This is a genomic window from Arthrobacter sp. K410C, from assembly GCF_059090105.1.
The window spans coordinates 1-49877 of record NZ_JBNHFJ010000021.1; the positions used below are offsets into that span (position 1 = coordinate 1).

The 49877-nt window shown below is 67.1% G+C and carries 52 protein-coding genes and 1 riboswitch; of the genes, 29 read left to right on the forward strand and 23 right to left on the reverse strand.

What is annotated here, in order from left to right:
* A partial coding sequence (locus AC5RU7_RS18945; protein WP_494053541.1) for an alcohol dehydrogenase catalytic domain-containing protein occupies positions 1–334 on the reverse strand: 334 nt, incomplete at its 3' end.
* 241 nt (positions 335–575) lie between these two features.
* Between AC5RU7_RS18945 and AC5RU7_RS18950 the strand changes: the two genes are divergently transcribed.
* Genes AC5RU7_RS18950 through purM form a run of 3 tightly spaced genes read left to right on the forward strand, consistent with a single transcriptional unit; the run spans position 576 to position 3762 of the window.
* On the forward strand, positions 576–890 hold the full coding sequence (locus AC5RU7_RS18950) for a hypothetical protein (RefSeq protein WP_494009683.1): 315 nt from the start codon (positions 576–578) through the stop codon (positions 888–890).
* 47 nt (positions 891–937) lie between these two features.
* On the forward strand, positions 938–2605 hold the full coding sequence (gene purF, locus AC5RU7_RS18955; RefSeq protein ID WP_494009684.1) for an amidophosphoribosyltransferase: 1668 nt from the start codon (positions 938–940) through the stop codon (positions 2603–2605).
* On the forward strand, positions 2605–3762 hold the full coding sequence (gene purM, locus AC5RU7_RS18960) for a phosphoribosylformylglycinamidine cyclo-ligase (protein WP_494053542.1): 1158 nt from the start codon (positions 2605–2607) through the stop codon (positions 3760–3762). The genes purF and purM overlap by 1 nt, the downstream gene beginning before the upstream one ends.
* Here purM and AC5RU7_RS18965 read toward each other — a convergent pair.
* Entirely contained in the window at positions 3746–4579 is an 834-nt protein-coding gene (locus AC5RU7_RS18965) for a VOC family protein (protein WP_494053543.1), read from the reverse strand. The genes purM and AC5RU7_RS18965 overlap by 17 nt on opposite strands.
* Before the next feature lie 220 nt (positions 4580–4799).
* Entirely contained in the window at positions 4800–5033 is a 234-nt protein-coding gene (locus AC5RU7_RS18970; protein WP_494009688.1) for a DUF3073 domain-containing protein, read from the reverse strand.
* A 276-nt stretch (positions 5034–5309) separates the two neighbouring features.
* Between AC5RU7_RS18970 and AC5RU7_RS18975 the strand changes: the two genes are divergently transcribed.
* Positions 5310–6014 carry a septum formation family protein gene (locus AC5RU7_RS18975; protein WP_494053544.1) on the forward strand — a complete coding sequence of 235 codons (705 nt, stop codon included), beginning with the start codon at positions 5310–5312 and terminating at the stop codon, positions 6012–6014.
* 66 nt (positions 6015–6080) lie between these two features.
* Here AC5RU7_RS18975 and clpB read toward each other — a convergent pair whose 3' ends face one another.
* Positions 6081–8723 carry an ATP-dependent chaperone ClpB gene (clpB, locus tag AC5RU7_RS18980; protein WP_494053545.1) on the reverse strand — a complete coding sequence of 881 codons (2643 nt, stop codon included), beginning with the start codon at positions 8721–8723 and terminating at the stop codon, positions 6081–6083.
* A gap of 154 nt (positions 8724–8877) precedes the next feature.
* On the opposite strand from clpB, the gene AC5RU7_RS18985 reads away from it, so the two are divergent.
* Positions 8878–9261: a hypothetical protein gene (locus AC5RU7_RS18985; RefSeq protein ID WP_494053546.1), complete on the forward strand. Its 384-nt coding sequence runs from the start codon at positions 8878–8880 to the stop codon at positions 9259–9261.
* 82 nt (positions 9262–9343) lie between these two features.
* Here AC5RU7_RS18985 and AC5RU7_RS18990 read toward each other — a convergent pair whose 3' ends face one another.
* The 4 genes from AC5RU7_RS18990 to AC5RU7_RS19005 are packed head-to-tail and all read right to left on the reverse strand — an operon-like array spanning position 9344 to position 12436.
* Complete coding sequence (locus AC5RU7_RS18990; protein WP_494053547.1) at positions 9344–10402, reverse strand: sulfate/molybdate ABC transporter ATP-binding protein; 1059 nt, start codon at positions 10400–10402, stop codon at positions 9344–9346.
* Positions 10399–11247 carry an ABC transporter permease gene (locus AC5RU7_RS18995; protein WP_494053548.1) on the reverse strand — a complete coding sequence of 283 codons (849 nt, stop codon included), beginning with the start codon at positions 11245–11247 and terminating at the stop codon, positions 10399–10401. Before AC5RU7_RS18995 ends, AC5RU7_RS18990 begins: the two co-directional genes overlap by 4 nt.
* Positions 11244–12008 (reverse strand): molybdate ABC transporter substrate-binding protein, encoded by a 765-nt coding sequence (gene modA / locus AC5RU7_RS19000; protein WP_494053549.1) that lies wholly within the window; start codon positions 12006–12008, stop codon positions 11244–11246. Before modA ends, AC5RU7_RS18995 begins: the two co-directional genes overlap by 4 nt.
* A gap of 17 nt (positions 12009–12025) precedes the next feature.
* Entirely contained in the window at positions 12026–12436 is a 411-nt protein-coding gene (locus AC5RU7_RS19005; protein ID WP_494053550.1) for a TOBE domain-containing protein, read from the reverse strand.
* A gap of 118 nt (positions 12437–12554) precedes the next feature.
* On the opposite strand from AC5RU7_RS19005, the gene AC5RU7_RS19010 reads away from it, so the two are divergent.
* Complete coding sequence (locus AC5RU7_RS19010; protein WP_494053551.1) at positions 12555–13424, forward strand: DUF4031 domain-containing protein; 870 nt, start codon at positions 12555–12557, stop codon at positions 13422–13424.
* Positions 13421–14248: a 2-phosphosulfolactate phosphatase gene (locus AC5RU7_RS19015; RefSeq protein ID WP_494053552.1), complete on the forward strand. Its 828-nt coding sequence runs from the start codon at positions 13421–13423 to the stop codon at positions 14246–14248. Before AC5RU7_RS19010 ends, AC5RU7_RS19015 begins: the two co-directional genes overlap by 4 nt.
* Here AC5RU7_RS19015 and AC5RU7_RS19020 read toward each other — a convergent pair.
* Together AC5RU7_RS19020 and AC5RU7_RS19025 are read right to left on the reverse strand one after the other, a co-directional pair.
* A complete protein-coding gene (locus tag AC5RU7_RS19020) occupies positions 14239–14640 on the reverse strand; it encodes a YccF domain-containing protein (RefSeq protein ID WP_494053553.1) in 402 nt (133 codons plus the stop codon). The genes AC5RU7_RS19015 and AC5RU7_RS19020 overlap by 10 nt on opposite strands.
* A gap of 102 nt (positions 14641–14742) precedes the next feature.
* Positions 14743–15354, reverse strand: a complete 612-nt coding sequence (locus AC5RU7_RS19025; protein ID WP_494053554.1) for a phosphoribosylanthranilate isomerase — start codon at positions 15352–15354, stop codon at positions 14743–14745.
* 108 nt (positions 15355–15462) lie between these two features.
* Between AC5RU7_RS19025 and AC5RU7_RS19030 the strand changes: the two genes are divergently transcribed.
* From AC5RU7_RS19030 to AC5RU7_RS19060, 7 genes are all read left to right on the forward strand, one after another.
* On the forward strand, positions 15463–16044 hold the full coding sequence (locus tag AC5RU7_RS19030) for a HutD/Ves family protein (protein WP_494053555.1): 582 nt from the start codon (positions 15463–15465) through the stop codon (positions 16042–16044).
* A 99-nt stretch (positions 16045–16143) separates the two neighbouring features.
* Positions 16144–16674: a ferritin gene (locus AC5RU7_RS19035; protein ID WP_494053556.1), complete on the forward strand. Its 531-nt coding sequence runs from the start codon at positions 16144–16146 to the stop codon at positions 16672–16674.
* Between the two features lie 71 nt (positions 16675–16745).
* A riboswitch (guanidine-III (ykkC-III) riboswitch) is annotated at positions 16746–16811 on the forward strand.
* Between the two features lie 9 nt (positions 16812–16820).
* Positions 16821–17144 carry a DMT family transporter gene (locus AC5RU7_RS19040; protein ID WP_494053557.1) on the forward strand — a complete coding sequence of 108 codons (324 nt, stop codon included), beginning with the start codon at positions 16821–16823 and terminating at the stop codon, positions 17142–17144.
* Positions 17144–17533 (forward strand): DMT family transporter, encoded by a 390-nt coding sequence (locus tag AC5RU7_RS19045; protein WP_494053587.1) that lies wholly within the window; start codon positions 17144–17146, stop codon positions 17531–17533. Before AC5RU7_RS19040 ends, AC5RU7_RS19045 begins: the two co-directional genes overlap by 1 nt.
* A gap of 29 nt (positions 17534–17562) precedes the next feature.
* Positions 17563–18189 (forward strand): nucleoside/nucleotide kinase family protein, encoded by a 627-nt coding sequence (locus AC5RU7_RS19050; protein ID WP_494053558.1) that lies wholly within the window; start codon positions 17563–17565, stop codon positions 18187–18189.
* 30 nt (positions 18190–18219) lie between these two features.
* A complete protein-coding gene (locus AC5RU7_RS19055) occupies positions 18220–19212 on the forward strand; it encodes an aldo/keto reductase (RefSeq protein WP_494053559.1) in 993 nt (330 codons plus the stop codon).
* Positions 19213–19242: 30 nt separating this feature from the next.
* Positions 19243–19893, forward strand: a complete 651-nt coding sequence (locus AC5RU7_RS19060) for an MBL fold metallo-hydrolase (RefSeq protein ID WP_494053560.1) — start codon at positions 19243–19245, stop codon at positions 19891–19893.
* Here the strand turns inward: AC5RU7_RS19060 and AC5RU7_RS19065 are convergent, their stop codons facing one another.
* Positions 19894–21780 carry a DEAD/DEAH box helicase gene (locus tag AC5RU7_RS19065; protein ID WP_494053561.1) on the reverse strand — a complete coding sequence of 629 codons (1887 nt, stop codon included), beginning with the start codon at positions 21778–21780 and terminating at the stop codon, positions 19894–19896.
* A gap of 316 nt (positions 21781–22096) precedes the next feature.
* Between AC5RU7_RS19065 and AC5RU7_RS19070 the strand changes: the two genes are divergently transcribed.
* Positions 22097–22846, forward strand: coding sequence for a class I SAM-dependent methyltransferase (locus tag AC5RU7_RS19070; protein WP_494053562.1), 750 nt, complete (start codon positions 22097–22099; stop codon positions 22844–22846).
* A gap of 68 nt (positions 22847–22914) precedes the next feature.
* On the opposite strand, the gene AC5RU7_RS19075 is transcribed toward AC5RU7_RS19070, so the two are convergent.
* On the reverse strand, positions 22915–24300 hold the full coding sequence (locus AC5RU7_RS19075; protein ID WP_494053563.1) for an MFS transporter: 1386 nt from the start codon (positions 24298–24300) through the stop codon (positions 22915–22917).
* Between the two features lie 9 nt (positions 24301–24309).
* Complete coding sequence (locus AC5RU7_RS19080; protein WP_494053564.1) at positions 24310–25626, reverse strand: MFS transporter; 1317 nt, start codon at positions 25624–25626, stop codon at positions 24310–24312.
* A gap of 134 nt (positions 25627–25760) precedes the next feature.
* Here AC5RU7_RS19080 and AC5RU7_RS19085 point away from each other — a divergent pair, with 134 nt between their 5' ends.
* On the forward strand, positions 25761–26183 hold the full coding sequence (locus AC5RU7_RS19085; RefSeq protein ID WP_494053565.1) for a hypothetical protein: 423 nt from the start codon (positions 25761–25763) through the stop codon (positions 26181–26183).
* A gap of 78 nt (positions 26184–26261) precedes the next feature.
* On the forward strand, positions 26262–27185 hold the full coding sequence (gene trmB, locus AC5RU7_RS19090) for a tRNA (guanosine(46)-N7)-methyltransferase TrmB (protein ID WP_494053566.1): 924 nt from the start codon (positions 26262–26264) through the stop codon (positions 27183–27185).
* A 33-nt stretch (positions 27186–27218) separates the two neighbouring features.
* On the opposite strand, the gene AC5RU7_RS19095 is transcribed toward trmB, so the two are convergent.
* Together AC5RU7_RS19095 and AC5RU7_RS19100 are read right to left on the reverse strand one after the other, a co-directional pair.
* The gene (locus AC5RU7_RS19095) at positions 27219–27662 is read right to left on the reverse strand and encodes a hypothetical protein (RefSeq protein WP_494053567.1); all 444 of its coding nucleotides are present in this window, start codon (positions 27660–27662) and stop codon (positions 27219–27221) included.
* A 2-nt stretch (positions 27663–27664) separates the two neighbouring features.
* The gene (locus tag AC5RU7_RS19100; protein WP_494053568.1) at positions 27665–29239 is read right to left on the reverse strand and encodes a WXG100 family type VII secretion target; all 1575 of its coding nucleotides are present in this window, start codon (positions 29237–29239) and stop codon (positions 27665–27667) included.
* 267 nt (positions 29240–29506) lie between these two features.
* On the opposite strand from AC5RU7_RS19100, the gene AC5RU7_RS19105 reads away from it, so the two are divergent.
* Together AC5RU7_RS19105 and AC5RU7_RS19110 are read left to right on the forward strand one after the other, a co-directional pair.
* On the forward strand, positions 29507–30364 hold the full coding sequence (locus tag AC5RU7_RS19105; protein ID WP_494053569.1) for a DUF1206 domain-containing protein: 858 nt from the start codon (positions 29507–29509) through the stop codon (positions 30362–30364).
* Positions 30365–30408: 44 nt separating this feature from the next.
* Entirely contained in the window at positions 30409–30894 is a 486-nt protein-coding gene (locus tag AC5RU7_RS19110) for a type II toxin-antitoxin system RatA family toxin (RefSeq protein WP_494053570.1), read from the forward strand.
* On the opposite strand, the gene AC5RU7_RS19115 is transcribed toward AC5RU7_RS19110, so the two are convergent.
* Positions 30881–31540 carry an anti-sigma factor family protein gene (locus AC5RU7_RS19115; RefSeq protein WP_494053571.1) on the reverse strand — a complete coding sequence of 220 codons (660 nt, stop codon included), beginning with the start codon at positions 31538–31540 and terminating at the stop codon, positions 30881–30883. The two genes, AC5RU7_RS19110 and AC5RU7_RS19115, sit on opposite strands and share 14 nt — an antisense overlap.
* Positions 31537–32034 (reverse strand): sigma-70 family RNA polymerase sigma factor, encoded by a 498-nt coding sequence (locus tag AC5RU7_RS19120; protein ID WP_494053572.1) that lies wholly within the window; start codon positions 32032–32034, stop codon positions 31537–31539. Before AC5RU7_RS19120 ends, AC5RU7_RS19115 begins: the two co-directional genes overlap by 4 nt.
* A 167-nt stretch (positions 32035–32201) precedes the next feature.
* On the opposite strand from AC5RU7_RS19120, the gene AC5RU7_RS19125 reads away from it, so the two are divergent.
* Positions 32202–32765: a COG4315 family predicted lipoprotein gene (locus tag AC5RU7_RS19125; RefSeq protein WP_494009715.1), complete on the forward strand. Its 564-nt coding sequence runs from the start codon at positions 32202–32204 to the stop codon at positions 32763–32765.
* Positions 32766–32819: 54 nt separating this feature from the next.
* Here the strand turns inward: AC5RU7_RS19125 and AC5RU7_RS19130 are convergent, their stop codons facing one another.
* The 3 genes from AC5RU7_RS19130 to AC5RU7_RS19140 form a co-directional block, all read right to left on the reverse strand.
* Positions 32820–33587, reverse strand: a complete 768-nt coding sequence (locus tag AC5RU7_RS19130) for a hypothetical protein (protein ID WP_494053573.1) — start codon at positions 33585–33587, stop codon at positions 32820–32822.
* Positions 33580–34143 carry an RNA polymerase sigma factor gene (locus tag AC5RU7_RS19135; protein ID WP_494053574.1) on the reverse strand — a complete coding sequence of 188 codons (564 nt, stop codon included), beginning with the start codon at positions 34141–34143 and terminating at the stop codon, positions 33580–33582. Before AC5RU7_RS19135 ends, AC5RU7_RS19130 begins: the two co-directional genes overlap by 8 nt.
* Before the next feature lie 194 nt (positions 34144–34337).
* On the reverse strand, positions 34338–35015 hold the full coding sequence (locus AC5RU7_RS19140) for a protein tyrosine phosphatase (RefSeq protein ID WP_494053575.1): 678 nt from the start codon (positions 35013–35015) through the stop codon (positions 34338–34340).
* 151 nt (positions 35016–35166) lie between these two features.
* Here AC5RU7_RS19140 and AC5RU7_RS19145 point away from each other — a divergent pair, with 151 nt between their 5' ends.
* Positions 35167–35823 carry a DUF5655 domain-containing protein gene (locus AC5RU7_RS19145; RefSeq protein WP_494053576.1) on the forward strand — a complete coding sequence of 219 codons (657 nt, stop codon included), beginning with the start codon at positions 35167–35169 and terminating at the stop codon, positions 35821–35823.
* Positions 35824–35875: 52 nt separating this feature from the next.
* On the opposite strand, the gene AC5RU7_RS19150 is transcribed toward AC5RU7_RS19145, so the two are convergent.
* The gene (locus AC5RU7_RS19150; protein WP_494053577.1) at positions 35876–36724 is read right to left on the reverse strand and encodes a DMP19 family protein; all 849 of its coding nucleotides are present in this window, start codon (positions 36722–36724) and stop codon (positions 35876–35878) included.
* A gap of 263 nt (positions 36725–36987) precedes the next feature.
* Between AC5RU7_RS19150 and AC5RU7_RS19155 the strand changes: the two genes are divergently transcribed.
* The 8 genes from AC5RU7_RS19155 to AC5RU7_RS19190 all read left to right on the forward strand — a co-directional run bounded on the left by AC5RU7_RS19155 (position 36988) and on the right by AC5RU7_RS19190 (position 47917).
* Positions 36988–37989: an SIS domain-containing protein gene (locus AC5RU7_RS19155; protein ID WP_494053578.1), complete on the forward strand. Its 1002-nt coding sequence runs from the start codon at positions 36988–36990 to the stop codon at positions 37987–37989.
* A 100-nt stretch (positions 37990–38089) separates the two neighbouring features.
* Positions 38090–38968, forward strand: coding sequence for a PfkB family carbohydrate kinase (locus AC5RU7_RS19160; protein ID WP_494053579.1), 879 nt, complete (start codon positions 38090–38092; stop codon positions 38966–38968).
* Between the two features lie 59 nt (positions 38969–39027).
* Positions 39028–40131, forward strand: coding sequence for a LacI family DNA-binding transcriptional regulator (locus AC5RU7_RS19165; RefSeq protein ID WP_494053580.1), 1104 nt, complete (start codon positions 39028–39030; stop codon positions 40129–40131).
* 179 nt (positions 40132–40310) lie between these two features.
* Positions 40311–41630 (forward strand): ABC transporter substrate-binding protein, encoded by a 1320-nt coding sequence (locus AC5RU7_RS19170; protein ID WP_494053581.1) that lies wholly within the window; start codon positions 40311–40313, stop codon positions 41628–41630.
* Positions 41631–41779: 149 nt separating this feature from the next.
* Positions 41780–42613, forward strand: a complete 834-nt coding sequence (locus AC5RU7_RS19175) for a carbohydrate ABC transporter permease (RefSeq protein WP_494053582.1) — start codon at positions 41780–41782, stop codon at positions 42611–42613.
* The gene (locus AC5RU7_RS19180) at positions 42607–43443 is read left to right on the forward strand and encodes a carbohydrate ABC transporter permease (RefSeq protein ID WP_494053583.1); all 837 of its coding nucleotides are present in this window, start codon (positions 42607–42609) and stop codon (positions 43441–43443) included. The genes AC5RU7_RS19175 and AC5RU7_RS19180 overlap by 7 nt, the downstream gene beginning before the upstream one ends.
* Before the next feature lie 2 nt (positions 43444–43445).
* A complete protein-coding gene (locus tag AC5RU7_RS19185; RefSeq protein WP_494053584.1) occupies positions 43446–44330 on the forward strand; it encodes a sugar phosphate isomerase/epimerase family protein in 885 nt (294 codons plus the stop codon).
* 119 nt (positions 44331–44449) lie between these two features.
* Positions 44450–47917 (forward strand): DEAD/DEAH box helicase, encoded by a 3468-nt coding sequence (locus AC5RU7_RS19190; RefSeq protein ID WP_494053588.1) that lies wholly within the window; start codon positions 44450–44452, stop codon positions 47915–47917.
* 36 nt (positions 47918–47953) lie between these two features.
* On the opposite strand, the gene map is transcribed toward AC5RU7_RS19190, so the two are convergent.
* Positions 47954–48736 carry a type I methionyl aminopeptidase gene (map, locus tag AC5RU7_RS19195; protein WP_494053585.1) on the reverse strand — a complete coding sequence of 261 codons (783 nt, stop codon included), beginning with the start codon at positions 48734–48736 and terminating at the stop codon, positions 47954–47956.
* Between the two features lie 72 nt (positions 48737–48808).
* Positions 48809–49877: HNH endonuclease signature motif containing protein (locus AC5RU7_RS19200; protein WP_494053586.1), on the reverse strand; the 1069-nt coding region annotated here is incomplete at its 5' end.

Sequence of the window (49877 nt, forward strand, 5' to 3'; positions counted from 1 at the left end):
TGTGCGTGTTGAAACAGTACTGCGGCTGGCCCTTGGCACACGCCCGGCACTGGCCGCAGACCGCGCGCCAGTTCAGGATCACCCGGTCACCCGGGGCTACGGACGTCACATCGGGGCCCACCGCGCTGACCACTCCGGTGGCCTCGTGGCCCAGCAGGTACGGGAAGTCGTTGCCGATGCCGCCCTGCTTGTAGTGCAGGTCCGTGTGGCAGACCCCGCAGGTCAGGATATCCACCAGCGCCTCCCCCGGCCCCGGATCCGGCACCAGGATGGTCTCCAGCGTTACCGGCGCGTCCTTCTCCCGGGCAATGACAGCTTGAACTTTATGGACCATTGTTCTCGTGTTCCTTTCCTGGATCCGGCCGGATCCGGTGAGTCGGCACCACGTGCCAATCTAGCTGACGCAAATGTGCCTGCAGAAGCCGTCCTCCCGGTTCGCCAGCCGCACGGTCAATTGCGCATTACGCAACCAATCGCACATAGCGCTACAGGAAAATATGACAGTGGCCACAGCCCCTGTCAATAGATATATCAGTGATGGGCGCATCAGCCGGCGCCGCAGTAGGCTGGATGGCATGTCTTCGAAAGAACCTCCCGCGGAACGGCGCCAGGTTACGGTGCGGCGGGCGCCCAAGTATGTGCCCTTCCTCATCCTGGGCGCACTGGTGGGCATTGCGGCCGCGGCAGTGGTGGCCTACGGGCTCCCGGGCAGCGCAAGCTTCGATTCCGGCGCGGTCTTTGGATTCTTCACGGTGATGTTCGCAGGGGGCGGAGCCATCCTGGGCGCGGTGGTGGCCCTGGTCCTAGACCGCCGGAGCGTCAAGCGCCAGCAGCGGGCTGTGGTGGAATCGGTCCCCGACTCCGAGCCGGACACCGATCCCCAGTCATAAAGGGAGCGCCGGAAAAGTCATACCTCATATCGTGAGATAATCGACCAGTGGCACGCGGCGATGGAAAACTTTCCCATGATCTTCTCCCTGGCGAAAAAGGCCCGCAGGACGCTTGTGGCGTCTTCGGGGTCTGGGCACCAGGTGAAGAAGTAGCAAAACTTACCTATTACGGACTGTACGCACTGCAGCACCGTGGCCAGGAGTCGGCTGGCATTGCAACCAGCGACGGCAAGCGGATCAACGTCTACAAGGACATGGGCCTCGTCTCCCAGGTCTTTGACGAGACCACGCTGAACACCCTGACAGGGCACCTTGCGGTGGGGCACTGCCGCTACTCCACCACTGGCGCAAGCCACTGGGCCAACGCCCAGCCCACCCTCGGCGCCACCAGCACCGGCACTGTGGCGCTGGCGCACAACGGCAACCTGACCAACACCGCCGAGCTGAACGCCATGATCCAGGAGCGCAACGGCGGCCAGCTCACCGGCGAGATGAAGCAGGGCAACACCTCGGATACCGCCCTGGTGACCGCCCTGCTGGAGGGCGAGCCCGGCAGGACGCTGGAGGAAACCGCCACGGACCTCCTCCCCAAGATCAAGGGCGGCTTCTGCTTCGTCTTCATGGATGAAGGCACGCTCTATGCAGCGCGGGACACCTTCGGCATCCGCCCCCTGGTCCTTGGCCGGCTGGAGCGCGGCTGGGTTGTGGCTTCCGAGCAGTCCGCCCTCGCCACCGTGGGCGCCAGCTACATCCGCGAGATCGAGCCCGGCGAATTCATCGCCATCGACGAGCAGGGCGTGCGGTCCAAGCGTTTTGCCGAGCCGACGCCGGCCGGCTGCGTTTTCGAGTACGTCTACCTTGCGCGTCCGGACGCCGCCATTGCCGGCCGGTCCGTGTATGAGTCCCGGGTGGAGATGGGCCGCCAGCTGGCCCGCGAAAACACGCATGCGGCTGACATCGTCATCCCCGTCCCGGAATCCGGCACCCCCGCGGCCGTGGGCTATGCCGAGGAATCCGGCATTCCGTTCGCCCATGGCTTCGTCAAGAACTCCTATGTGGGCCGTACCTTCATCCAGCCCTCGCAGACCCTGCGCCAGCTCGGCATCCGGCTCAAGCTCAACGCCCTCGAATCCGTCATCCGCGGCAAGCGCGTGGTGGTGGTTGACGACTCGATCGTACGCGGCAACACCCAGCGGGCCATCGTGCGGATGCTCCGCGAAGCCGGTGCCGCGGAAGTGCACGTCAAGATTTCGTCCCCACCCGTACAGTGGCCCTGCTTCTACGGCATCGACTTCGCTTCCCGCGCGGAACTCATCGCCAACGGCGCCACCATCGAGGAGATCTCCCAGGCCATCGGAGCCGACTCGCTGGCCTACATTTCCGAGGACGGCATGATCGGCGCCACCCGCCAACCCCGGGAACGCCTCTGCACAGCGTGCTTCACTGGCCAGTACCCCATCAAGCTTCCGGACGCGGACAAGCTCGGCAAGAACCTGCTCGAGCGCACGGATCTCGGCGGCCTGACGCCGTCGCCGTCGGCCCTCCCCGGTGAAACCGCAGCACTTGCCGTGGACTCCGAAGAGGATCCCGCCGAGAAGGCCGGTGCCACCGGCTGCGATCCGGGCCCCGACTCCGAGTTTGAGAACCTGCTGACCGACGCCGACCTCGTGCCAGATGTACACGCCGCCGCAGGCGCCGACAAGAAAGAGTCCTGATGACTTCCGCCAACACCGCCGCCGGCTCCGCCTCTGAGAAGGCAGGCATCACCTACGCCTCCGCTGGCGTCGACGTCGAAGCCGGGGACCTCGCCGTCGAACTCATGAAGGATGCCGTCAAGGCGACCCACAACTCCTCGGTGATCGGCGGGGTGGGCGGTTTCGCCGGCCTCTACGACGTGTCCCGGCTGCTGACCTACAGGAAGCCGCTGCTGGCAACCTCCACCGACGGCGTGGGCACCAAGGTTGCCATCGCCCAGGCCATGGACATCCACGACACCATCGGTTTCGACCTGGTGGGCATGGTGGTGGACGACATCGTGGTGGTGGGCGCAGAGCCGCTTTACATGACTGACTACATTGCCTGCGGCAAGGTGGTGCCGGAGCGCATCGCCGGCATCGTCCGCGGCATCGCGGCCGCGTGTTCCGTGGCCGGGACCGCCCTGGTGGGCGGCGAAACCGCCGAGCACCCCGGCCTGCTGGGTGAGCACGATTACGACGTCGCCGGCGCCGCCACCGGCGTGGTGGAAGCCGATGCCCTGCTGGGCCCGGACCGCGTCCGCGCGGGCGACGTCGTGATCGGCATGGCCTCCTCCGGCCTGCACTCCAACGGCTACTCCCTGGTCCGCCGCGTCATCAACCACGCAGGCTGGGCCCTGGACCGCCAGGTCTCCGAACTGGGCCGCACCCTGGGTGAAGAACTCCTGGAACCCACCCGGGTCTACGCCGCCGACTGCCTGGACCTTGCCCGCGCCTTCCCGGTCACGGGCGCGGCGGCCGTGCACGGCTTCAGCCACGTCACCGGCGGCGGGCTGGCCGCCAACCTCGCCCGCGTCCTGCCGCAGGGCCTGGTGGCTACGGTGGACCGCGCCACCTGGGAACTGCCCGCCATCTTCAAGCTGGTGTCCGAGCTGGGGAACGTCCCGCTGGCGGACCTGGAGCGCACCCTCAACCTGGGCGTCGGCATGGTTGCCATCGTGTCGCCGGAGGCAGCGGACGCCGCCGTCGCCCGCCTGAACGGACGGGGCCTGCCATCCTGGATCATGGGCACGGTGACCGAGGATTCGGACTCCATCCTCAAGTCCGGCCCGGACTACGTCCAGGGCGCCAAGGGCGTGGACGGCGGCGCGGTCCGCCTGGTCAACGCCTACGCCTGACATCCAAACAGGGCTTCCCACTGCGGTGGGAAGCCCTCTTTGTATAACCGGAAACCTGGACCAGGCTCAGGACGCCGCCCTGGGGATCGCGAATGGTGGCCGGCCCCTCCGCGGGATCGTCCGCCGGCTCCACCAGGACCTGGCCGCCTGCATCCAGCGCAGCATCGACGGCCGCCCGAAGGTCCGCTACTGCAAAGTAGATGTGCCATTCTGCCGCCGCTCCTTGCCCGGCAGGGAGGACGCCGGCCACTTCCCTGCCCCCGGCCATCAGGGCGCTGTAGCTCGCGCCGTCGTCCTGCGGGTACTCGGTGACCTCATGCCCGAAAAGTTCCTGGAAGAAGCCGACGGCGGCCTGCGGCTCGGGCGTTGACAGTTCAGCCCAGGCCAGGGCACCGGGCTCGTTGGACAGGCTGCTTCCGCGGTGGGTTCCGGCCTGCCAGATGCCCGTGGTTCCGCCGCCGGGCGGCGCCAGGAAGGCGAGGACGCCGGTATCGCCCACGTCCTCGGGTCCGAACTCCACCGCCCCGCCGGCGTGCACCGCATCCTGCAGCAGGGAGGCGGCATCAGAGGCTGCGAAGTACACGTTCCACCGGGCGGGATCGCCGGCGGCCTGCTGCAGGGGATTCTGCGGAGCAATGACGGAGACTAGGTCCCCGCCCGCGAACGCCTGCGAGTAGCTGCGGCCATCCGGGGTGGGAAAGTCCCTGTACGTCCAGCCGAACACCCGGCTGTAGAAATCTTTGGCTGCTGCAACATCAGCTGTCTGAAGGTCGGCCCAGCACGGCTCGCCGTGCGGGTACCGGTCTACTGCTGGCATGGCGTCAACGCTACACGGGGGAACCAGCAAAAGCCCGCTGCCTGCACTCTAAGAGTGCTGGCAGCGGGCTTCCGAACTGATGTCGGGACCTGCATCCGCACGGATGAGAGTACCGAAAAAGAAGCGCTTCACCGGTGGGCACGGCAGGATAAGGTGCTGTTTCCGTTAGTGCTGCGGCATCACAGGGCTGCCCTCTTGAAGTCCTGGCAGCTTGCGACAACTAGCCGATGCGACGGGTGTCTACCTCGTCGTCGTCTTCTTCCAAATCATCCGCGTACTTATCCACATACGCCGAATAGTCCGGCTCAACCGGCTCATTCGCGTAATGGCTCGTGGCACGACTTGCCGGGCCCGTCAGCTCACGCTGAAGTGCCGAGTAGTCAGTGTTCGGGGAGTAGTACTTGATATCCCGAGCCTGCTTAGTAGCTTTTGCCTTTTGACGGCCGCGCCCCATGGCGTGACCCCCTTTTGTACTTGGACCGGAGGTGGTCACCTTTGGCGATGGTGAGGCCCCGGAATGTTTGGTCAATTTGTCGTACACCTAGATTACATGCTTTCGGCGGCCCCTGCTTGCCAGACAGGGCCCCCTACCGTCGCCCGCGCTTCCATTCCCCCGCCCGGCCCGCGAGTTTCCAGCTTTTTTCTTCGGTAGAGTCGCTTAAACAACTGCCGAAAACTGGATGGCTGACCGGCTGCCCACCCCGGACAGACTGCAGGAGGATGCACCCACGTGAACAACCAGGACGTCCCGCCGAAGCCCGCCTCGCCGCCCACAGCCGGGCTCCCCAAGGTTCCCGCCCAGAGCACTGCACCCCCCTCCAACCCGCCGTCCGCCCCGCCGCCGGCATCCGTCGCTTGGTCCCAGTCCCAGCCCGAGCCTGAACCGCAGCCGTCTCCCAAGATGTCGCCGGCAAGGCAGCGGACGCTGTGGAAGGTGCTGTTCGCCGTCGTACTCCTGGCGGTGGTCGGTGGCCTGGTGTGGCTCGCCATGTGGCTGAACTCGGGGGCAGGGTCGGAAGAGGCCGGGGGCAATTCCGGCGTCCTCGAGACAAGCGTCACACCGCGGGCAACTCCGCTGCCACTGCCGCGTGAGGGCGTGCAGCCTGGCGAGTATGCGCTGGGCGACTGCTTTGCCGACTTCGACCCCGAAGCCCTGGCTTCCAAGGTGGTGCCCTGCGATGCTGCCCATTCCGCCCAGCTGGTGGCTGTCTTCCGCTACCCGGATTCCGAGGACTATCCCGGGGCCGAAACACTTAAGGCCAAGGCGCTGGAAGCGTGCCAGGCGGCGAAGCTGGGTCCTGCGGCCAATGAATACCAGCTCAACTTCCAGCGCAGCTTCCCGAGCAATTCCAGCTGGGATTCCGGGGACCGGAGGGTGGACTGCTACGTGACCGCTCCCGGCGGCAACGTCATTAACGCAAGCGTGCTGCCCTAGCGGAAACCCCGCCAGGGCAGCACGCCTGCTTATGCCGGGCCCGGCTTAGCCAGGCCTGGGGAGCCGTTAGCCCTTCCGCCGCACGGACAGGCCCGAAGTCAGGGCACCGGTCAGCGTGTCGACGTCATCGGTGGAGGGTTCTACGGCGTCGGCCGCGGTATCCACCAGCACCGTGTCGCCGTCGCTGATGTCGCCGGCCAGGATGGCCTTGGCCAGCCGGTCGCCGATCTCGCGCTGCACCAGCCGGCGGAGCGGACGGGCACCGTAGGCGGGGTCGAAACCGGAGATAGCGAGCCACTCCTTGGCGGCGTCGGTGACGTCCAGGCTCAGCCTGCGTTCGTGCAGGCGGCGCCCCAGTTCGGCAACGTGCAGGTCCACGATCCGCGAGAGTTCCTCCACGCTGAGCGCGTCGAACAGCACCACCTCGTCCAGCCGGTTCAGGAACTCCGGCTTGAAGGACGCATTGACCGTGGCCATGACGGCGTTCCGCTTGGCTTCGGCATCCAGGGACTGGTCCACCAGGAACTGGCTGCCCAGGTTGGAGGTCAGCACCAGGATGACGTTGCGGAAGTCCACCGTGCGGCCCTGCCCGTCGGTGAGCCGGCCGTCGTCGAGCACCTGCAGGAGGATGTCGAAGACTTCGGGGTGGGCCTTCTCCACCTCGTCCAGCAGCACCACCGAGTACGGCCGGCGGCGCACTGCCTCGGTCAGCTGGCCGCCCTCCTCGTAGCCAACGTAGCCCGGGGGTGCACCCACAAGCCGTGCCACGGAGTGCTTCTCGCCGTACTCGGACATGTCGATGCGCACCATGGCGCGTTCGTCGTCGAACAGGAAGTCCGCCAGGGCCTTGGCCAGCTCGGTCTTGCCCACGCCGGTGGGACCGAGGAAGAGGAACGAGCCGGTGGGCCGGTTGGGGTCGCTGATGCCGGCCCGGGCACGCCGGACGGCGTCGGATACGGCCCCAACGGCCTTGGATTGGCCGATCAGCCGCCTGCCAAGCTCTTCCTCCATGTGCAGCAGCTTCTGGCTTTCACCCTGCAGCATGCGGCCGGCCGGGATGCCGGTCCAGGCGGAAATCACCTCGGCGATGTCCTCGGCCGTCACTTCCTCGGCCACCATCTGTGCGGACTTGTCCGTGACGGCAGCTTCGGCTTCCGCGGCGGCGTTCAGCTCGCGCTCCAAGGCTGGGATTTCGCCGTACTGAATGCGCGACGTCGTCTCCAGGTCACCTTCGCGGTAGGCCTTGTCAGCCGCACTGCGCAGTTCGTCCAGCTTCGCCTTAAGGTCACCCACCCGGTTAAGTCCTGCCTTTTCCGCTTCCCAGCGGGCGTTCAGGGCGGCGAGCTCCTCTTCCCTGTCCGCCTTGTCCGCACGGAGCGCCGCAAGGCGTTCCACGGAGGCAGCATCGGTTTCCCCTTCCAGGGCCAGCTCCTCCATGGTGAGCCGGTCAACCTGGCGCCGGAGCTGGTCGATCTCCTCCGGGGCGGAGTCAATTTCCATGCGCAGCCGGGACGCGGCCTCGTCCACCAGGTCAATGGCCTTGTCCGGCAGCTGGCGTCCCGAGATGTAGCGGTTGGACAGCGTGGCTGCGGCCACCAGGGCGGAGTCCGCGATGGAGACCTTGTGGTGCGCCTCATAGCGCTCCTTCAGGCCCCGGAGGATGCCGATGGTGTCCTCCACACTTGGCTCGCCAACATAGACCTGCTGGAACCGGCGTTCGAGCGCGGCATCCTTCTCGATGTTCTCGCGGTACTCATCCAGGGTGGTGGCACCGATCAGCCGCAGCTCGCCGCGGGCCAGCATGGGCTTGAGCATGTTGCCCGCGTCCATGGAGGAATCACCGGTGGCACCGGCCCCCACAACGGTGTGGATCTCGTCGATGAAGGTGACGATCTGGCCCTCGGAGCCCTTGATCTCCTCGAGGACCGCCTTCAGCCGCTCTTCGAATTCGCCGCGGTATTTCGCACCGGCAACCATGGAGCCAAGGTCCAGCGAGATCAGCGTCTTGCCGCGCAGGCTTTCCGGGACGTCGCCCGCCACCATCCGCTGCGCCAGCCCTTCCACGACGGCGGTCTTGCCCACCCCGGGTTCACCGATCAGCACCGGGTTGTTCTTGGTCCGGCGGCTCAGGACCTGGACCACGCGCCGGATTTCGGAGTCGCGGCCGATCACCGGGTCCAGCTTGCCGGCACGGGCCATGGCCGTGAGGTCCGCGCCGTACTTCTCGAGTGCCTGGAAGGTGTTTTCCGGGTCCGGGCTGTCCACCTTGCGGTCGCCTCGGACACCCGGCAGGGCGGCGAGCAGCGCCTCACGGGAGGCACCGGCGTCGCGCAGCACCCGGGCTGCTGCATCGTTTCCGCCCGCAAGGCCCAGGAGGAGGACCTCGGTGGAGACGAAGGTGTCCCCCAGCCGGTCGGCTTCCTCCTTGGCGTTCTGGATGGCCTGCAGGGCAGGGCGGGAGAGCTGCGCCTGCTGGCTGGAACCGCCGGAGGTGGCGGGCAGCGCCTTAATGGCGCTGCTGGCCTGGACGCTGACCGCGTCCGGGTCAGCACCGGTGGCGTGCAGCAACGCAACGGCAACACCTTCGCGCTGGTCCATCAGCGCCTTGAGCAGGTGCGCGGGCTCCACCTGCGGGTTGCCTGCCGTGGAGGCGTTCATGGCCGCAGCCGAAAGAGCCTCCTGGCTCTTGGTAGTGAATTTGACGTCCAAAGAGAGCTCCTTTCAGGGGCGGTTTTCAAGTTGAGTGTACTACGCTCAACTTTGCTTTAGGACAGTTTATTTCCTGTTGCGGCCACCAGTTTTCCCGCAGCGCAATTCGGTTCCGCTGTTCCCTTGGGAAGCAGGTGCCCCTAGGATCGGGCGTGTGACCGGGGAGGACGGTTCCGCCGGCGCACTCGAGACGGGACAGGACATGAAGAAGTTTGTTGTTCTCTATATCGCCCCGCAGTCGGCCCAGGCCCAGATGGCCGAAAGCACGCCCGAAGCTGCACAGGAAGGCATGAAGGCTTGGATGGAGTGGGCCGGGCGCGCGGGCGACGGCATCGTGGACATGGGCAATCCGCTCGGCACCGGCAAGGAAATCACCGCCACAGGTTCCTCCGAAGCCACCACCGGGGTGGCGGGCTACGGCATCCTGCAGGCCGAGGAGCTCGCCGGCGCCGAGGCACTGCTGGACGGCCACCCGCACCTCATGATGCCGGGGGCCAGCATCCAGGTGTACGAGTCCCTGGACCTGCCGGGCATGTAACCCGGCCCGGCTCCCTCTCCAGAGTTTTTGTCCAGATAGGGCGGCTTTGAGCCATTGGAAGTCGCCATATCTGGACAAAATCTCAGGCCTCGTAGACGGACACCTCGGCTGCCTTAACCACGAAGTGCACCGTCATGCCGGGAACCAGCCCCAGGTCCGCCGAGGCAGCGGGCGTGATGTCCGCCGCCATTCCGCCGGCCCGGACCCTGACCTGGTCGCCATGGGGCTCCAGGTCAGTGATGGCGACGGCAAAGGAGTTGCGGGGGCTGCCGTGCGTGTCCGCCACGAACACCGACACGGCCGACGGCGGAAACACAGCCACGCCGGGCCGGCCGGATCCCCGCGCCTGGCTGCCATCCTCCAAGTGCCCGTAAACCTCCCGGCCCTGGCTGGTCCTGACCCCATTGTCCGTCAGCGTGCCCGGCACGAAGTTCAGCCCGGCCAGGCCGGCGGCGAAGGAGCTCCTGGGCCGTTCGAGCACCTGCCGCGTGGGGCCTTCCTCCACGATGCGGCCGCCTTCCAGGATGGCCACCCGGTCCGCGAGCATCAACGCGTCCAGGACATCGTGCGTGACGATGATGGCCTGCCGGCCGGCAAGGACCCGTTTCAGCATGCGGCGCAGCATCGGGGCGGAGTGGATGTCCAGCGCGGCCAGCGGTTCGTCCAGCAGGAGGAGGGCGGGTTCGGCGGCGAGAGCGCGTGCCACGGCAACCCGCTGCGCCTGCCCGCCGGAGAGCTGGGCCGGACGCCGCCCCGCCAAATCCGCTGCTTCCACTTCCGCCAGCCAGCGCCTGGCCTCGCCCTCGGCCGCCCGCCGGGCTACTCCCGCACTCCGCGGCCCGAATGCGACGTTTTCCAGGGCATTGAGGTGCGGAAACAGCAGGGCTTCCTGCGCGAGCAGCGCGGCGCCCCGGCCGTGCGGCGGGGTCCACCGGTGCGTGGTGCCGTCCAAGTGGAAGAGTGCGCGGCCGTCGAGGTGTGCACGGCCGGTGTCCGGCTTGAGCAGGCCGGCGATGCTGGACAGCAGGGTGGACTTGCCGGCCCCGTTCGGGCCCATCACCGCCAGCGTTTCGCCCGGCGCCACGTCCAGGGCGACGTCGAAGCCCCGCTCAGCCACGGCTGCATGGAAGGAGAACGTCACCGAAGGGCCCCTCCTGCCGGGGCGGCCGCCGTCGTCCGTTCACCCGGGACCTGCCGGGCACCGCCGCGGGGACTGCGGTGGGCGAGTGCCACCACGGCGACAGCCACGGCTACGAGGACCAGGGACAGCGCGACGGCGGCGTCCGGATCCGTCTCCCGCTGCAGGTAGATTTCCAGCGGCAAGGTCCGGGTGACCCCCTGCAGGCTGCCGGCGAAGGTGAGGGTCGCCCCGAACTCGCCGAGGCTGCGGGCGAAGGACAGTACCGCGCCGGACGCCAGGCCTGGCAGCATCAGCGGCAGCGTGACCCGGCGGAAGACGACGCCGGGCGGCGCGCCGAGCGTGGCCGCCACCGCCTCGTACTTCTGGCCGCCGGTCCGCAGCGCCCCTTCCAGGCTGACCACCAGGAACGGCAGCGCCACGAAGGTCTGGGCCAGGACCACCGCCGTGGTGGAGAAGGCGATCTGCAGTCCCAGTACTTCCAAGGTCCCGCCCAGCAGGCCCTGCCGGCCGAACGTGTACAGCAGTGCGATGCCGCCGACGACGGGCGGCAGCACCAGCGGCAGCAGCACCAGCGAGCGCAGCAGGCCCAGCAGCGGAAAGCGTCCACGGGCCAGCACGAGGGCCAGCGGGACACCAAGCACAATGCACAGCACCGTGCTGGCGGCGGAGGTGCGAAGGCTCAGCCCCAACGCGGTCACGGCGGATTCCGACGTGACCAGCGCAAGGAAATTCCCCCAGTTGACCCGGCTGACGATGGCCAGCAGGGGAAGGACAATGATCAGGGCTGCCAGGGCTGCAAGGACGTAGAGCCAGCGGGGCACCCCCGTGTAGGCCGTCCCCTTCACCGGGTGCCGGCCCCGAAGCCGGCCCGTTCCAGGACCTGCCGGCCTTCAGGGCCGGCCACCAGGTCCACGAACGCGCGGGCGGCTGCGGTGTTCCCGCCGCCTGCCACTGCGGCGACCGGATAGCTGTTGACCGCCCCGGCCGCTTCGGGGAACGGAACGCTTTCCACCTTGTCCCCCGCGGAGCGGATGTCCGTGACGTAGACCAGGCCGGCGTCCGCCTCACCGGACACCACCTTGCCCAGCACGTCGGTGACCGAATTTTCCTCGCTGACGGGGTCCAGGTCCGTCCCCTGCTGTTCCGCCACCGCGGCGGCCGCTGCACCGCACGGCACCTGCACGGCGCAGGTGACGAGGCGTGTGCCTGGCCTGGAAAGGTCGGCAAAGGAACGGACGCCGGCCGGGTTGCCTGGCGGGACGGCAATGCCAAGGGTGTTGGTGGCGAAGATCCGGGGTTCAGCCTCAAGCAGTCCGGCGGCCCGCAGTTTTTCCATGTTCCTGGTGTCCGCCGAGGCGAAGACGTCCGCGGGGGCGCCCTGGCTGATCTGGGTGGCCAGGTCCGAGGAGCCGGCGAAACTCAGGGTGACATCGGTTCCGGGGTGCCGCGCCTCAAACTTCTCTGCCAGCTCGGTGAAGCTGGATTTCAGTGAAGCGGCAGCAAAGATCGTCAGGGTCCCTTCCGCTCCGCCGGCGGAACTGTTGGAAGCGGCGGTGCCCCCACCGCAGCCGGCGAGCCCGGCTGCCAGGACAAGTGCCACCAGCACGGCACACGCCTTCCGCCTCACAGCGCGCCCTTTCCCTGCGGGGTTTCGATGATCACGGTGGTGGCCTTCACCACGGCAGTGGCAACGGATCCCGGCTCCAGCCCCAGCTCAGCAACGGCCTCGCTGCTCATCAGGGACACCACCCGGAACGGGCCGCACTGCAGCTCCACCTGGGCCATGACCTTGTCCGCCTTGATGTCCGTCACCAGGCCGATGAACCTGTTCCGGGCCGAGCTGCCTGTCCGGTGCGGATCGTCCGGCAGCTGCGCCAGCTTCCGGGCATGCCGGGCGAGTTCCAGCCCGTCAACGGCGAGCCGGCCCGCGTCATCCCGCAGCGGGGTGAGGGAACCGTTGTCCGCCCAGCGGCGGACAGTATCGTCACTGACGCCGAGGAAGCGCGCAGCCTCGGAAACGCGGATAGTGGTCATTCGCCCACTATAAAGCGCATTTGCGGAACGGATCCTGCCTTTCTTCCGCTTTTCCGAATGTGACTGCTCCCCACGGATAGTCAACGGCCGCCCCGCCCGGCACTACTAGACTTCCTCCATGGCCATCTATATCGACCCGCCGCTATGGCCTGCACACGGCACGCACTTCTCCCACCTGGTCTCGGACACCTCGCTGGCTGAACTCCACGCCTTCGCCGGGGCGGCAGGAATCCCTGAGCGGGCATTCGATGGCGACCATTACGACGTTCCCGAACGCCGGTTCGATGAACTGGTGGCGGCCGGCGCCCTGCCCGTCGAGGGCCGGATGCTGGTCCGCAAGCTGATCTCCAGTGGCCTGCGGATCCCCGCCCGGCAGCGGAACAAGTCGCTCAAGATGCCGCTGCAGCTCCGCTGGGATGCCGTCATGCCCGGCCATGACGCGCTGTTCCTTGACCTGCTGGACCGCTGGAGCGAACCGCACCGCCACTACCACGGCTGCACCCACCTGCTCTCGGTGCTCGAATCCCTGGACCTGCTCACCGAACCGGCCGACCCGCCCCGCACCGTCCTCCTGGCCGCCTGGTTCCACGACGCCGTGTACCAGGGGATTCCCCTGCAGGATGAGGAGGAATCCGCCCGGCTCGCGGAGGACCGCCTTCGCGACGCGGGCCTGCCGCCCGACGAGGTGGCACAGGTGGCGCGCCTGGTCCGGCTCACTGGCGATCACCGCCCCGAAGCAGGGGACGACGACGGCGCCCTCCTCTGTGACGCCGACCTGTCAGTCCTCGGCCGGGACCCGGACGAATACGCCCGCTACTTGGCAGCCGTCCGGAAGGACTACGCCCACGTGGGCGACGCCGACTTCGCGGCGGGGCGGGCCGCCGTCGTACGTCGCCTGCTGGAACTGGACCCGCTCTTCCACACCGGCCGGGCGAAGGAGCTGTGGCTGGATGCCGCGCAGCGGAACCTGAAAGGTGAACTGGCATGAACGCCCCGTCCTCGAAGACCCTGCACGTGCATTCCGCAAACGCAGCGCACCGGCAGCTTCCCTACACGGTACGGCTGGAGTGGGGCCTGGACGGCGCCAGGACCGTGGTGCCCGGGGCGGACCTTGCCGTGGTGGTGGACGTCCTGTCCTTCGGCACTTGCGTCAGCGTCGCCCTGGATCGGGGCGGTGAGGTGTTTCCGTACCCCTGGAAGGACACCAGCGCCGAGGATTTCGCGGCCCGCCATCAGGCCCGGCTGGCGGGACCCCGCGACGGCGGCGGGCTCAGCCTGTCCCCCGCCACCCTCCGTGCGGCGGACCGCCTGGGGCGCGTGGTCCTGCCCTCCCCCAATGGATCCGCGCTGTGCCATGCGCTGGCCGGCGAGGTTCCGCTGGTGGCCGCGGTGTGCCTACGGAATGCGGCGGCGACCGCCGACTGGGTGGCGGCGAACCTTCCGGAGGACGCGGTGATTGCCGTGGTGGCCGCCGGTGAGCGCTGGCCGGACGGATCCCTCCGCCCCGCCGTCGAGGACCAGATCGGGGCGGGCGCCTTCATCGCGGGGCTGGCGGCCTCCGGTAAGGGCGGTTACGAGGCGGCGGAGGGCCGGGAGGGCAGGCACGGCTACGCGCCCGAAGCAGAACTGGCAATGGCCGTCTTTGAGGCCGCGGAGCCGGACCTCCGTGACATGCTGCACGGCTGTTCCAGCGGTCGTGAACTGGCCGGCGCGGGCTGCGGCAGGGACGTGGATATCGCCGCCGAACTGGACGACAGCGACGCCGTCGCCATCCTGGTGGACGGTATGTTCCGGAGCAGCGTTTACCGGTAGGCCGGCACGAACGGCGCGTTGGTGGGCACGATCTGCTTGCCCAGCGGCATTAGGGACACAGGGATGAGCTTCAGGTTGGCAATTGCCAGCGGGATACCGATGATGGTGACCGCCATCGCAAAGGCCGTGACCACATGGCCGATGGCGATCCAGATGCCCGCAACCAGCAGCCAGATCACATTGCCCAGCATCGGGAAGATGCCCGTTCCGCCCGGCTTGTCCACCACGGTGCGGCCGAACGGCCACAGCGTGTAGGCGGCAATCCGGAAGGAGGCGATGCCCCACGGGATGGTGATGATCAGCAGGCAGCAGATCACGCCGGCCACAAAATATCCCAGGGCGAGCCAGAGGCCGCCGAAAACCAGCCAGATGATGTTGAGCAGCGTCTTCATTCACCCATTGTCCCCCGGCCGGTACCTCACCATGGTGGGGGACGCCCCTGACCGGACCCTGAAATCACCGGTCCCGGAAGCGCCCCTGGCCCGGCCCGGGCGTCAGACCGTGGCGTCCGACTTCGCGGCGTGTACGAAGGCGCGGATCTTGGCCAGGTCCTTCACCCCGCGGGATGCCTCCACACCGGAGGACACGTCCACGCCCCACGCGTGGGCGGCGGCGGAAGCCTGCGCCACGTTGGCCGGGTTCAGCCCGCCGGCGAGCAGCCACCTGCGTTCCTGCAGCTCAGGCACCTCGGTCATCGCTGCGTAGTCCCAGGTTTCACCTGAGCCGGGCACGGCGGCGTCGATCAGGAGCAGGTCCTCGCCCCAGTCTTCAATCTCCTGCCGCGTGGCATCCATGGTGACGGCCCTGATGACCTTCATGCCGGCGTCGTGCACGGTGGCGATGTCCTCCCGCGTGCGGGCTCCGTGCAGCTGGACCCATTCCAGCCCCGCGGCCCGGGCAATGGCGACGGCGTCGGCAACCGGCTCGTGGCGGAACACGCCGATGGGGGTGACCCGGTCCGGTACATCGGCCAGAAGGGAGGACACCTGGCCCGGCGAGACAACCCGCGGACTGGCGGTAAGGACGAAACCTACGGCGTCCGCTCCGGAATCAACCGCCTCGCGGACCGATTCAGGGGTACTGAGACCACACACTTTGACGAACATTCCCGGGCTCCTTCAGGCTGTTTTCGTGATGACCCCCCGCAGGAGAGTAGCAGGGAAGGCCGGGACGCGCGACGGCGGGCAGCCCAGCCGGGGAACTAGGCTGGGCTGATGCAGATCATCCGCTTCGCAGACCTCAAAGCCGAACCGTGGCGTAACGGCGGCGGCGTGACCCGCCAGCTGGCCAGCCGGCCCTCGGCCGCCGGTGATGACGGCCAGGGCGGAGGCTGGGACTGGCGGGTGAGCATCGCCGACGTCACCAGGGCCGGCGACTTCTCCCCCTTCCCGGGGATGGAGCGGCTCCTGACCGTGATCGAGGGGGACCTGCTGCTGCTGACCGTTGGAGGCGCCGAGCATCCGGTGGAAAAGTACCGGCCCTTCCGGTTTGACGGCGGGGCCGCCACGTCGGGTGCCCTGCCCACCGGTGACATCCGGAACCTCAATGTCATCACGCGGTCCGGGGCGTACAAGGCCTACACGTCCATCATCGAGCTCTCGAAGAAGCGGTCCAAGCCCCTGTGGGACGGGCAGGTGGGCGTGCTGCTCCAGGGCCAGGCCACCGTGGCCGATGCAACCCATGAACCGGCAGCCCTGGACCGGTACGACGCCGTGGTGGGGTCGGACAGCAGCACCCCGGAGGTCCTGGGCCGGGGCTTCCTGGCCGTGGTGTCCATCGACCCCGTCGAGGACTGATCCGAGCCGCTGCAGAGCCGCCGGATAGGCCAGCCTCGCCTTGGGAAGACCAGCCTTTCCACACTGGTTACCGTTGGCCGCCGTCCCTAGACTCAGGCTATGACCAGAACAACATTCAACGCGCTCCTGTCCACCCAGATCGCCAACGAGTTCACTGCATCGCAGCAGTACATTGCCGTGGCCACCTGGTTCGCCAACCAGGACCTTCCCCAGCTGGCCAAATACTTCTACCGCCAGTCCGTGGAGGAACGGAACCACGCCATGATGATGGTGCAGTACATGCTGGACCGCGACATCCCCTTCACCATCCCGGGCGTCCCGGCCGTCCGCAACGACTTCTCCAAAGTCACCGAGCCGCTGGCCCTGGCCCTGCACCAGGAGAAGGAAGTCACCCGCAACATCGAAGACCTGTTCCGGGCTGCCCGCAGCGAGAACGACGCCCTGGGCGAGCAGTTCATGCTGTGGTTCCTCAAGGAGCAGGTGGAGGAGGTGGCGTCCATGACCACGCTGCTGAACATCGCGGAGCGGGCGGACAACCTCTTCGACATCGAGAACTTCATTGCCCGCGAGACCATTGGCGACGGCGGCCGCGACTCCGCCGCTCCCGAGGCTGCCGGCGGCGCCCTCTAGGGCCAGCACGCGGCTGGTGAGGTTGGCCACCAGACGTGGCCAGCCGCCGTCGTGCGTTGCTAGGCTGGAAACCAAGGCTCCGCACCCGAGCCTCCGGACGACGGTTCAGTACCCGGCACGCGACAAGACTGGCCAAAGGATCTGTCATGTCGTGGTTAATCCTTCTTCTCTCCGGCGCCCTGGAGGCCGTCTGGGCGGCCGCCCTGCACCGCACCTTCCAGGCCACCGGCCGCCGCCGGATTGCTCCTGCACTCCTGTTCGTGGTCTCCGTCGCGGCCAGCACCGGCGGCCTGGCCATAGCTATGCAGACCATCCCCACCGGCACCGCCTACGCCGTCTGGGTGGGAGTGGGCGTGGTGCTCACCTCCGCCTACGCGATCATCACCAAGGTGGAACGCCCGACGGCGGCGCGGCTGCTCCTGCTCGCCGGCATCGCCGCGTGCGTGGTTGGCCTGAAGGTGGTGGCGTGATGTTGAAGCGTTCCATTCCCTGGCTGGTGCTCCTGGCGTCCGCCGTCCTCGAAGCTGTCTGGGCAACGGCCTTGGGCCTCTCAGACGGGTTCAGCAAACCCCTGCCGACGCTGGTCTTCATCGTCACCGCCGTGCTGAGCATGCTCGGCCTGGGCCTCGCCATCCGCAGCATTCCGTTGGGCACCGCCTATGCCATCTGGGTGGGTATTGGTGCCGCGCTGACGGTGGGCTGGGCGATGGCTACTGGCGTAGAGCCATTCAGCCTGCTGAAGCTGCTGTTCATCGCGGGAATCGTGGCGTGTGCAGCCGGGTTGAAGCTGCTCCCCGCCCGGAAGCAGGAGCCAGCCGCCGAGCCGGCCGCGGAACCTGCCGGGCCGGCCCGCCGCTGATGCAAGCAGGGGCGGTCTAGGCTTTTGCCATGGACTCCCCCGAAGTCAGCCAGGCCCTGGATGCCCTGCGGCGCCGCCTGGTCCCCGGAACGCGCACTATCTTGGGCATCACCGGCGCGCCTGGATCGGGCAAATCCACCTTCGCCGCCTGGATCCAGCAACAGCTCGAAGAGGGGACGGCGGTGGTGGTCCCCATGGACGGCTTCCACCTGGGCAACGCCATCATCGACGGGACGCCCCTGCAGCAGCGGAAGGGCGCCATCGAAACGTTCGACGCCGGCGGGTACCTTGCGCTGCTCCGGCGCCTGGCGCGCCGGGACGAGCCTGTGGTGTACGCCCCGGAGTTCCGGCGCACCCTGGACGAACCGGTGGCCGCCTCCATCGCCGTGCCCGCGGAAGTGCCCCTGGTCATCACGGAGGGGAACTACCTGCTCGCCGAACAGGAGCCGTGGAAAGAGGTCCGGGCACAGCTGGACGAGGTCTGGTTCGTAGACACGCCGCAGGAACTGCGGCTGCGCCGACTGGTGGCACGGCATGTCTCGTTCGGGATGGACCAGGCCGCCGCGGAGGCGTGGGCCGCGGGACCGGACGAAAACAACGCCCGGCTGATCCAGGCCACCAGGCCCGCCGCGGACCGCATCATCCCCTGGAACTGAACCATGCGCACACCACCAAGGAGGCCCCAGATGGCACCAGCAGTACAGCTCGGCGACGGATTGTCCGTCAGTCCCCTTGGCTTCGGCGGCATGGCCCTGACCCCCGTCTACGGTGACGTGGACCCGGCGGATGCGCTGCATACCCTGCACCATGCCGTGGACGCCGGTGTCAGCTTCATGGACACCGCCGACGTCTACGGCGCGGGCAGCAATGAGGAACTTATTGGCCGGCTGCTGCGGGAGCGGCGCGGCGAGGTCCAACTGGCCACCAAGTTCGGGCTGGTGGGGAGTCCTGCCGGCGGTTACACGGATATCCGGAACGATGCTGCCTACATCCGCCAGGCCGTGGACCGGAGCCTGCAGCGGCTGGGCACCGACGTGATCGACCTTTACTACATGCACCGCCGTAACCTCCACGTTCCGATTGTGGAAACCGTGGAAGCCATGGCGGAGCTTGTAGAGCAGGGCAAGATCCGGCACCTGGGCCTGTCTGAAGTGACGGCGCAGGAGCTGGAGGAGGCCTCCGCTGTCCACCCCATTGCGGCGGTCCAGAGTGAGTGGTCTATCTGGAGCCGCGACGTGGAACGCAACGTTGTTCCTGCCGCCGCCGCGCTGGGGGTAGGGTTCGTGCCGTACTCACCGCTGGGCCGGGGATTCCTCACCGGCACGGTGGACGCCGCCAGCCTGGCGGACAACGACTTCCGCCGCAACATCCCCAGGTTTGCCCCGGACGCCGCGGCCGCGAACCAGGCAGTGGTGGCCGCCGTCCGGGCGGTGGCCGATGAGTTGGGTGCAACGCCCGCCCAAGTGGCCCTGGCCTGGCTGCTGGCGCAGGGCAGGCGGCTGGGCCTTCCCGTTGTCCCCATCCCGGGCACCCGCAAGCGTGACCGGATCGATGAGAACCCGGGCGCCCTCGCCCTGGATCTTAGCCCCGCCCAACTGGACGCGCTGGACCAGGCCTCGGACGCCGTCGTCGGCTCCCGCTCAGCGGATCCCACCTGGGTGTCGCAGGGCCGGGAATAGCCCGTCCCGCGGGTCCATAGACTGAAGCCCATGGACTCACTTCTTCACGACCTGCCGGCCCTGACCATCCGCCGCATCGCCGTCAGCGAAATGGACAACAACGTGTACCTGCTGACCGCCAAGACGAGCGGTGAACAGGTGCTGATCGACGCGGCCGACGATGCGCCCGCCATCCGGCAGCTGCTGGCAGACGGGGCAGCGGACACCTCCGCCGCAGTAAGCCTCGCGCTGATCGCCACCACCCACCAGCACTGGGACCACGTGCGGGCGCTCCAGGAACTGGTTAAGGAGACCGGCGCGCCCACCGCCGCAGGAGCGGACGACGCCGAGGCGCTGCCTGTTCCGGTGGACCGTCGCCTTGGGCACGGAGACACGGTTGGCGTGGACGGGTTCGAGCTCACGGCTGTCCATTTACGCGGACACACCCCGGGCTCGATCGCCTTTGTGTACCAGGACCCGGAAGGCCCGGTCCACATCTTCTCCGGCGACTCGCTCTTTCCCGGCGGCGTGGGCAACACCCAGAAGGATCCCGAACGGTTCAACCAGCTGCTGTCCGACGTGACGGAGCGGCTGTTCGGCGCCTACCCGGATGCCGCCGTCGTGCATCCCGGCCACGGCAAGCCGACGACGCTCGGCGCCGAGCGGCCACACCTGGAGGAGTGGCGCGCCCGGGGCTGGTAACTACCGTCCGCGGCGTTCGTTCGACGCCGGAGCCGAAGCACGGCGGGGACCGCTGCGGGCGGGGCGGCCCGAGCCGCCGTTGCCGGCGTAGGAGCCGCCGGACGTTCCGCCGGTGTTGGAGGACCAGACGGCCTTGCTGCCGCCCGTGTTGGACGCACCCGCGCCGGAGCGCTGTCCGCCCGAGCGGCCGGCACCTGCAGAGGCACGCTGGCCGGTAGCCGGGCGTCCGGAGCGCTGCCCGCCGGAAGCGGGACGTCCCGTTCCTCCGCGGGGAGCGTCGCTGCGGGTGATGCGTGAATCCGTGCGGCCTTCCGAGCTGCGTCCGTCGGAACCCCGGCCCGCTGCTGCGCGGCCGCCAGCGGCGGGAACGTCGTTGCGGTGGGTGCTGCCGGTAGTGCCGCGGCCGCGGGCGTTGCGGCGTGCAGCCGCAGCGGCAATGGCGCGGTCCTCGTTCTGCTCACGGACGAAGTCGGCAGCGGCGCGCGCCTCGGTGCGGCCTTCGAAGGTCGCGGCGCGGCGCTCTGCGCGGGGAACGTCGGTGCGGGCAGGCTCAGCAGCGACCTTGCCGCGGCCGCCACGTCCGCCGCGGCCTCCCGCGGTGGGGGCAGCCTGGCGGCGGGCCCGCTTGCGCTCGGCGTTGGCTCCGGTGGAGGTGCCGCCGCCCTGTTTCTGGGCCTTGGCTGCCAGCAGTGCGGCGCGGGTGCGGGGATCAACCTTGTCCGCCATCTCGCCCACCAGCTCGGCGACGAGGGGCGAGCTGGCTGTGACGCGTTCGAAGTTCACGTCCACGCCGGCGGCCTTCATCAGCTTCTTGACGTCGGTCTGCTGTTCCGGGAGGGTCAGCGTGACCACGGTGCCGTCGGAGCCGGCGCGGGCGGTGCGGCCGGAGCGGTGGAGGTAGGCCTTGTGCTCGGTGGGCGGATCAACGTGGATCACCAGTTCGACGTCGTCCACGTGCACGCCGCGGGCAGCGACGTCGGTGGCCACCAGCACGCGCACCTCGCCGGAGGAGAACTCGGCCAGGTTGCGGTCCCGGGCGTTCTGCGACAGGTTGCCGTGCAGGTCCACGGCGGGGATGCCGGCGTCGGTCAGGGTCTTGGCAAGCTTGCGGGCGTGGTGCTTGGTCCGCAAGAAGAGGACGCGGCGGCCGGCGCCGGACGCGAGCTCCACGATCAGCTGCTTCTTGACGGTCTGGTCGTTGACCACCAGCACGTGGTGCTCCATGGTGGTCACCGCGGCCTGCGGATCATCCACGGAGTGGGTCAGCGGGTTGGACAGGTAGCGCTGGACGATCTTGTCCACGCCATTGTCCAGGGTGGCGGAGAAGAGCAGGCGCTGGCCCTGGCTGGGGGTCATGTCCATCAGCTTCTTGACCACGGGCAGGAAGCCGAGGTCGGCCATGTGGTCGGCCTCGTCCAGGACGGTGATCCCCACTGCTTCGAGCGTGAGGATGCGCTGGCGGATCAGGTCCTCCAGGCGGCCGGGGCAGGCGATGACGATATCGACGCCGGCGCGCAGCGCCTTCTCCTGGCGGGCCTGCGAGATGCCACCGTAGATCACGGTGGTGTTCAGGCCGGCGGCCTTGGCCAGCGGCTCGATGGTGGCATTGATCTGGGTTGCCAGTTCACGCGTGGGCGCCAGGACCAGGCCCATGGGGCGGCCGGGCTTGCGGAAGTACGGCGCTTCGCGTTCTGCCAGGCGGGCCACCAGCGGAATGGCGAAGGCAATGGTTTTACCGGAACCGGTGCGGCCGCGACCCAGGACGTCGCGTCCGGCCAGCGTGTCCGGCAGGGTCTTCACCTGGATGGGGAACGGGGATTCGATTCCCTGCGCCGCAAGGGTATCGGCAAGGGCTTTGGGCGTGCCGAGGGCAGCAAAAGTAGTCAAAGTCAAAGGTCTTTCAGGCGGTATCCGTGCGGATATCGGCCCCCGGCGCCGGTTGGCCCAAGGGTTTCGCCGAAGAAAATTCAGGTGGTCACACCAGCCTGCTGCCGCTTATGCAAAGCGACGGCCGGGACCAAATGGAACGCGTTCATCGACGCAGGATGTGCCTCTCACATGAAAAAAGCCCAGTCCCTAAATGGAGGAAACCCGGGCATCACTGCACATCAAGTTTCACCAGTCTAGCATCCCGCGCGGGTCCGCCCCGCCCCGCCGGCCCCGGGGCGTTGCCTCAGCAGGCGGGGCAGGGCAGTGTTGAGGCATGAGCGAACAGGCGGCACACCACCACGACAGGCACCACGGCGACGCCTCCCCGGGCGGCGGTACCGGTGGCCTCGGCAGCGGGATCCGCGGCGACGACGCCGCCTCGATCTGGGACGAGCGCTACCGCACCAAACCCCAGATGTGGAGCGGCAAACCCAACCCGCAGCTGGTGCGGGAAGCCGGGGGATTGAGGCCGGGCAAGGCGCTGGACCTTGGCTGCGGCGAGGGCGCCGACGCCATCTGGCTCGCGCAGCAGGGCTGGACGGTGACCGCCGTCGACGTGTCCGCCGTCGCGCTGGAACGCGCGCAGTCGCACGAGAAAGCTGCGCTGGCAAGGGAAAGCGTCCACGCGGCCGATGGTGCCATTGCCAGCCGGATCACCTGGCAGCAGGCCGATCTGGAACAGTGGCAGCCCGAGGGGACCTTCGACCTGGTGACCTCGCAGTTCCTCCACTCCCAGGAACTGGCCTGGCAGGGGCCGCTGCGGACGGCCGCTGCGGCTGTGAAACCGGGCGGGACGCTGCTGGTGGTGGGGCATCACCCGGACCGGCTTCCACCATGGGGCGCCAACCACCACAACCACCGGGACATGTTCTACACCGGGGATGAACTGGTTCACGAACTGGGGCTGGACGGTCCCGGGTGGCAGCTTGAAGTCCTCACCAGCCGGGAACGCCCGGTGACCGGACCGGAAGGCGAGCACGCCACCATCGCGGACGTCGTCCTGCGGGCGACCCGCCTCCCCTGACACTGGAAGAGTTTTTGTCCAGATATGGCGACTTCAGCGGCCTGCAAGTCGCCATTTCTGGACAAATCTCAAGGGGTTTTGGTGGTGACCCGCGGCGCAACCAGTGCCGCGGCTGCGGCGATCACGGCGGCAAGGGCGAAGACTCCAGAGAAGGACGCCGCCGTCGTCGTATATGCCGCGAAGACGATGCCCGTGGTAGCCAGCGCCAACGCCCCGCCCAGCGAGTCTGCGATGGACATGGCGGAGCTGTTGAAGCCCTCGTTGTCTTTGGTGGACAGGGCCAGGGTCATGACGCTGAGCCGGGGATAGAGCAGGCCCATCCCGCCGCCGGCAAAGATCCAGCCACCGATGGCGACCGCGGCCGGCCAGTGCAGCGCGGTGGTGGCCAGGGCGAGCAGCACCGCGCCCAGGACCATCAGCGCCCCGGCCGTGACGGCGGCGCGGTGGGACAGCCTTGTGCCCAGCCGGCCCTGCACGGCCGCTGCCCCGGCCCAGGCAAGCGCTCCGCCGGTGAGCGTGAGCCCGGCGAAGGTGGGTGAAAATTCGTACTGCTCGATCAGCAGATACGGCAGGTAGACCTCGGCGCCGAAGAACGCGGCCGAGGCGAGTCCGCGGGCAAGGATGACGCTGGGCAGGCCGCGCCGGAACAGGAGCGTGCCGCGCGGAACCAGCGGGCGGACCGCCAGCAGGGCAAGGACGACGGCGGCAACGGCCAGGAGCGCCGCGGCTGCGGAAAGCCCGGGGATCCGGACCTCCGTGGACAGGTTCAGCGCCAGCACCGCCAGCGCGGCGAGCGCCGCCCACGCCAACCGGCCCACCGCCCACGGAACCTTGGCGGCTTCTGCGTTCTGCGGGGCCATTCCCCGCAGAACGGGCGCGATCATCAGCAGCGCCGGAATGACCAGGCCCACCACGCCGAGGAACACCCAGTGCCAGCTGAAGACCTGTGCCACGATCCCGGCGGCAAACGGGCCCACGAGGGACGGGATCACCCACGCCGCGGAGAACGCCGCGAAGATCTTCGGGTGCAGCACACCGGGATAGATCCGGGCCACGAGCACGTACAGGGCGACGGTGAGGGCGCCGCCGCCCAGGCCCTGGACCAGCCTGCCGGAAACGAGCATGGACATGGTGGCGGAGGTCCCCGCTATCAGCAGGCCCAGGACAAATAGTCCCACGGAGGCGTAAAGGGGTGCGGTGGGGCCGCGCCTGTCCGACCAGTTGCCGGCGGCCACCATGCCGATTACGCCCGTGGCCAGCGGACCGGCGAAGGCCAGGGCGTAGAGGCCGGCCCCGTCCAGCTCGCGGCTGACCAGGGGCATGATGGTGGTCACCGCGAGCGATTCGAACGCGGCGAGGAACACCAGTGCACACGTGCCGATGGTGACCCAGAGGTAGGGCCGCTGCAGGATCCCGGCGGCGGGATGGGTGGCTGGAAGGGTGGGTTCGGGCACGGCCACGGCCTAACCGACGAACCTGTTGCGGCCGGCGCGGTAACCGAAGACCGCCGCGAGCAGCCCGACCACCAGGAACAGGAACCCGGCGGCCGCGAAGGACCCGGTTGCCTGGTACAGCTGACCCACCATAAGGGTCCCGGTGGAACCCAGCCCGTAGCCCACGCCCTGCATCATCCCGGACAGGTGCGCGGCGGTGTGCCCGTCCCGGGTCCGCAGCATGATCATGGTCAGCGCCACGGCCGTGAGGCTGCCCTGCCCCAGTCCCAGCAGGCCCGCCCATACCCACACGAGGTCCAGCGGCCCGAAGATGCAGAGCGCGAATCCGGCGCCGGTCATCAGCGCGACCACCGTATTGATGGCCCGCTGGTCCCGGAACCTCGCGGCCAGAGCTGGCGCGAACAATGAGCCGAGCATCTGCAGCACGATGCTGACGGACACGATCAGGCCCGCCGTCCCGCCATCCACGCCGCGCTCACGGAGGATGGGCGCCAGCCAGGCGAACACGCTGAAGGACATCATGGCCTGCAGCACCATGAAGAGCGTCACCTGCCAGGCCACGCCGGACCGCCACACGTTGACGCCGTCCTTGACGGCCGTGTGCCGGACCGGCTGCTGCCGGGCGGCCACCGGGAGGAACAGCAGCAGCACGACGGCGGCAGGCAGCGCCCAGAACCACAGGGCCAGGGTCCACTCCCCCGCCGCCACGTAGACCGGGTAGGTGAAGCCGGCCCCCAGCGCCGCGGACGCGCAGATGGCGGTGGTATACAGCCCGCCCATGAGGCCCAGCCGGTGCGGGAAGTCGCGTTTCACCAGCCCGGGGAGCAGGACGTTGCAGAGGGCGATTGCGGCGCCGCAGGCGGCCGTCCCGGCGAGGAGGGCGGGCAGATGCCCTGCGGCTGGCAGATCCACCGGGCGCACCAGCAGCCCCGCCGTCAAGACGGCCATGGCACCGAGCAGGACGCGCTCGGCGCCGAACCTGCGGGCCAGGACGGGGGCGAGCGGAGCGAACACTCCAAGAAGAGTCACGGGAACGGTTGTTAGGACCACCACCGCCCATCCCGGCAGCGCGGCCTGGAAGGTGGCCTCGGGCAGGACCGCGGAAAAGCTGGAAAACACGGTCCTCAGATTGAGCCCGATAAGGACCAGGCACAGGCCGAGGTAGGCAAGCTGGCGCCGGCTTCCCACCCGGGTGGGCTGCGGCGCGGGCAGTTCATCGATCTCGGCGTCCACCAGGGTGCCGGGCTCAGCCCTGGCCGGCGGCGCCGTCCGGGAAGGGATTCCCGGCCGCTGCTTCCTTGCTTCGGAGTTTGTCGCTTCCGTCACCCGCCCATTGTTGCAGGCGCCTGCTGCGGCAGGAGTTGTCCACATGCGGCATCCGCGGCCTTTTGGAGAGCCAGGCAGCCTCCCTACGTTTGAAGGGCACCTGCCGGGCCAGTCGTTCACAATCAAGGAGAACCATGGACATGCCACCACAGTCCGAGCGCAGCAGCCCCGGGACGGGCGACACATCCCCGCAGCTTCAGGCCGTGATTCCGGCACCAGCAGGCGGCGACCACATCGCCAAGGCCGTTGCCGGCCTTGTGCTGGCGATCGTGGCACCTGTGAGCCTCCTGCTAACGGCACCGTTCGCCAGTTTTGCCATGCTCCTGACCTTCCCGTACAGCGGCCCTTCGCAGAATCCGTGGCTGGCTCCCCTGGTGTTCTGGAGCCTGCCCCTGATCTTCGGCATTGCCTCCACCTCGTTGGGTGGCTACGCCCTTCGAAGGTCCGGACTCCGCGCCCGAGGGTCAGGACTGGCGCTGGCAGCGTTGTGTATCAACGGCGCGATCTTCACTGTGGGGCTGATCATGACGCTGCGGTTCGTGTACATGATGCGCTGACGCATCCCTTCCGCAGCCATCTCCGGCCGCCGGGTACCGGGACCCTCCGACGGTTCCTGCGCCGGTATCCTTGAAGGGATGAGTGAATCCCCGGAAAACCCCCAGCAGCCGCATGTCCCGAGGCCGGTCACGCCCGGGACGCAGGCCTCCTTCGGCACCTATGGCGGCCGGCCGGTCAGCTTTGTCCGCCGCGGCACCCGCCTGCAGGGCCGCCGCCAGGCCGCCTGGGAAGAACACGCGGAACGGTGGGCGGTGGACGTCCCCCGGCACGTCGCCAACACCTCCGTCCACCCTGACTACACGTTCGACGCCGAGGCCGAGTTCGGCCGCAAGGCGCCCCTGATCGTGGAAATCGGCTCCGGCCTGGGTGACGCCATCTGCCATGCCGCGGAGCAGAACCCGGACACGGACTTCCTTGCCGTGGAGGTCTACACCCCCGGCCTGGCCAACACCATCATCAAGATCAACAGCCGCGGGCTGACCAACGTCCGCGTCGTGGAAGCCAACGCTCCCGAGGTCCTCGCCACCATGCTCCCGGCCGGGTCCGTGGACGAACTGTGGGTCTTCTTCCCCGACCCCTGGCACAAGTCCCGGCACCACAAGCGCCGCCTCATCCAGCCCGAATTCGCCGCGCTCGCTGCCCGCGCCCTGAAGCCCGGCGGGCTCTGGCGGATCGCCACCGACTGGTCCAACTACGCCATCCATGTCCGCGACGTCCTGGCGGATTCCCGGGACTTCGAAAACCTGCACACCGGCGAGCGCCGGGGACCCGAAAGCCCGCTCACGCAGGTCTGGCAGTCCGGCGTCGAAACCGTGGTGGGAGGGGCACCCGTCCGCGAAGGCCGCGCACCGGTGAGCACCGAACACACCGGCCCCAACGAGGGCATCGACGAGACCGGCGGCTGGGCACCGCGGTTCGAGGGCAGGATCCGCACCAGTTTCGAGGCCAAAGCCCACGAGGCCGGGCGGCTGATCTTCGATCTCTGCTACCGCCGCCGGTAGCAGTCACGGCCAACGGCGGACGTGCCCCGCGGATCAGCCGACGCTGATGCGGGCCACGATCTCCTTCAGCATGCCAAGCCGGGGTTCCGCCTCGGGGTCGGCATAAGGCCAGATCACCACGACGCCGATGAACCGTTCGTTTTCCCAGACACCCACCGTGGCGGCTACCTTGCCCGGGCCCGCGTCGCCGTAGCCCACCACCACGGCGTAGGCGGCCTTGCCGGGCAGGTCCAGTTCACCTTCAGCCAGCAGGGTCCCGCTGCGCTCTTCAAGGTAGAAGCCGGCCATGAGATGCGCCCACCCATTGGCCTGCGGGGCATCCCGGACGGAGCTCTCGTCCTTGATGACGGTCACCAGCACGCCGCCCGGCAGGCCGTACTGCTGGCTGCCGGGTCCGGCACTGGAGGACTCAAGGACCTGGGTGTGCTCGGGGAAGTCTGCCGTGAACCCCAGCGGGGATTCGAAGTGGACGGACATGGTCACAGCCTCTCGAGCCTGGTGTCGTTGGGGACCTTATAGTACGTGGACACGTTGGTGGTGGACTGGTTCTCGGTACTGACTTCCACCTCACCCACCTTCACGTCCAGCCCTGCCTGGTTGGATGCAGTGACAACGTTGTTGACCTGGACGGTGGCTGAGCCTGCCTCGTAGAGCCTGGCGGCGTCCCGGGCTGCGGCGGCCTCGTTGCCGAGCGCCACGTTGCGGAGGTATCTGTCGATGATGGGACGGTTCTCCGGAGAGTAGTCGACGTCGATCTTCACCGTGCCCTGGGTCCCCGCGGTTACGGAGGACTCCACCTTCACCGCCTTCACGTCGGTGCCGGCCACCACGCCCTGCGCCACGGTGCCGTCCATGGACACGGATACGGAGGATATGTTGCTGTCCTCGTCCATGTTGACCTGCAGGCCGCCCTTGCCGGAGGCCTCGAACACCCGGCCGTCGAGGTTCAGCTTGCCCTGGGCCGATACCTCGCCGCTGGCTGTGGCAGTGCCGTCCGTGAGGTTCCGTTCGTAGGCCAGGTCAAGTTTGGCGGAGCCGGCAGCCGCGCCGCTCTCCCTTTCGGCCTCCAGCGAGAGCGTGCCCTTGGCCTTGTCCGTCTGGCCCGTGGATCCGTTGTCGCCGGCGGCATCGTGGATGGTATCCAGGATGTAGTCCGGCGGGTTGCCGGCCACGTCCCTGATCTCGCCCACGCTGTCCGGCGGCAGGTCCCGGTACATCTGCTCGCGGGCTGCCATGGCTTCCTCGACGCTGCCGAACGTGTACTCGCGGGACACCTGCCCGTTGAGGGTGACGCCGGCGGTTCCGGTGGTGTCATTGACGCCCAGGCCCATGTTTCCGTACACCTTCATGGTGGCGGAGCCGTCCGCGTTCTCCACCACTTCGGTCCCCACTTCAGCACCACCGTGCACCCAGGCCACCCGCGCTTCGATGGAAGCTTTCCCGGTTTCGGAGTAGACAGGAATATCCGCCTTGGCCAGCTCCTGCAGGTGGTCCTTGGCCTGCTCCTGCGCCGACTCGGGGATGCCGCCGTCCATGCGCATGAGGTCCTCGGCGAACGGGCCGTCCGCGCCGACGCCCTCGATCAGGTACTTCCGGTCGGCGGCGGACAGTCCGGCCCACCACTCCGCCTGGTCCCGGGGGCGGGCATCCAGCATGCGTTCCAGGCCTGCCTCCAGTCCCCTCCGGTGTTCCGCAGCCGCGGCCGCCGCCGCGGCCTGCTCCTGGAGCCAGTCCCGGGCCTGCCCGGGAAGCATCGCCACCCGGTCCCACTGGCCCGTGCCGCCTCCGGAGGGCGACGAGGCTTTCTCCTGCTCATCGGCGTGCTGCAGCAGGAGTTTCGAGTTTTCACGGAGTCCGGCCACCACCCGTTCCAGCCCCGGGCGGTGGGTGCCGGTCCATTCCCGCCGGAAGCGTTCGCCGTCCGCACCCTTCCACGGCGCAGCCTGGATCTGGCCGTGCAGGACGCCGGCCCGGGTGCTCAGGAGCGATGCGGCCTGCTCGGCCGCCTTGGCCAGCGTCCTCAACTGGCTGACGTCGGCGCCGTAAAAAGTCATTGGTCCCCCGGGATGATTTGCGCTGCGTGGTCAACCGCTGCTGCCCATGGTCGCACGGCGGCACCAAGCGGGCGATGGGGATCCCTCCCCATCGGACCGCGGTCCTCCCGTGGGCCGGGATTCCGGTGGGACCCACCGACGCCGGCACTTGGCAGTTGCCCTTGGCTGCCCTTGGCAATCCTTGAGCCACGCACACTGTTCCGGGCCCGGTCCGCGTGGGACGATTACGGTTGTGTGGGGCACGCACACCAGTGAACCACCGCGCGGGTGCCGCGCACGCACAAAGGAACAGCCATCAAAAGAGAACTCAAGCAGGCCGTAGCCGCTGCAGAGAACGCCACCAACTCGCGGACGCTGGAGGTGCTGGCCAGGGCGGGGTTTGCGGCGAGCGGCATCCTGCATCTGCTGGTGGGTGCAATCGCCATCCGGCTGGCCACGGGCGGCACCGGCAATGCCGATTTCAGCGGGGCCGTGGCGGAACTTTCAACCCAGCCCGCCGGGCCCTTCCTGCTGTGGGCCAGCTTCGCGGCCTGCGCGGCGCTGGCGCTGTGGCAGACCAGCGACGCCATCTTTGACTACAACCGCCTGCCCACCAAGGAAAAGGCAGGGAAGAAGGCAAAAGCCGGCGCGCAGGCATTGGTGTTTGCCGGGCTTGCGCTGACCCTGCTGTCCTTCGCCAGGGGCACGGGTTCGGGCGGTGACAACCAGCAGGCCGCCACCGACATGACCGTCAACCTTATGAAGGCGCCGGGCGGCGTGGCCCTGCTGGTGGTGCTCGGCGTGGCCATCGCCGTGACGGGCGTGGTGTATGCCATCCGTGGCCTGAAGAAGTCCTTCGAAAAGCACCTGGTGATGCCGGCCAACCAGAAGGCCAGGACGGCCGTCAGCGGGCTGGGTGTGGCCGGCTATGTGGCCAAGGGCATCGTGCTGTTCCTGACCGGCCTGCTCATCGCCATCGCCACCCTGCAGGCCCACCCGGAGGACTCCACCGGCCTGGACGGCGGCCTCCGTGCGCTCCGCGACCAGCCCCTGGGCGTCTACCTGCTGGCGGCTGTGGGCGCCGGGCTGATCTGCTACGGAGCGTTCATGATCGTGCGGGCCCGGCTTGCCAAGATGACCCAGTAACGGCAAACCGCGGGGATTGTGTGGCGGCTGGCTAGGCTGGGACCATGCCCCAGGTACGCGCCGAACGCCTCATCCGCCTCGACCCGGAGACCGTCTTCGCCTTCTCCCAGACCACGGGCTCCTTCCGGCTCAAGTGGGATCCGTTCATCTCCTCCCAGGTTTTCCTGGACGGGGCCAGTTCGGCGGGTAAGGGCGTCCGCACCCGGACCCGCTCGCGGTTGGGACTGGCAATGGTCAGCGAATACGTCTCCTACGCTCCGCCGCGCAGCGTGGGCATGACCATGGTTTCGGGGCCCTGGTTCTTCGGGAACTTCGGCGGCGGATGGCGCTTTACGGCCGTCGACGGCGGCACCCGGGCTGTCTGGAAGTACACCTTCTCATGCCGGCCGGCTTTGTTGCGGCCGCTGATGGAACGGGTTGGCACCTGGCTGCTGGGCCGCGAAGTTGAGCGCCGGATTGCGGCGTTCGCCAGCGCGTGCGAGGACCCGGCACTGGTGGCCGAATTCAGGGAGGACCTCAGGGCACGGTGATGACAGCCACTGCATTCTGCGTCCCGTCCCGCAATTCCACACTGGAGATGCTGCCCAGCTGAATCGGTGTGGCCCCCGTGACCCGGGCCCTGCCGCTGGGCGTTGCCGTCCAGGAGCAGGCCCGGTCCTCGCTGCCGGCACGGTCGCGGACCCAGAGTGAGAGCGTCCCGTCCTGGGGCAGGCTGCTCCCGTTCACCGCCAGCTCGGTTCCCCAGGTCTTCCTGGCGAGGTCGATGCTGAACTGAAGTCCGCCGCCGGACTGGACCGAATACGTGGCGTCGGGCGGCTCCGGCCGCGCCAGCAGTGGTCCGGCCAGGATGCCCGCGGCAAGGCAGGCCGCGGCAACCGCGCCCACCAGCGCCACCCACCGCCGCCGGACGGCACGACGGCGGCGCGCCAGTTTCGCAAGGAGCGGAGGCGGGGCGGGTGCATCGGGAGCGGCAGCAAGGGTTGAAACGACCGTCAGCGCCACCGCGTCCGGAACGGGAAGGACGTCAAGGGTCACGGGAAGCGTCTCCAGTCCGGCCAGTTCTTCCCGGCAGGCGGCGCACGTACGGAGGTGGGCTTCAAAGGCTTCCCGGTCCGGCGCCACAAGGCCGCCGAGCAGGTAGGCACCGAGCAGCTGGTGGGGATCCATGCCGTTCATCCTTCCACCCCCATTTCGTCCAGGATTGTCCGCAGTGCCCGCACCGCGTAATACGCGCGGGACTTCACCGTCCCGCTGGGAATGTTGAGCTGCACGGCGGCCTCGTTGACGGTGAACCGGCGGTAGTGCAGGGCCACCAGGACATCCCGGTGTTCCCTGCTCAACCGGAGGAGGGCCTCCTCCACCAGCACCCGGTTGAGCAACCCGTCCACCCTTTCCAGGGCGTCCGCGGGGTCCGGAAGGTTGTTCTCGAGGGATTCCGGCCGGCGCTGCGCCCGGCGGTAGTTGTCGATCATGATGTTCCTGGCCGTCCGGTACAGGTAGCTGCGCAGGCTGCCATTGATTTCCGGTGCATGCTGCCATACCCGAAGCACGGTTTCCTGGACCACGTCCTCCGCCAGCTGCGGATCCCGGGAGGCACTGATGACGAAACGGCGGAGGGCAGCGCCGTGCTCGCGGTAGATGGACTCCACCACGTCCTCGTCGAGCGGCATGACGTCCCTCCCGCCTGGGCCTGTTCAGGATTCCTGCTTACCACCTGAAGACGCTGCTGCCCGCAGAAAAGTTCAGGGGGCAGCCGCTGTGAACCATTCTTCACCCGGATGCGTCATACGGTTAGCGTCCGGTGATCCCACGCCGGGCCCAGCCAAGGAGCAAACCCATGAAACACCATCTGGGCGCAGGCCTCGCCATCCTGGCCCTTTCCGCGGCGCTGGCCGGCTGCGGCGGCGGCACCGGAACTGCACCGGCGGATACCAGCCCCGCCGTCACCACTGGTGCTCCCCCTGCTTCGGCAACCGCACCTGCTGCGTCCGTTTCCCCGCCGTCGGCTGCGCCAACCACCACGGCCAGTGCCGCCGTCGACCTCAAGACGGCCTCCTCGAGCGCCGGGGAGATCGTGGTGGGTGCGGACGGACGGAGCGTGTACTTCTTCACCAAGGACGTGAAGGATTCCGGAACCAGCGCCTGCACGGATGCGTGCCTGGCAGCGTGGCCGCCGGTGCTCACCACGTCCGCCACGCCGTCCGCAGAGGGTGTGACGGGCGAGCTCGGCACCATCACGACGCCGGACGGCAAGCAGCAGGTCACCCTCAACGGCATGCCGCTTTACTACTTCGCCCAGGACACCAAGCCCGGCGACATCCTGGGCCAGGGAGTCAACAATGTCTGGTACCTGGCCGACCCGGCGGGCGGCATGATCCAGATGGGCGGTGCCGGCTATTAGGCAGGGTGAGTTCCCGCGCAGCCGGAGCGGCTGACAATCGGGCCGCAGGCGCCTTTACCGCAGCGGAACTGCGGGAAGCGTTTCAGGCAGGTGCAGATCCGACGCGCCTGGAACGGGCACCTGCGGCTGCTGGCCCACCCCGTTCGTGAGGTCTTCGGGGACGGCGGTGGGCAGGTCCTTGGCCCCGGGGACCTCCACCTGCCTGCCGGGAGCGTCGGATTCCCCGGCGCCCTTTGCTGGTGTGGCAGGAACGTCCGACGGCGCTGCCTTCGCGGGCTGCCCAGGCTCCGGGGCCTTGACGGCGGCGGTAGGAACGGTGGCCGGGGCAGCGGGGACGGAGGGGACCTGCGCGGCTGGCTCCTCCACCTGGTTCCCGGCGGGAGCGGCCGGCGCGGTTCCGGTGACGAACGAGGTGACGGTCCGCTGCAGGTTGCTGAAGGAGTCGCGGAAGCCCTGGTCCGAGGCGACGGCGACAGCTCCGCCCGCGGAGAGCGAGACGGCCACGGACAGCGCGGTGAGGGTGATGCGGCGCTTCGCGCGGCGCCGGGCGGCCAGTTCATCCACAGGTGCGGACGCGGCGGCAGGTGCCACCTCCGCCGACGGCGCGGCAGCGGATGGCGCTGCATCACATGGCGCGGCGGCCTGCACGGCCTCCGCACGCTGAAGCAGGGCGGCGACGCCGGCGGAGGGCTCCGGCGCCACGTCGCCCAGGGCACGGAGCTGCAGCAGCGCGGGGCGGAGCTGGCCGTCGTCGTCCAGTTCCGCTTCCAGCAGCAGCTGGTCAACGAATCCGTCGCTGCGGGGTCCTGCGGTGTCACTCATGATTCGCCTGGTTTCTTGAGAGCGTTTGTGCCTTGAGGTTTTGAAGGGCCCGGCGCTGCATTTGCTTGATGGCGCCAGTGCTTCTGCCCATGATGGCGGCCACCTGTTCGATGGACAGGTCCGCCACGACGCGCAGTGCCAGGACTTCCTGGTGTTCTTCGCTGAGTCCGGCCAGCATGTCAGCGGCTCCACCGGTCAGCTCCACAGCGCAGTCCTCAGCGGAGGGTGTGGTGCGGGCATCGTGCTGGGGGTCGTACGGGCTTAGCTGGGGCCTGCGCTCCAGCCGGCGGTAGTGGTCAACCATGCGGGCGTGGGCGATGGAGAAAATCAGCGATTTGGCGCCCTGCAGGCCGCCGGTCAGCGCCTCGATTTTGGGGAAGAACGCCATGAACACGTCCTGGGTGACGGCCTCGGGATCGTCCACGCCACGGGCCTTGAGATAGCCCTGGACGGGGCCGGCGAAGGACCGATAGGCAGCACCGAACAGCACAGCGGGATCTGTTCCGGCTGCATCGTCGAATATGTCGGTTTCTTCTTGGGCCAGAGTGTCCAGCACCAGCGGCTCCCATCCCGGAAGGCGGCTCCTGCCGTTTCCGGTTTTCCAGTGTGGATTGCCAGTCCCCATGGTCGGTTGTAACTGCCCCGGTATCAGGCGGCAGCGCAGGACTGCAGGACCCCGGGGGGCGGGTCCTGCAGTCCAGGCGGCGCCCGCAGCAGTAAACAGCTGCGGTCCACCCTAGCTAACCGTGGTTAGCGGACGGAAACCGAGGGGGCTTCCACGGCGTTGCCGGCTTCGGCCGGAACGGCCGGTACGGCAGGAACGGCGGGCCCGCCATCCACGCCGGGAACGGCAGGAACAGCCGGAACCGCAGGAACCTCGGGACGCTCAACCTCAACGGCAGCGGAACCCGTGGCGTTCGCGCCAGCTTCGGCGGCGGCGCCGGCCTCGGCAACAACATCGGCGCAGTAGCTTTCAACGTTGGCTTCGCCGTCAGCGGCAATCACCAGCGAGGAGAAAGCCTCGGAGTTGGCGTTCAGGCCGCCGTTTGTGAAGGCGGTGCACAGGCCGAAGGCTGCGGCACCGGCGGCGTCGACGGCGGTGCTGGCGGCGGCGGAACCCGAAGCCTGGGCTGCGACGCTGTCTCCGGTTACCGTGGCGTCGGCGTCAGCAGCCGCATCGGCTTCTGCGGAAGCGTCAGCGTCGGCTGCGGCGTCGGTGGCGGCTTCAGCGGTGGCCTGTCCGCTGGCAGCTGCCTCGGCAGCCAGCTCCGGGGCGGGTGCGCCGAAAAGCTCATGGGCGGTCTGCTGGGCTTCGGCGGGGAGGGCGCCGGAAACGGCAGCGACGCCGGTTCCGCCAACGGCCAGGGTTCCGGCGGCCAGGACTGACGCGGCGACTTTACTGCTGGCGAGAACGGTGAACAAAGACATCAAGCACTCCAAACCTAGACAACTATTGGGGGTCGGGCCCGCCTGGCGGACCCATCACCTCCTACATCGCCGCCGGCAGCGGAAAGGTTACGGCGGCGGAATACTTTTTTCTTCCGGCCGCCTTGTCGGCAAAGGTGCTTACCATCGATGCATGCCTGATACCGCCGAGCCACAGCAACCAGAATCCCGGCCAGCCGGGCCGCAACACGACGGGCCGCAGGAGCCTGCCGGGAAAAAGACCGGCACCTGGCAGTCAATGGTGGACAACAACAAGTCGCTGCTGCTGCGCAAGACCGGCAAGGACACCACCTACTGGGTGGAACAGGCGCAGGCCGCGGGCATCAGCACGGACCGGGAGCTCCGCGACTGGATGCGGGACAACTTTGGCGTTACCGGCTACGCGCAGTACGCCGTGTCGTGGGAGATGTTCGGCTATCCGGAATTCATGCTGCGGGACGCCGACGAGTTGATTGACGGCCAGTACGCCAGCCACCCGCAGCTGCGGCCCATCGCCGATTCAATCCTGGCGTGGGCGTCCACCACCGAGGGGGTGCACATCCAGATGCGCAAGGGGTATGTGTCCCTGCACAGCGCACGCAGGAAATTCGCGCAGGTCACCCGGTCCACCAACACGGCCGTTGATGTCACCCTGCGGCTGGACCTTCCCCCGGAAGGCCGGCTGGAGAGGATCAGGACGCGTCCGGACGATCCGTTCACCCTCCGGGTGCGGGTGACGTCCCCGGAGCAGGTGGACGGCGAACTGCTGGACATCCTTGCCATGGCCCTGGAGCAAAACAGCCGGGGCTGACCGAGCCGCATGCCGCCGTGGCGGCACCGGCTCCGGCCCGCCGGCCTGGCTGCTAGGCCCCGACCAGGTCCGCGTCGGCCTCTTCGAACTCCACAGCGGCAACGATCTCGAGCGTCTCCGGGTTGATCATGAAGGCTTCGTCGTCCTCCTCGACCATCAGGAAGTCGCCGTGGTCGGTTGAGAAGTGCCAGGCCAGGGTCTTCTCACCGTCATGCATGTAGTTGGGATCGCCCATGGTGATCCTGACGAGCTCGTAGCCCACGATGCTGCACAGCTCACGGATGATGAGTTCGAAATCGGGGGCATCTTCAAGTGCTTCTGCTTCCGCCTTGGCCTGGCGCTCGGGCAGGTCCGGGATCTGGGCAACGAGCTGCTGGATGTACGCGCCCACCTCCTCGTCGTCGAGGACCAGCAGGTCGGCCTGCCCGCGCAGCCAGGCGGCGTTGAGCGCCGTGATGTTTTCCCGCTCAAGCAGCGCCTCGAACTCGGCGTCGAGCTCCTCCATGCGGAGGACGGCGTCAGGGGTCTCCCCGGTGTCGTCCAGCCCGCCGTCGAGGTAGAACTCCTCCTCCTCGTCGGAGAGGTGGTCATACGCTTCAACAGCCCGGTTGAAGAGCTCCAGGTGGGCGGCGGCGCCCATGCCGGCCATGCCTTCGCGGACGAAGGTGTCCGTTACGGACCTGTCACCAGCCACGAAGGCGTACTGCGCGAAGCCGCCCTCCAGCGCCTGGGCGAGGTAGAAGTCCACGTAGTAGCTGCGGACGGCCACCGGCGACATCTCGTTCGTGTGCAGAAGGGCGGTGTGCATGGCGTCCACCACGCTCACGTTTGCCTCTACTGCCTCCTCATCGCTTGCTTCGATGCTGCTGCTGGTCAGGATGGCGGGCTGGCTGGTGATCATGAAAATCCTCACTGCTTGATGGCGGGTGCTGCTTGGGACGCTTTTCACGCTACGTGCGCCGGGGCCGCGCCCCGTTGAGGAGGAAGTGAACGTCAAGCGAAGTTTTCATCTTCGGGGATCTGCCGCCAGCAGCAGTAGTTGCTGGAATTCCCCTATCCGCAGCTATTGACCTCCCGCAAGGGGCGTGAAAGCATATCGAGCAGTTGTGATACCGGTATCAAGCCGTATCAACAGCAACTACCCAAAAGACGAAAGGACAGCCCGTGCTCGGCTTCAAAGAAGAGGAATTTCTCGCCCAGACCCGCAGTGCACTTGCGCTGCGCGGACAACTCGAACAATTTGTGGAATCTATCCAGGAGCGGGGTTTCGACAACCTCTTCCTCATTGGGGCCGGTGGCACATATGCCGCGATGCTCCCCTACGAACACTTCATCCGCTCACGTTCCAACCTTCCCGTGCGGGCGGCAATCGGCAAGGAGTTAATGCTTACCGGTGACCCAGCGTTCGGGCCCGGATCGATCGCCGTTTTTGCCTCTGTTTCCGGGACAACGGAGGACATCATCGAGGCTATTGAATTCGCCAAAGCCAAAGGCGCCTACACGGTCGGCTTCACCGGTTTTGACGACAGTCCCTTCGCCAAGGCTCTGGATGTCGCCCTGATCACCGAACCCAAGACCTGGCCGTTCGACATCCCCTTGCTGCTTCTGTCCACCCGCCTTCTGGCTGCGCGGGGAGAGTTTGAGGGGTATGAAGAATTCGCGGGCGAACTCCAGGCCGTCCCCGAAGTCCTCGTTGAGGTGGCACGCCAGGCAGAACCTGTGGCGGAAGCGTTTGCGGAACGTAACAAGGACGCGGACTACCACTTCCTCGTCGGCGCCGGCAATCTCTGGGGCTTCACCTACTTGTACTCCATGTGCATCCTCGAGGAAATGCAGTGGTTGCGCACCACGCGTGTCCACGGCGCCGAGTTTTTCCATGGCTCCCTGGAACTGATCGAGGAAGACACCAGCCTGGTGCTTTTCCTGGGTGAAGACGAGAGCAGGCCGCTCATGGAGAGGGTGGTCAAGTTTGCCGAGAACTACAACAAGAACACCACCATCCTGGACACCAAGGACTATGAACTGGCTGGCATCAGCCCGAGGTTCCGGGGGCTTCTGGCACCTTTGGTTTTGGACACCGTGGCGGGCCGGATCAGCAAGCATCTGGAACGGGTCCGCAACCACTCGCTGGACCTGCGCCGGTACTACCGGGTCGTCGAATACTGACAGGCACCGTTGGCCGCGCCCCTGCCAGGGCGCGGCCAAGCATTGGCCGCAGGCCGGAGACGCTGCCGGCGGGAGACACCGCCGACAAGACAGGATAAGCATGAAAGTAATTGGATTTGGGGACAACATCGTGGACCGGTTCCTGGACCGCGGGGTTATTTATCCGGGTGGAAACTCACTTAACTTTGCGGTCATGGCATGCCGCCTCGGCGTGGAATCCGCCTACATGGGTGTCTTCGGTTCCGATCCTTTGGGCGCCTTTGTCCGTTCCGCGGTGGAAGCGGAGGGAGTAGATGTCAGCAGGTGCCAGACCCGCCAGGGCCCTAACGGCGTCACTGACATAAAGGTTATCGACGGAGACCGCATCTTCCTGGGCTGGAACGAAGGGGGTGTCACCATCAGCCAACCCTTCGTACTCGAGCCTGAACACCGGAACCACTTTGCCGCTGCAGCTCTTGTCCATTCGAGCGTTTACTCCGCCTCCGAAGACCAACTCCCGGCACTGCGGGCGGCCGGACCATTGGTGAGCTTTGATTATTCCTGGGAGCCGGAGCGCCGGACTGACCAATATTTGCGGCGGACGGCCCCGTTCGTGGATCTCGCCCTGTTATCGCTGGGAAACGCACCATTTGAGGCTGTTGCACAAGAGTTAGCCCGGGTGACAGCGGCAGGCGCCTCGCTTGCCGTTGCCACCAGGGGGGCCGCCGGCGCAGTACTGTACGACGGCGAGCAGTTGTTCACGCAAGTAGCAGCACCAACGGACGTGTACAGATTCGTCGATACCATGGGCTGCGGAGACGCCTTCGTTACGGGATTGAGCGTGAGCCTCCTTCGGTCCGGATGGGCGCGGGATGCCCCGCCAACTGCAGATTCCCTGCGTCGTGCCCTTGCTTTCGCCGCGGAAATGGCCGCCGGGCAGTGCTACGTTGAAGGTGCATTCGGGCACGGCCATCGCTTCGCGGCAGCAACTAGGATCTGAAGCAGAATTGTCCTCATCGGAACCGCGCCAGGGCGTTTCCAGACCAGAAAGGGAGCCGGATGTCGCCGGATCATCAGCACGGGGGCGCTCCGACCATTTCGGAAGTTGCCGCTGCCGCTGGAGTTGGCAGGGCCACCGTCGCCCGCACCCTGGGCAACTACGGTTCGGTCAGTGATGCCACCCGCGCAAAGGTCCTGCTGGCTGCCGAACGGTTGGGCTATCAAGCCAACACCCTGGCACGCAGCATGAGCACCGGCATCACCAAAACGCTGGGCATTGTTCTTGCGGACGTGGCCAACCCCTTCTTTTCGGGGGTCCTCAGGGGCATCTCTGAAACGGCTAAACAAGCCGGATACGATGCCATCACCTTGAGCACTGACGAGAAGCTGGAACTGGAACGCGACGCCATCGGGGTTCTGCTGGCCAAACAGGTTGACGGCCTTGTTGTTGCGTCAGCAGCGGGAAGGAACGACGACGTCACGCACATCTCCGCCGCGATGGAGCGTGGAATACCGGTGGTCCTTATCGACCGCCTGGTGGACGGCCTGGATATCGACTCGGTGGTCATTGATAACCGGGAAGCCGCCCGCTCCGCCGTCGCGTCCTTGATTGCGAACGGCCATCACAGGATTGCCTTCGCTTGGGGCCCGGTGACCTTAAGCCCCGCAACGGACCTGCAGCAGATGCATAAAATCCTCGATGAGGCCCTCTGGAGTGACGGTGAACGCCTTCGCGGTTATCTGGATGCCCTGGAAGAAGCCGGCATACCGTTCGACACCGCCCTGGTAACGCACGTCCTAAAAAATGAAAGACAGGCAACCAGGGCCATCGGCGGGATGCTGGCCCTGGCCGATCCCCCCACTGCCGTCTTCACCACGGAAACCGAGGCAACAGTGGGCGCCCTCCATGCACTACGCATGCACAACCGGCGAATCCTCAAGGACGTGTCCCTGATCGGCTTCGATGACAGCCCGTGGGCCGCAGTCATGGAACCACCCCTGACCATGATCCAGCAGCCCATGCGCGAGCTGGGCGCCGCCGCTGCACAGCAGCTCCTCGCCCGCATCGGTGGTGATTCCTCCGCGCCGAGGAAGCATGTACTGCCCTCCACCCTTATTGCCCGCTCTTCCGACGGCCCTGCGCCTTCACGAGCGGCCGAATAAACCGAGGGCAAGTATTTCCTCCTGAAACCCTTCCCCGGGGCGGCTAATCATGATTCACTGTGGTACCGGTATCACTTAGTCCCAAAAACACACGTGGTGTAGGTGCCATCCAACGGAGGGCGGTGCTCTTCGTCCCGTGCACCTCGGCTATTCAGCCATCCGAGCGAAAGTAGAAACCCATGCGGAAAAGCACGCACATGATCACAGCCCTGTTGGCGGGCACAGCCCTTGCTTTGACCGGTTGCGCCGGCGGGAGCCAGCCCGCCGCGCAGTTGGATCTGCAAAAGGAGCCCGAGTACTCGGGAACTCTGAGCATCCTTACCAAATTTGGCGGCGATCCCCTCGAACCGTACTTCGAGGAGCTGGCAGCGGAGTACACCAAACTGCACCCGGATGTCTCCTTCGAACTCATCCAGGAAACTGACCAGAGCATCAAGGACAAAACGAAGACCCTCACCGCATCCCAAGCGCTGCCGGACATCTACTTCACGTGGGCGGGGAACTGGGCAGACAACTTCATCGACGGTGGCCTTGCAGCGGATCTGACGCCGGCTATTGCTCCTGGAACCGACTGGGGAAACACCTTCGGCGAGTCGTCGCTCAAGGCCTTCGAGAAGGACGGCAAGTACTTCGCCGTACCTCTCTACAACAACGGCAAATTCATGGGTTACAACCAGAAAGTCTTTAAGGACTTGGGCCTCAACCCGCCGTCCACCTTCGAGGAACTGATCTCCTCCTGCTCAGTACTCAAAGGGGCCGGTTACGAACCTATTGCGTTTGGGAACAAAGACGGCTGGCCGGGCCTGCACTACCTGCAACAGTTGTTCGCCTATGAGGTCCCTTCTGAAGAATTGGAAGCCGACTTCGATCCCCAGACGGCGAAGCTCGAGAATCAGGGCTACCTCCGGGCCATGGAACAGTTCACGGAGCTCATCAACGAATGCACCGGCAGCGGCAAGGACTCGAACGGCGTCCTATACACCACCGCCCAGCAGGCATTGGCTACCGGTGCCGCCGGAATGTACTACCAGGAGGTCCTCGAATTCGACACAACGGCCTCAGAGGGATCCCGGCTCAAAAACGACGGGCTGGGCATCTTCAGGCTGCCCCCCTCAAGCACGGCGAAGGGCGACACAAAGGCAATTGAAGGTTCTCCGGAGGGATACCTGATCAATGCCAAATCGAAAAACGCGGCACTTGCTGTTGACTTCATGAAATTCGCCACGAGCAAGGAGAACGCCACGAGGCTTTCAGCGCCGCCTTACGGTCAGCCCAGCGCTGTCAGGGGCGCGGTATCGGAGCAAAACTCGTCCGGACCGGTGGTCGAGGGTATCAAGCAGGTGAATGAAGCATCCGACGCCATTATCTGGCTGGACTCAGTCACAGTTCCCGAAGTGGCCGACGCCTGGCTGGCCGGCGGCGAAGCCCTTGTAGCCGGGACCCAGTCCCCACAACAAGTCCTTGACGCTGTACGTTCCGCCTCCAACTCAGCCAGGTAGCGGATCCTGCCATGACAGCTTCCAACACGATCCGGAGGCCTGCTCCTTCGGCCTCCGGATCTGACGCCAGAAGTCTCCCCAGCGGCCGGCAAAGGCCGGGGAGTAGCGCCCGCCGGTGGCGCAACATGGTGTGGGTCCTGCCAGCAGTCGTGCTCCTTAGTATCTTCTGCTACCTGCCACTCGTGCAGAATTTGGGCTTCAGCCTCCTCAAGTGGGACATCTACAGCGGTCGGCAGACCTTTGTTGGTGCCGACAACTACGTCAAGATGGTCAATGACCCGATTTTCTGGAAATCGCTCGTCAACAACACCCTTTATGCCGGGATCTCAATCATCTTCCAGGTGTTCGGAGCGCTGGTTCTGGCAGCTCTTGTCGAGGGATTGCCCAGTCAGCGGTGGCGGGGTGCTCTCCGGGCAATCTACTTCGTTCCCTCCGCGATATCCCTGACCGTGGCCGGGCTCCTGTTCTATTTCATCTATGAGCCGCGGATGGGCATCCTGAACGCCGCGCTTGAAACCCTGGGGCTCGGACACCTCGCACAAGCCTGGCTCGGCCAGGAAAACACCGCGATCTTCGGCATCATCGCCATGAGCCAGTGGCAGGGCTTTGGCTACTGCACCCTGCTCTTCGCAGTGGCGCTGCAACGTATTCCCACCGAGCTTTTCGAGGCGGCGTCAATCGACGGCGTTGGCCCCGTCCGCCGGTTCTTCTCTATTTCCCTGCCCCTTGTCCGCGAGATGAGCAGCCTCATGATGATAGTGACAGTCTCAGGGGCCTTCCAGGTTTTCAACGAGGTGATGGTCATGACCACGGGTGGCCCCAACAATTCCAGCCAGGTCCTGGGCACCTGGCTTTACCGCAGCGGTTTTGTCCGCAACGACTTCGGCTATGCCGCCGCCATTGCCACCGCTGTTTTCGTCATCACGCTCGTCCTCGCAGTACTCCAGCTCCGGCTGGCCAAGCGCAGGAGGGTGGAATGGTGACGCGCGCTTCAGTCCTGATGCTCCTGGGACGGGTTTTTGTCCAGGCCTTCCTGGTGGCCTTGGCTATCGTTGTTATCTACCCCTTGCTGTGGATGCTGCTGAACGGGGTGAAATCGAATTCCGAATTGTTCGCCGATCCGTTTGCGCTTCCGGAAACCTGGCGGTGGGAAAACTATGTGACCGCCTGGAACCGCGGCGTGGGTGACTATCTCACCACGAGCGTACTTGTCACGTTGGCCTCCACGGTAGCCACAGTGCTGATCAGTGCTTGGGCTGCCTACGGCCTGACCAGGGTCAAGATTCCCTTCAACCGGACCATCCTGATTCTGATCCTGGCCGGGTTGATGCTGGCGCCGACGGTGGCCCTGATTCCCCTGGTGAAGATGTTCCAGGCCCTGGGCCTCTACAACAGCTTCTGGGCGCTGCTGATTCTTTACACCGCTTTCCGGGTTCCGTTCACCACCTTCCTGATCCGTGCCTACATGCTGGATTTGCCGTCGGAGGTGGATGAGGCCGCCTCCGTGGACGGCGCCTCCAAGGCACGGGCATTCTGGCAGGTCATCCTGCCGATGTGCCGGCCAATCATCATCTCCACCATCCTGCTGAACGTTCTCTTCACCTGGAATGAATACCTTTTCGCCATGATCTTCACCAGCGGCGGGGCGCTGCAGACGCTGCCGGTGGGACTTACGAATCTCATGGCCAAACACGGCACGGACTATCCCGTGGTGTTTGCGGGAATGGCCATCGCCGCCGTCCCAGTGATCGTGCTCTTCTTCGCGGGCCAGCGCTATTTCATCCGTGGCCTGGCAGACGGCGTGGGGAAGTGATGATGGCCGGTTCCGGCCTGGACCAAGTCTGTGGCTCCAACTTCGCGTATCAGCACCACACCCTCGAGCGTTGCCTGGACGACATGGTGGAGCTGGGGCGCACCAAGGTGGAGTTGTGGGGCATAGCTCCCCACCTGCACCTCGCGGACGCAGACGGGCACCGGGTCAAAAAGGTAGCGAAGCTGCTGCGTGAACGTGGGCTCTCACTAGCCTGCCTGACGCCTGAGCAGGTGGCCTACCCGGTCAACATCGCTTCAGGCGAGGCATGGCTGCGGGAGGGCAGCGTGCAGCTTTTCCTCCGGGCTGCCGAAATATGCAATGACCTGGAATCGCCCCTGTTGTTCCTCACCTCCGGCCGCGGTTACGAGGACGAGCCGTTGGAATTTGCCTGGGAACGAAGCGTCCTCGCCCTGCAGGCGATCAGTGAACGGGCCTCGGAACTGGGGGTGTCCTGCGTATTGGAACCGCTGCAGCGGGTGGAGTCGAATCTGGTCACCGACCTGTCATCGCTTCGACGCATGGTCGAGGACGTGGGGCATCCTGCCCTTGGGGTGGTGATCGACACTGTGGCATTGGCAGTGGCAGGAGATGCGATCAGTGACTATGGCAAGGCTTTTGGGAAAAGGGTGCGCCACGTACACCTGATAGATGGCTCACCCGCCGGTCACTTGGCTTGGGGAGACGGCAACCTGGACCTGACGGCAATCCTGCGTGCGTTAGGGCAGTTGGAGTACACGAAATCGTTCACGTTTGAACTATTCGGCGACGGATCGTACACCCTGGAACCGCGCAGTTCCTTCCAGAAGTGCCTCAATGCGTTCAGGGACAGCGCCCTCCTGCTTCAGCAGGAGGGCGCTGTGGCTAGCACGCCACGGACGCGTATCTGACCAACGCCCACCATCGGCGGGACAAGGGCACACGCCTCCCACCCCGGCGAACTAAGATGGATCAGATAGCCAACCACCGGACCCGGCTCCGCCGTGTCCTGCCGAAAGTAGCGCGCGCCATTCCATCCCAACCGGACGAGAGTACGGATCTGGCAATACAGACCCCCGCAATCAACGACCGCTCCTTGGCGGCCGGGCTTGCCTACGCCATGGGCAGCCGCGTCTCCGGGATCTCGTTCGACGCCGGGACCGGGCTCATGCTGGGCAAGGTCCGGGGCGGTGCCGACGTGCCCTACTCCACCACCGCCAAGCTGGTCCGCAGGGGTGGCGGCTGGAGCTGCACGGTGGGCGTCTGCAGCTGCCCCGTGCGCAAGGACTGCAAGCACGTGGCCGCCCTGCTCTTTGCCGCGGAGGACAACCCGGCCATCCGCGTGCAGCTGTTGTCCCCGGGGGTTGCCACCCAGGTGTCCCGGGAGCCCGCCGGCGCAGTCCTGTCCGACTGGGAGCAGGCACTCAGCCCGCTCATCTCGCAGGCCCGAAACGCACCCGCCGCCAACGGCGTCCCGCTGGCGCTCCAGTTCGAGATCGAGGAGCCGGCACCGCACTTTTCCTACACCGGCCGCCGGGATCCGGTGCGCAGCGTCCGCCAGCTCAAGGCCCGTCCGGTGATCATGGGCGCCAAGGGCAAGTGGATCCGCGGTGACGTCTCCTGGAACACCCTGAGCTACCTGAACTTCCGCCGGGAGTGCAACGAGGCGCATATCGAGTGGATGCAGGAATTCCTGGCCGCGCACTCCGCCTCCGCCAGCCGGATGCACAACTCGTCCGGCCTGTGGCTGGGCCTGAACTCCTACTCGGGCAAGAACCTGTGGAGCCTGCTGTCCGACGCCCGCAAGATCGGGCTCGCACTGGTGCACTCGCGCGGCACGGAGCCGGTCCGGATCGCAGAGGCCCCCGCCGCCGTCGGACTCAACCTTGGGCGATACGGCACGCAGGCCAGGGGCGACGGCGGACAGGACGCCGCGCCCGACGGCGGGCTGGAACTTTCTTCCACCATCACCGTGGAGGGAAGCCAGGTTGATCCCGCCTCGGTGGGGACGATCGGACGGCCGGCGCACGGGCTGTTCTTCACCACGGGCGAAGCCGCGCTGCCAGGTGTCCCCGATCCCGACGGCGTCATCACCCTGGCACCGCTGGAGGCCGGACTGAGCGAGGAACTCCTGGCCTTCGTCACGGCCGGCAGCGCCCTCCACATCCCCGCGAAGGACGAATCGCGGTTCCTCACCGGCTTCTATCCGAAACTCAAGCAGAAGGCCCGGGTAACTGCACGGGACGAGTCGGTGGAGCTGCCCGCCCTTGCCGTTCCCAGCCTCTCGCTGCTGGCGAACTACGGCGCCGACCACCGCGTGCGCCTGCACTGGGAGTGGCACTACAAGAGCGGCAACCTGGTCACCGCCCAGCCGTTGTGGCGCCACCCCGGCGACCACGGCTACCGCGACGACGCTGCGGAGGCGCGCATCCTGGAAGGCATCGGCCAGCCCTGGGACGTGGTTCCTGCCCTTGGTGAGTCCGCAACCGGAGGCTGGGGCACTCCCCGGCTGGCGGCGTCGGCCGAGCTGAAGGGCCTGGACACGCTGGCCTTCACCGAGGAGGTGCTGCCGCGGCTCCGTCAGGCGCCGGACGTTGAGGTGGAGACAGCGGGCGATATCGCCGACTACCGGGAGGCCGAGGAGGCACCGGTGGTCTCCATCTCCACCAAGGCCACCGAGCAGCGCGACTGGTTCGACCTGGGCATCCAGATTTCCCTCGAGGGGCAGCCGGTCTCCTTCGCTGCCGTGTTCTCCGCGCTGGCCGCGGGGCAGACCAAGATGTTGCTGCCCAGCGGCGCGTACTTCTCGCTGGACCTGCCGCAGCTGCACCAGCTGCGGGCGCTGATCGAAGAGGCGCGGTCGCTGCAGGACAACAAGGACGCTCCGCTGCAGATCAGCCGCTTCCAGGCAGGGCTGTGGGACGAGCTGGCGCAGCTGGGGATCGTGGACCAGCAGGCTGCGGCCTGGCGTTCGGCCGTGGGCGGCCTCCTGGAGGGCGGCACGGACGGGCTGCCGCTGCCGGCGTCGCTGGACGCGGAGCTCCGGCCCTACCAGCTGGAGGGCTTCAACTGGCTCACATTCCTGTACAAGCACAGCCTGGGCGGCGTGCTTGCCGACGACATGGGCCTCGGCAAGACCGTGCAGGCACTGGCCCTGATGTGCGCGGCGAAGGAACAGGCTGTTGCCGCAGCCGGCGCCGATGCAAAGGCGCCCGACGGCGGTGCTGCCGCCGGCTCCTCAAGCCAGCCAGCCGCCGTCGCGCCCTTCCTGGTGGTGGCCCCCACCAGCGTGGTGGGCAACTGGGCAGCCGAAGCAGCCCGCTTCGCGCCCGGACTGAAGGTGCAGGCGGTGGGCGAGACGTTCGCCAAGAGCGGGCAGGATCCCCTGGCCGCACTCACGGATGCGGACGTTGTCATCACGTCCTACGCGCTGTTCCGCATCGACTACGACTCCTACGCCTCCCGCTCCTGGTCCGGCCTGGTGCTGGACGAGGCGCAGTTCGTGAAGAACCACCAGTCCAAGGCCTACCAGTGCGCCCGCAAGCTGCCGGCCGCCTTCAAGCTGGCCATCACCGGCACACCGCTGGAGAACAACCTCATGGAATTCTGGGCGTTGACCTCCATTGTGGCGCCGGGCCTGTTTTCCAGTCCCAAGCGGTTCGCGGAGTACTACCAGAAGCCCGTGGAGAAAAACGGCGACAAGGGGCAGCTGGACAAGCTCCGCCGCCGGGTCCGCCCGCTGATGCTGCGCCGCACCAAGGACCAGGTGATCAAGGACCTGCCGCCCAAGCAGGAGCAGATCCTGGAGGTGGTGCTGAACCCACGGCACCAGAAGGTCTACCAGACGCATCTGCAGCGCGAACGGCAGAAGATCCTGGGGCTGATCGAGGACGTGAACAGGAACCGGTTCACCATCTTCCAGTCACTGACCCTGCTGCGGCAGCTGAGCCTGGACGCCTCCCTTGTTGACCCGGCCCTGACCGGGATCCGGTCCAGCAAGCTGGATGTCCTGTTCGAACAGCTCGAGGACCTGGTGGCGGAGGGCCACCGGGCGCTGATTTTCAGCCAGTTCACCGGGTTCCTGGGGAAGGTGCGCGAGCGGCTTGATGAGGAGGGCATCGAGTACTGCTACCTCGACGGCGGCACCCGCAACCGTGCCGACGTGGTCAGCGAGTTCAAGAACGGCAGCGCTCCGGTGTTCCTGATTTCGCTGAAGGCCGGCGGCTTCGGGCTGAACCTCACGGAGGCCGACTACGTCTTCCTGCTGGATCCCTGGTGGAACCCGGCGTCGGAGGCCCAGGCCGTGGACCGGACGCACCGGATCGGGCAGGCCCGGAACGTGATGGTGTACCGCCTGGTGGCCAAGGACACCATCGAGGAAAAGGTCATGGCGCTGAAGGCCCGGAAGTCGCAGCTGTTCGCCGACGTCATGGAAGGCGATGCCCTCGCTGGCGGGGCCATCACGGCCGAGGACCTTGCGGGGCTGTTCAAGGAGTAGCGGCTGCCGGCCTGCTCTGCCGCCAGGGGCGTTTACTTACGAAAGCCCCTGCGGCGGCAGCGTCAGGATCTCGGCACCGCTGGCGGTAATGGCGATCGTGTGCTCACTGTGCGCTGTACGGCAGCCCGTGGCGCTCCGGAGCGTCCACCCGTCGGCGTCGGTGACCAGTTCTGCGGTGTCCGCCATGACCCAGGGCTCCAGCGCAAGCAGCAGTCCGGGCCGGAGCTTGAAGCCGCGGCCGGGACGTCCGGCATTCGGAACATGCGGGTCCTGGTGCATGGTGGATCCGATGCCGTGGCCACCGAACTGGGTGTTAACGGGGTATCCCGCGTCGCTGAGGACCGAGCCGATGGCGTGCGAGATGTCGCCGATGCGCGCCCCCGGTCCGGCAGCGGCGATCCCTGCCCGCAGTGCCCGCTCCGTTGCCTCGATCAGGGCCACGCTCTCCGGGTGCTTGCTTTCGCCCACAATGAAGCTGATGGCGGAGTCCGCCGCCACCCCGCCCTTCAGGACGGCGAGGTCAAGCGTCAGCAGGTCCCCGTCGGCCAGGGCGTAGTCGTGCGGCAACCCGTGCAGCACGGCATCGTTGACGCCGGTGCAGATGTAGTGGCCGAACGGTCCGCGCCCGAAGGACGGCGCGTAATCGACATAGCAGGACTCCGCGCCGGCTTCGAGGATCATGTCCCTGGCCCAGGCGTCGATCTCCAGGAGGTTGGTGCCCACCGTGGTGCGGCTCTTCAGCATGTGCAGGATGTTGGCCACCAGGGCGCCGGTTTCCTTCGCCCGGGCCACCTCGGCGGCATTCAGGATCTCAATCATGGGGCAGCCTCCTCGAAACCAACTACAGTACCGGCCCCATCCTGCGGCGGGGACAGCGCAGCGCGCAAGCCGCTACACCGGCGCCTGCTCCCGGTCCTCGAACGGGTCCCTGGGCAGGACAAACGGCAGGGCGTAGAACTCCTCCCAAAGGTCATCATCGGCCGGAAGGTCGTCGGGGTCCTCCAAGTTCCCGCTTAGCGGCTCCTCGATGGGCGGTTCGGGGTACAGGCGGTCGAAGTCCGGCCAAGTGTCCGGGTGCGGCATGTCCGGCCAGCCTTGCCGCTCGCCCGTCTCTGCCAAGATCCATGAGTCATCTGCCTCCGGCAGGCCTTGCGCCTCACCCATGCGTGGCAGGTGTGGTGGTTCCCAGTCCTGGTGTTCGCTGTTGTAGGTGCGGCCTGCCGGGGAGATCCAGCCCGGTGGTTCCTTCTTTGTTGCCGGGGTGGGTTCCCAGCCGCTGGCGTGTTTCATGCGGTGATGTTTCGGGCAGGGCTGTCCCAGGTTCCTGATCCCGGTGGTCCCGCCGTGATGCCAGGCCAGCAGGTGGTCGGCTTCATTATCGAGCGAGGCGTTGCTGCAGCCGGGGAACGGGCACTTGCCGTCCCGCAGCCGCAGCCACCGACGCATTGCAGCCGGTATCCGGTAGTTCTTGCGGCCGATCTCCAGCGGCGCCCCGTCCCGCGGGTCCACCAGCACCCGGTAGAACGACGCCGCCCCGTCGGCGACGAGTTGCCGGGCCATCGACGCCGGGACCGGCCCGTGGCCGTCCAGCACGGCGGGTTCGTCAGTGAGGCCAAGCAGGGAGAACACGGGCACGGTGACCAGCACCTGCGCCGCCGGTGACGGGACCTCCGCCAGGCTGGCCGCGGCCCCGGCGCCCGGCGCAACACTGCTCCCGGTGCTCAGCAGCGCCGCGGCGCCGGTACCTGTGGCCGCGCCCGTAGCCACGCTGCTCCCGGCGCCCAGGAGCGCCGCAGCCCCGATATCCGCCATCAGTTGGGAAAGGGTGCGTGGCTCATCCGGGCCCTGGAGGCCGCGGGCCAGTGCCCTGGTCCGGTTCCATGCCGCGTTGGCCTGCTCGGCGGGCAGCAACAGCGAGACCCAGCCCATCCCGTCGCGGTCCGGAGAATACTCCATCCGC

Coding starts and splice junctions, on each gene's coding strand:
- AC5RU7_RS18950 (WP_494009683.1), top strand. CDS start 576: ATGTCTTCGAAAGAACCTCCCGCGGAACGGCGCCAGGTTACGGTGCGG.
- purM (WP_494053542.1), top strand. CDS start 2,605: ATGACTTCCGCCAACACCGCCGCCGGCTCCGCCTCTGAGAAGGCAGGC.
- AC5RU7_RS18965 (WP_494053543.1), bottom strand. CDS start 4,579: ATGCCAGCAGTAGACCGGTACCCGCACGGCGAGCCGTGCTGGGCCGAC.
- AC5RU7_RS18970 (WP_494009688.1), bottom strand. CDS start 5,033: ATGGGGCGCGGCCGTCAAAAGGCAAAAGCTACTAAGCAGGCTCGGGAT.
- AC5RU7_RS19005 (WP_494053550.1), bottom strand. CDS start 12,436: ATGACCACTATCCGCGTTTCCGAGGCTGCGCGCTTCCTCGGCGTCAGT.
- AC5RU7_RS19010 (WP_494053551.1), top strand. CDS start 12,555: ATGGCCATCTATATCGACCCGCCGCTATGGCCTGCACACGGCACGCAC.
- AC5RU7_RS19015 (WP_494053552.1), top strand. CDS start 13,421: ATGAACGCCCCGTCCTCGAAGACCCTGCACGTGCATTCCGCAAACGCA.
- AC5RU7_RS19020 (WP_494053553.1), bottom strand. CDS start 14,640: ATGAAGACGCTGCTCAACATCATCTGGCTGGTTTTCGGCGGCCTCTGG.
- AC5RU7_RS19025 (WP_494053554.1), bottom strand. CDS start 15,354: ATGTTCGTCAAAGTGTGTGGTCTCAGTACCCCTGAATCGGTCCGCGAG.
- AC5RU7_RS19030 (WP_494053555.1), top strand. CDS start 15,463: ATGCAGATCATCCGCTTCGCAGACCTCAAAGCCGAACCGTGGCGTAAC.
- AC5RU7_RS19035 (WP_494053556.1), top strand. CDS start 16,144: ATGACCAGAACAACATTCAACGCGCTCCTGTCCACCCAGATCGCCAAC.
- AC5RU7_RS19040 (WP_494053557.1), top strand. CDS start 16,821: ATGTCGTGGTTAATCCTTCTTCTCTCCGGCGCCCTGGAGGCCGTCTGG.
- AC5RU7_RS19045 (WP_494053587.1), top strand. CDS start 17,144: ATGTTGAAGCGTTCCATTCCCTGGCTGGTGCTCCTGGCGTCCGCCGTC.
- AC5RU7_RS19050 (WP_494053558.1), top strand. CDS start 17,563: ATGGACTCCCCCGAAGTCAGCCAGGCCCTGGATGCCCTGCGGCGCCGC.
- AC5RU7_RS19055 (WP_494053559.1), top strand. CDS start 18,220: ATGGCACCAGCAGTACAGCTCGGCGACGGATTGTCCGTCAGTCCCCTT.
- AC5RU7_RS19060 (WP_494053560.1), top strand. CDS start 19,243: ATGGACTCACTTCTTCACGACCTGCCGGCCCTGACCATCCGCCGCATC.
- AC5RU7_RS19070 (WP_494053562.1), top strand. CDS start 22,097: ATGAGCGAACAGGCGGCACACCACCACGACAGGCACCACGGCGACGCC.
- AC5RU7_RS19085 (WP_494053565.1), top strand. CDS start 25,761: ATGGACATGCCACCACAGTCCGAGCGCAGCAGCCCCGGGACGGGCGAC.
- trmB (WP_494053566.1), top strand. CDS start 26,262: ATGAGTGAATCCCCGGAAAACCCCCAGCAGCCGCATGTCCCGAGGCCG.
- AC5RU7_RS19095 (WP_494053567.1), bottom strand. CDS start 27,662: ATGTCCGTCCACTTCGAATCCCCGCTGGGGTTCACGGCAGACTTCCCC.
- AC5RU7_RS19100 (WP_494053568.1), bottom strand. CDS start 29,239: ATGACTTTTTACGGCGCCGACGTCAGCCAGTTGAGGACGCTGGCCAAG.
- AC5RU7_RS19110 (WP_494053570.1), top strand. CDS start 30,409: ATGCCCCAGGTACGCGCCGAACGCCTCATCCGCCTCGACCCGGAGACC.
- AC5RU7_RS19115 (WP_494053571.1), bottom strand. CDS start 31,540: ATGAACGGCATGGATCCCCACCAGCTGCTCGGTGCCTACCTGCTCGGC.
- AC5RU7_RS19120 (WP_494053572.1), bottom strand. CDS start 32,034: ATGCCGCTCGACGAGGACGTGGTGGAGTCCATCTACCGCGAGCACGGC.
- AC5RU7_RS19125 (WP_494009715.1), top strand. CDS start 32,202: ATGAAACACCATCTGGGCGCAGGCCTCGCCATCCTGGCCCTTTCCGCG.
- AC5RU7_RS19130 (WP_494053573.1), bottom strand. CDS start 33,587: ATGAGTGACACCGCAGGACCCCGCAGCGACGGATTCGTTGACCAGCTG.
- AC5RU7_RS19140 (WP_494053575.1), bottom strand. CDS start 35,015: ATGTCTTTGTTCACCGTTCTCGCCAGCAGTAAAGTCGCCGCGTCAGTC.
- AC5RU7_RS19145 (WP_494053576.1), top strand. CDS start 35,167: ATGCCTGATACCGCCGAGCCACAGCAACCAGAATCCCGGCCAGCCGGG.
- AC5RU7_RS19150 (WP_494053577.1), bottom strand. CDS start 36,724: ATGATCACCAGCCAGCCCGCCATCCTGACCAGCAGCAGCATCGAAGCA.
- AC5RU7_RS19160 (WP_494053579.1), top strand. CDS start 38,090: ATGAAAGTAATTGGATTTGGGGACAACATCGTGGACCGGTTCCTGGAC.
- AC5RU7_RS19165 (WP_494053580.1), top strand. CDS start 39,028: ATGTCGCCGGATCATCAGCACGGGGGCGCTCCGACCATTTCGGAAGTT.
- AC5RU7_RS19170 (WP_494053581.1), top strand. CDS start 40,311: ATGCGGAAAAGCACGCACATGATCACAGCCCTGTTGGCGGGCACAGCC.
- AC5RU7_RS19180 (WP_494053583.1), top strand. CDS start 42,607: ATGGTGACGCGCGCTTCAGTCCTGATGCTCCTGGGACGGGTTTTTGTC.
- AC5RU7_RS19185 (WP_494053584.1), top strand. CDS start 43,446: ATGGCCGGTTCCGGCCTGGACCAAGTCTGTGGCTCCAACTTCGCGTAT.
- map (WP_494053585.1), bottom strand. CDS start 48,736: ATGATTGAGATCCTGAATGCCGCCGAGGTGGCCCGGGCGAAGGAAACC.